General features: G+C 51.6%; 61 protein-coding genes and 1 riboswitch (2 of these 62 cut by a window edge). Of the genes, 47 read left to right on the top strand and 14 right to left on the bottom strand.

The features are described from left to right. The 21 genes from rplN to HV832_RS12985 all read left to right on the top strand — a co-directional run. Positions 1-352, top strand: the 3' portion of a protein-coding gene (gene rplN, locus HV832_RS13085) for a 50S ribosomal protein L14 (protein WP_006464924.1). It extends 17 nt beyond the left edge of the window; the window shows 352 of its 369 coding nt (coding positions 18-369); its start codon lies beyond the left edge, outside the window; the stop codon is at positions 350-352. Between the two features lie 9 nt (positions 353-361). Further along, the gene (gene rplX, locus HV832_RS13080) at positions 362-676 is read left to right on the top strand and encodes a 50S ribosomal protein L24 (RefSeq protein ID WP_176804276.1); all 315 of its coding nucleotides are present in this window, start codon (positions 362-364) and stop codon (positions 674-676) included. Positions 677-680: 4 nt separating this feature from the next. Continuing rightward, the gene (rplE, locus tag HV832_RS13075; RefSeq protein ID WP_176804275.1) at positions 681-1,220 is read left to right on the top strand and encodes a 50S ribosomal protein L5; all 540 of its coding nucleotides are present in this window, start codon (positions 681-683) and stop codon (positions 1,218-1,220) included. Positions 1,221-1,227: 7 nt separating this feature from the next. After that, positions 1,228-1,533 carry a 30S ribosomal protein S14 gene (gene rpsN, locus HV832_RS13070; protein WP_176804274.1) on the top strand — a complete coding sequence of 102 codons (306 nt, stop codon included), beginning with the start codon at positions 1,228-1,230 and terminating at the stop codon, positions 1,531-1,533. Between the two features lie 14 nt (positions 1,534-1,547). After that, positions 1,548-1,943, top strand: coding sequence for a 30S ribosomal protein S8 (rpsH, locus tag HV832_RS13065; protein WP_176804273.1), 396 nt, complete (start codon positions 1,548-1,550; stop codon positions 1,941-1,943). 10 nt (positions 1,944-1,953) lie between these two features. Continuing rightward, entirely contained in the window at positions 1,954-2,487 is a 534-nt protein-coding gene (rplF, locus tag HV832_RS13060) for a 50S ribosomal protein L6 (protein ID WP_176804272.1), read from the top strand. Between the two features lie 12 nt (positions 2,488-2,499). Beyond that, positions 2,500-2,862: a 50S ribosomal protein L18 gene (rplR, locus tag HV832_RS13055; RefSeq protein ID WP_176804271.1), complete on the top strand. Its 363-nt coding sequence runs from the start codon at positions 2,500-2,502 to the stop codon at positions 2,860-2,862. A 12-nt stretch (positions 2,863-2,874) separates the two neighbouring features. Continuing rightward, a complete protein-coding gene (gene rpsE / locus HV832_RS13050) occupies positions 2,875-3,393 on the top strand; it encodes a 30S ribosomal protein S5 (RefSeq protein WP_176804270.1) in 519 nt (172 codons plus the stop codon). 10 nt (positions 3,394-3,403) lie between these two features. Then, positions 3,404-3,583 carry a 50S ribosomal protein L30 gene (gene rpmD, locus HV832_RS13045; protein ID WP_176804269.1) on the top strand — a complete coding sequence of 60 codons (180 nt, stop codon included), beginning with the start codon at positions 3,404-3,406 and terminating at the stop codon, positions 3,581-3,583. A 28-nt stretch (positions 3,584-3,611) separates the two neighbouring features. Continuing rightward, a complete protein-coding gene (gene rplO, locus HV832_RS13040; RefSeq protein WP_162021770.1) occupies positions 3,612-4,043 on the top strand; it encodes a 50S ribosomal protein L15 in 432 nt (143 codons plus the stop codon). A 25-nt stretch (positions 4,044-4,068) separates the two neighbouring features. Beyond that, positions 4,069-5,403 (top strand): preprotein translocase subunit SecY, encoded by a 1,335-nt coding sequence (secY, locus tag HV832_RS13035; RefSeq protein ID WP_176804268.1) that lies wholly within the window; start codon positions 4,069-4,071, stop codon positions 5,401-5,403. Positions 5,404-5,429: 26 nt separating this feature from the next. Beyond that, a complete protein-coding gene (gene infA, locus HV832_RS13030) occupies positions 5,430-5,648 on the top strand; it encodes a translation initiation factor IF-1 (protein WP_005663428.1) in 219 nt (72 codons plus the stop codon). Between the two features lie 32 nt (positions 5,649-5,680). Beyond that, positions 5,681-5,794 carry a 50S ribosomal protein L36 gene (rpmJ, locus tag HV832_RS13025; RefSeq protein WP_014004415.1) on the top strand — a complete coding sequence of 38 codons (114 nt, stop codon included), beginning with the start codon at positions 5,681-5,683 and terminating at the stop codon, positions 5,792-5,794. Between the two features lie 27 nt (positions 5,795-5,821). Then, positions 5,822-6,187, top strand: a complete 366-nt coding sequence (gene rpsM, locus HV832_RS13020; RefSeq protein ID WP_176804267.1) for a 30S ribosomal protein S13 — start codon at positions 5,822-5,824, stop codon at positions 6,185-6,187. Positions 6,188-6,218: 31 nt separating this feature from the next. Next, positions 6,219-6,623, top strand: a complete 405-nt coding sequence (gene rpsK / locus HV832_RS13015; protein WP_176804266.1) for a 30S ribosomal protein S11 — start codon at positions 6,219-6,221, stop codon at positions 6,621-6,623. A gap of 184 nt (positions 6,624-6,807) precedes the next feature. After that, the gene (rpsD, locus tag HV832_RS13010; protein WP_176804265.1) at positions 6,808-7,431 is read left to right on the top strand and encodes a 30S ribosomal protein S4; all 624 of its coding nucleotides are present in this window, start codon (positions 6,808-6,810) and stop codon (positions 7,429-7,431) included. A 104-nt stretch (positions 7,432-7,535) separates the two neighbouring features. After that, positions 7,536-8,513 (top strand): DNA-directed RNA polymerase subunit alpha, encoded by a 978-nt coding sequence (locus HV832_RS13005; protein WP_176804264.1) that lies wholly within the window; start codon positions 7,536-7,538, stop codon positions 8,511-8,513. 109 nt (positions 8,514-8,622) lie between these two features. Continuing rightward, the gene (gene rplQ / locus HV832_RS13000) at positions 8,623-9,018 is read left to right on the top strand and encodes a 50S ribosomal protein L17 (RefSeq protein WP_176804263.1); all 396 of its coding nucleotides are present in this window, start codon (positions 8,623-8,625) and stop codon (positions 9,016-9,018) included. A gap of 76 nt (positions 9,019-9,094) precedes the next feature. Next, a complete protein-coding gene (cutA, locus tag HV832_RS12995; protein ID WP_176804262.1) occupies positions 9,095-9,427 on the top strand; it encodes a divalent-cation tolerance protein CutA in 333 nt (110 codons plus the stop codon). Between the two features lie 4 nt (positions 9,428-9,431). After that, entirely contained in the window at positions 9,432-11,264 is a 1,833-nt protein-coding gene (gene dsbD, locus HV832_RS12990) for a protein-disulfide reductase DsbD (RefSeq protein ID WP_176804261.1), read from the top strand. A 150-nt stretch (positions 11,265-11,414) separates the two neighbouring features. Further along, the gene (locus HV832_RS12985) at positions 11,415-12,053 is read left to right on the top strand and encodes a peroxiredoxin (RefSeq protein WP_176804260.1); all 639 of its coding nucleotides are present in this window, start codon (positions 11,415-11,417) and stop codon (positions 12,051-12,053) included. A 72-nt stretch (positions 12,054-12,125) separates the two neighbouring features. On the opposite strand, the gene sbcB is transcribed toward HV832_RS12985, so the two are convergent. The 4 genes from sbcB to yihA form a co-directional block, all read right to left on the bottom strand. Further along, entirely contained in the window at positions 12,126-13,568 is a 1,443-nt protein-coding gene (gene sbcB, locus HV832_RS12980; RefSeq protein WP_176804259.1) for an exodeoxyribonuclease I, read from the bottom strand. A gap of 81 nt (positions 13,569-13,649) precedes the next feature. Beyond that, a complete protein-coding gene (locus HV832_RS12975) occupies positions 13,650-14,768 on the bottom strand; it encodes a magnesium transporter CorA family protein (RefSeq protein WP_176804258.1) in 1,119 nt (372 codons plus the stop codon). A gap of 230 nt (positions 14,769-14,998) precedes the next feature. Then, on the bottom strand, positions 14,999-16,000 hold the full coding sequence (gene hemB, locus HV832_RS12970) for a porphobilinogen synthase (RefSeq protein WP_399310739.1): 1,002 nt from the start codon (positions 15,998-16,000) through the stop codon (positions 14,999-15,001). 178 nt (positions 16,001-16,178) lie between these two features. After that, positions 16,179-16,910 (bottom strand): ribosome biogenesis GTP-binding protein YihA/YsxC, encoded by a 732-nt coding sequence (yihA, locus tag HV832_RS12965; protein ID WP_176804256.1) that lies wholly within the window; start codon positions 16,908-16,910, stop codon positions 16,179-16,181. Between the two features lie 200 nt (positions 16,911-17,110). On the opposite strand from yihA, the gene HV832_RS12960 reads away from it, so the two are divergent. The 6 genes from HV832_RS12960 (at position 17,111) to HV832_RS12935 (ending at position 23,855) form a co-directional block, all read left to right on the top strand. After that, positions 17,111-17,779, top strand: coding sequence for a c-type cytochrome (locus HV832_RS12960; protein ID WP_176804255.1), 669 nt, complete (start codon positions 17,111-17,113; stop codon positions 17,777-17,779). Between the two features lie 179 nt (positions 17,780-17,958). Continuing rightward, positions 17,959-20,112: a cytochrome c biogenesis protein ResB gene (locus HV832_RS12955; protein WP_176804254.1), complete on the top strand. Its 2,154-nt coding sequence runs from the start codon at positions 17,959-17,961 to the stop codon at positions 20,110-20,112. Positions 20,113-20,186: 74 nt separating this feature from the next. Next, the gene (gene ccsB / locus HV832_RS12950) at positions 20,187-21,335 is read left to right on the top strand and encodes a c-type cytochrome biogenesis protein CcsB (protein ID WP_399310742.1); all 1,149 of its coding nucleotides are present in this window, start codon (positions 20,187-20,189) and stop codon (positions 21,333-21,335) included. A gap of 178 nt (positions 21,336-21,513) precedes the next feature. Further along, entirely contained in the window at positions 21,514-22,494 is a 981-nt protein-coding gene (msrP, locus tag HV832_RS12945) for a protein-methionine-sulfoxide reductase catalytic subunit MsrP (protein WP_176804253.1), read from the top strand. Between the two features lie 7 nt (positions 22,495-22,501). After that, positions 22,502-23,122: a protein-methionine-sulfoxide reductase heme-binding subunit MsrQ gene (locus HV832_RS12940; RefSeq protein ID WP_176804252.1), complete on the top strand. Its 621-nt coding sequence runs from the start codon at positions 22,502-22,504 to the stop codon at positions 23,120-23,122. A 106-nt stretch (positions 23,123-23,228) separates the two neighbouring features. Further along, entirely contained in the window at positions 23,229-23,855 is a 627-nt protein-coding gene (locus tag HV832_RS12935; protein WP_176804251.1) for a 1-acyl-sn-glycerol-3-phosphate acyltransferase, read from the top strand. Between the two features lie 79 nt (positions 23,856-23,934). Here the strand turns inward: HV832_RS12935 and lptM are convergent, their stop codons facing one another. Continuing rightward, positions 23,935-24,063, bottom strand: a complete 129-nt coding sequence (gene lptM, locus HV832_RS17600) for an LPS translocon maturation chaperone LptM (protein WP_223827266.1) — start codon at positions 24,061-24,063, stop codon at positions 23,935-23,937. A gap of 64 nt (positions 24,064-24,127) precedes the next feature. Between lptM and cyaY the strand changes: the two genes are divergently transcribed. Beyond that, positions 24,128-24,439: an iron donor protein CyaY gene (gene cyaY, locus HV832_RS12930; protein ID WP_176804250.1), complete on the top strand. Its 312-nt coding sequence runs from the start codon at positions 24,128-24,130 to the stop codon at positions 24,437-24,439. 73 nt (positions 24,440-24,512) lie between these two features. Here the strand turns inward: cyaY and HV832_RS12925 are convergent, their stop codons facing one another. Further along, complete coding sequence (locus HV832_RS12925) at positions 24,513-26,837, bottom strand: penicillin-binding protein 1A (protein ID WP_176804249.1); 2,325 nt, start codon at positions 26,835-26,837, stop codon at positions 24,513-24,515. 311 nt (positions 26,838-27,148) lie between these two features. On the opposite strand from HV832_RS12925, the gene HV832_RS12920 reads away from it, so the two are divergent. The 13 genes from HV832_RS12920 to HV832_RS12860 all read left to right on the top strand — a co-directional run bounded on the left by HV832_RS12920 (position 27,149) and on the right by HV832_RS12860 (position 42,483). Then, positions 27,149-28,225 carry a pilus assembly protein PilM gene (locus HV832_RS12920; protein WP_176804248.1) on the top strand — a complete coding sequence of 359 codons (1,077 nt, stop codon included), beginning with the start codon at positions 27,149-27,151 and terminating at the stop codon, positions 28,223-28,225. After that, on the top strand, positions 28,225-28,857 hold the full coding sequence (locus HV832_RS12915) for a PilN domain-containing protein (protein WP_176804247.1): 633 nt from the start codon (positions 28,225-28,227) through the stop codon (positions 28,855-28,857). The genes HV832_RS12920 and HV832_RS12915 overlap by 1 nt, the downstream gene beginning before the upstream one ends. A gap of 23 nt (positions 28,858-28,880) precedes the next feature. Continuing rightward, positions 28,881-29,531, top strand: coding sequence for a type IV pilus inner membrane component PilO (locus HV832_RS12910; protein ID WP_176804246.1), 651 nt, complete (start codon positions 28,881-28,883; stop codon positions 29,529-29,531). Continuing rightward, the gene (locus HV832_RS12905; protein WP_176804245.1) at positions 29,528-30,067 is read left to right on the top strand and encodes a pilus assembly protein PilP; all 540 of its coding nucleotides are present in this window, start codon (positions 29,528-29,530) and stop codon (positions 30,065-30,067) included. Before HV832_RS12910 ends, HV832_RS12905 begins: the two co-directional genes overlap by 4 nt. Before the next feature lie 32 nt (positions 30,068-30,099). After that, positions 30,100-32,211: a type IV pilus secretin PilQ gene (locus HV832_RS12900; RefSeq protein ID WP_176804315.1), complete on the top strand. Its 2,112-nt coding sequence runs from the start codon at positions 30,100-30,102 to the stop codon at positions 32,209-32,211. A gap of 55 nt (positions 32,212-32,266) precedes the next feature. Further along, a complete protein-coding gene (locus HV832_RS12895; RefSeq protein ID WP_176804244.1) occupies positions 32,267-33,652 on the top strand; it encodes a hypothetical protein in 1,386 nt (461 codons plus the stop codon). 54 nt (positions 33,653-33,706) lie between these two features. Next, positions 33,707-35,332, top strand: a complete 1,626-nt coding sequence (gene aroKB / locus HV832_RS12890; RefSeq protein WP_176804314.1) for a bifunctional shikimate kinase/3-dehydroquinate synthase AroKB — start codon at positions 33,707-33,709, stop codon at positions 35,330-35,332. Continuing rightward, on the top strand, positions 35,329-36,483 hold the full coding sequence (locus HV832_RS12885; RefSeq protein WP_176804243.1) for a deoxyguanosinetriphosphate triphosphohydrolase: 1,155 nt from the start codon (positions 35,329-35,331) through the stop codon (positions 36,481-36,483). Before aroKB ends, HV832_RS12885 begins: the two co-directional genes overlap by 4 nt. A 50-nt stretch (positions 36,484-36,533) precedes the next feature. Continuing rightward, complete coding sequence (locus tag HV832_RS12880) at positions 36,534-37,235, top strand: DUF4197 domain-containing protein (RefSeq protein ID WP_176804313.1); 702 nt, start codon at positions 36,534-36,536, stop codon at positions 37,233-37,235. A gap of 311 nt (positions 37,236-37,546) precedes the next feature. Continuing rightward, the gene (locus tag HV832_RS12875; protein WP_176804242.1) at positions 37,547-38,704 is read left to right on the top strand and encodes an ABC transporter substrate-binding protein; all 1,158 of its coding nucleotides are present in this window, start codon (positions 37,547-37,549) and stop codon (positions 38,702-38,704) included. 182 nt (positions 38,705-38,886) lie between these two features. Continuing rightward, positions 38,887-39,777: a branched-chain amino acid ABC transporter permease gene (locus HV832_RS12870; protein WP_176804241.1), complete on the top strand. Its 891-nt coding sequence runs from the start codon at positions 38,887-38,889 to the stop codon at positions 39,775-39,777. 9 nt (positions 39,778-39,786) lie between these two features. Further along, positions 39,787-41,745, top strand: coding sequence for a branched-chain amino acid ABC transporter ATP-binding protein/permease (locus tag HV832_RS12865; protein ID WP_176804240.1), 1,959 nt, complete (start codon positions 39,787-39,789; stop codon positions 41,743-41,745). 9 nt (positions 41,746-41,754) lie between these two features. Next, positions 41,755-42,483: an ABC transporter ATP-binding protein gene (locus HV832_RS12860; RefSeq protein WP_176804239.1), complete on the top strand. Its 729-nt coding sequence runs from the start codon at positions 41,755-41,757 to the stop codon at positions 42,481-42,483. Positions 42,484-42,649: 166 nt separating this feature from the next. Here the strand turns inward: HV832_RS12860 and HV832_RS12855 are convergent, their stop codons facing one another. The 8 genes from HV832_RS12855 to HV832_RS12820 all read right to left on the bottom strand — a co-directional run bounded on the left by HV832_RS12855 (position 42,650) and on the right by HV832_RS12820 (position 49,423). Next, positions 42,650-43,744, bottom strand: a complete 1,095-nt coding sequence (locus tag HV832_RS12855; RefSeq protein ID WP_176804238.1) for an enoyl-CoA hydratase/isomerase family protein — start codon at positions 43,742-43,744, stop codon at positions 42,650-42,652. A gap of 193 nt (positions 43,745-43,937) precedes the next feature. After that, the gene (gene hpf / locus HV832_RS12850; RefSeq protein WP_176804237.1) at positions 43,938-44,282 is read right to left on the bottom strand and encodes a ribosome hibernation-promoting factor, HPF/YfiA family; all 345 of its coding nucleotides are present in this window, start codon (positions 44,280-44,282) and stop codon (positions 43,938-43,940) included. 109 nt (positions 44,283-44,391) lie between these two features. After that, on the bottom strand, positions 44,392-45,873 hold the full coding sequence (locus tag HV832_RS12845; protein ID WP_176804236.1) for an RNA polymerase factor sigma-54: 1,482 nt from the start codon (positions 45,871-45,873) through the stop codon (positions 44,392-44,394). Positions 45,874-45,884: 11 nt separating this feature from the next. Then, positions 45,885-46,637, bottom strand: coding sequence for an LPS export ABC transporter ATP-binding protein (lptB, locus tag HV832_RS12840; RefSeq protein ID WP_176804235.1), 753 nt, complete (start codon positions 46,635-46,637; stop codon positions 45,885-45,887). Position 46,638: 1 nt separating this feature from the next. Then, complete coding sequence (gene lptA, locus HV832_RS12835; RefSeq protein ID WP_176804234.1) at positions 46,639-47,220, bottom strand: lipopolysaccharide transport periplasmic protein LptA; 582 nt, start codon at positions 47,218-47,220, stop codon at positions 46,639-46,641. 12 nt (positions 47,221-47,232) lie between these two features. Then, complete coding sequence (lptC, locus tag HV832_RS12830; RefSeq protein WP_176804233.1) at positions 47,233-47,877, bottom strand: LPS export ABC transporter periplasmic protein LptC; 645 nt, start codon at positions 47,875-47,877, stop codon at positions 47,233-47,235. Then, on the bottom strand, positions 47,874-48,398 hold the full coding sequence (locus HV832_RS12825) for a KdsC family phosphatase (protein ID WP_176804232.1): 525 nt from the start codon (positions 48,396-48,398) through the stop codon (positions 47,874-47,876). Before HV832_RS12825 ends, lptC begins: the two co-directional genes overlap by 4 nt. Continuing rightward, positions 48,398-49,423: a KpsF/GutQ family sugar-phosphate isomerase gene (locus HV832_RS12820; RefSeq protein WP_176804231.1), complete on the bottom strand. Its 1,026-nt coding sequence runs from the start codon at positions 49,421-49,423 to the stop codon at positions 48,398-48,400. The genes HV832_RS12825 and HV832_RS12820 overlap by 1 nt, the downstream gene beginning before the upstream one ends. 113 nt (positions 49,424-49,536) lie before the next feature. Between HV832_RS12820 and HV832_RS12815 the strand changes: the two genes are divergently transcribed. From HV832_RS12815 to HV832_RS12790, 6 genes are all read left to right on the top strand, one after another. Continuing rightward, the gene (locus HV832_RS12815; protein ID WP_176804230.1) at positions 49,537-51,519 is read left to right on the top strand and encodes a monovalent cation:proton antiporter family protein; all 1,983 of its coding nucleotides are present in this window, start codon (positions 49,537-49,539) and stop codon (positions 51,517-51,519) included. 33 nt (positions 51,520-51,552) lie between these two features. After that, a complete protein-coding gene (locus HV832_RS12810) occupies positions 51,553-52,095 on the top strand; it encodes an adenine phosphoribosyltransferase (protein WP_176804229.1) in 543 nt (180 codons plus the stop codon). 182 nt (positions 52,096-52,277) lie between these two features. After that, positions 52,278-52,421: riboswitch (S-adenosyl-L-homocysteine riboswitch) on the top strand. A 39-nt stretch (positions 52,422-52,460) separates the two neighbouring features. Beyond that, on the top strand, positions 52,461-53,870 hold the full coding sequence (ahcY, locus tag HV832_RS12805) for an adenosylhomocysteinase (RefSeq protein WP_176804228.1): 1,410 nt from the start codon (positions 52,461-52,463) through the stop codon (positions 53,868-53,870). A 69-nt stretch (positions 53,871-53,939) separates the two neighbouring features. Beyond that, positions 53,940-54,281, top strand: a complete 342-nt coding sequence (locus HV832_RS12800; RefSeq protein ID WP_176804227.1) for a phage holin family protein — start codon at positions 53,940-53,942, stop codon at positions 54,279-54,281. Continuing rightward, complete coding sequence (gene metF / locus HV832_RS12795; RefSeq protein WP_176804226.1) at positions 54,281-55,108, top strand: methylenetetrahydrofolate reductase [NAD(P)H]; 828 nt, start codon at positions 54,281-54,283, stop codon at positions 55,106-55,108. Before HV832_RS12800 ends, metF begins: the two co-directional genes overlap by 1 nt. A gap of 141 nt (positions 55,109-55,249) precedes the next feature. Beyond that, positions 55,250-55,397: the start of an oxygen-binding di-iron domain-containing protein gene (locus tag HV832_RS12790; RefSeq protein ID WP_223827267.1), read on the top strand. It continues 635 nt past the right edge of the window; only the first 148 of its 783 coding nucleotides appear in the window; it begins with the start codon at positions 55,250-55,252; its stop codon lies off the right edge, out of view.

Below are 55,397 nucleotides of genomic sequence, written 5' to 3'. Positions count from 1 at the left end.
CCGGCTGGAAGTGGCTGACAATACTGGTGCGCGCGAAGTTTTGTGCATTAAGGTATTGGGCGGTTCCAAGCGTCGTTATGCGGGTATCGGTGATGTTATTAAAGTCACTGTGAAATCTGCTGCTCCACGCGGTCGTGTAAAAAAAGGTGAAATTTACAACGCCGTTGTTGTGAGAACAGCTAAGGGTGTTCGTCGTCAGGATGGCTCGTTGGTCAAATTTGATGGCAATGCCGCAGTATTGTTGAATGCAAAGCTTGAGCCTATCGGCACTCGTATTTTCGGCCCAGTGACGCGTGAGTTGCGTACTGAGCGTTTTATGAAAATCGTGTCTCTGGCTCCAGAAGTGCTGTAAGGGGTCGTGATGAATAAAATTCGTAAAAACGACGAAGTCATCGTCTTAACAGGTAAAGACAAAGGTAAGCGCGGTCAGGTGCAGGCTTGCATCGATGGCGATTATGTTGTTGTCGCTGGTGTTAATGTTGCCAAGAAGGCCGTTAAGCCAAATCCGATGACTGGCGCAGTTGGTGGCATCGTTGATAAATTGATGCCGATTCATGTGTCGAATGTTGCGTTGTTTAATGCAGCTTCCGGCAAGGCAGACCGTGTAGGCTTCAAGGTCGTGGATGGTAAGAAAGTCCGCGTCTATAAGTCGACTGGCGAAGTTGTGAAGGCATAACATCATGGCCCGTCTACAAGCATTATATAAAGAGAAGATCGTCGGTGAACTGACTGAAAAGTATGCATACAAGTCAGTCATGGAAGTTCCTCGCATCCTGAAGATCACCCTGAACATGGGTTTGTCTGAAGCAGTTGCAGACAAGAAGATCATTGAGCATGCGGTTGGTGATCTGACAAAAATTGCTGGTCAAAAGCCAGTTGTTACCAAGGCTCGCAAAGCGATCGCTGGTTTTAAAATCCGTGAAGGTTATCCAATCGGCTGTATGGTAACTTTGCGTGGCGCTCAGATGTATGAATTCCTGGATCGCTTCATCACTGTGGCTCTGCCACGTGTGCGTGACTTCCGTGGTGTTTCTGGTCGTGCGTTTGATGGTCGTGGTAACTACAATATCGGTGTCAAGGAACAGATCATTTTCCCTGAGATCGAGTACGACAAGATCGACGCATTGCGTGGTATGAATATCAGTATCACGACAACAGCAAAGACCGACGAAGAAGCGAAAGCACTCCTCGCCGCATTTAAATTTCCGTTCAGAAACTGAGGTCGCCATGGCAAAATTGGCACTGATTAATCGTGAGCAAAAACGTGCAGATCTGGTGAAGAAATTCGCTGGTAAGCGCGCCGAACTGAAGGCCATCATTGATGACCAGTCGAAAACTGAAGAAGAGCGTTATATCGCTCGCCTGAAGTTGCAGGCATTGCCACGTAATTCTAACCCGACCCGCCAGCGCAATCGCTGCACATTGACAGGTCGTCCGCGTGGCACATTCCGTAAATTCGGTCTGGGCCGTATTAAACTCCGTGAAGTCGCCATGCGTGGTGAAGTCCCGGGTATGACTAAAGCCAGCTGGTAATAGGAGAATAAGCAATGAGTATGAGCGATCCTATCGCCGATATGCTGACCCGCATTCGTAACGCACAAGTTGTTCAGAAAACTGTCGTTGCGATGCCGTCTTCTAAGGTAAAAGTGGCAATTGCCAACGTACTGAAAGACGAAGGTTACATTGAAGATTTCGCAGTTTTAGAAACTGCAGGTAAGTCCGAATTAAAAATCGGCCTGAAATATTATGCAGGACGTCCTGTTATTGAACGCTTGGAGCGTGTATCTCGCCCAGGTCTTCGTATTTACAAAGGTAAAGACGAGATTCCAAGCGTCATGAACGGTTTGGGCGTGGCGATTGTGTCCACACCAAAAGGCGTCATGACTGACCGCAAAGCGCGCGCAACCGGTGTTGGTGGCGAAGTGATTTGCTACGTCGCCTAAGGAGTGAAAGATGTCTCGAGTAGGTAAGATGCCAATCGCTTTGCCGGCAGGTGCGGAAGTCGCAATTTCAGCAGAGCAGATTACAGTAAAAGGTCCTATGGGTGCATTGACACAAAGCCTGAATGGCTTGGTGGCAGTTGCAAACAACAACGGCACTTTGAGTTTTTCTCCGGCCAATGACGGTCGTGAAGCCAATGCGATGACGGGCACACTGCGTGCACTGGTCAACAATATGGTTAACGGCGTGACTAAAGGCTTTGAGCGCAAACTCACATTGGTCGGCGTTGGTTACAAAGCGCAAGCCCAGGGTGATAAATTGAATTTGTCTTTAGGTTTTTCACATCCAGTTGTACATCAGATGCCAGCAGGCGTTACATGCGCAACACCAACACCTACTGAAATCCTGATCAAAGGGGTTGATAAGCAGAAGGTTGGTCAAGTGGCAGCTGAAGTCCGTGCATACCGCAGCCCAGAGCCTTATAAAGGTAAGGGTGTCCGTTATGCGGACGAAGTGGTTGTGATTAAAGAAACCAAGAAGAAGTAATAGGGGTTGACGATGGACAAGAAACAATCACGTCTGCGCCGCGCACGTCAAACCCGTGCCAAGATCGCAGAACTCAAAGTGAACCGCCTGGCCGTGCATCGCACCAATCTGCACATCTATGCAAACATCATTGGCCCAGATGCCAAAGTGTTGGCATCTGCTTCGACAGTAGAAGCAGAAGTACGTGCAGAATTGGCTGGCAAATCCGGTGCTGGTGGCAATGCCGCAGCAGCGACTTTGATCGGCAAGCGTGTAGCAGAGAAGGCAATCAAAGCAGGGGTTACCGAAGTTGCGTTTGACCGCTCCGGTTTCCGTTACCATGGCCGCATCAAGGCGCTTGCAGAAGCTGCCCGCGAAGCTGGCCTGAAGTTCTAAGGAAAATTTGTCATGGCAAAAATGCAAGCAAAAACAGCAGCCGACAAGCCGGATGATGGCATGCGCGAAAAAATGATCGCGATCAACCGTGTAACCAAAGTGGTTAAGGGTGGTCGTATCATGGGTTTCGCTGCATTGACAGTCGTTGGTGATGGCGATGGCCGTATCGGTATGGGTAAAGGAAAGTCGAAAGAAGTTCCTGTTGCCGTACAAAAAGCGATGGAAGAAGCGCGCCGCAAGATGATTAAAGTGACTTTGAAGAACGGTACTTTGCAGCACACCGTTACAGGCAAGCATGGTGCATCTTCCGTCATGATCTCTCCTGCAAAAGAAGGTACTGGCGTTATTGCTGGTGGTCCAATGCGCGCGATTTTTGAAGTAATGGGTATTGAAAACGTTGTGGCTAAGTCCAACGGTTCCACCAATCCTTACAACATGGTTCGTGCAACTTTGAATGGTCTGGCTAAGATGAGTACTCCATCTGAAATCGCTGCAAAGCGTGGCAAGACCGTTGAAGAAATTCTCGGTTAAGGAGAGCGCGATGACTAAGACAGTAAAAGTGCAGTTGGTCAAAGGTCTGATCGGTACACGTCAGGATCACCGTGCGACAGTGCGTGGTCTGGGCCTGCGTCGTGTTAATTCAGTTTCTGAATTGCAGGACACACCAGCAGTACGTGGCATGATCAATAAAGTCTCGTATCTTGTGAAGGTTGTATCGTAAGCCGTCAGGTTTTCGATCGGAGCAAATTATGGAATTGAATAACATTCAGCCAGCTGATGGCGCTAAACACTACAAACGTCGTGTTGGTCGCGGTATCGGTTCTGGTTTAGGTAAAACAGCTGGCCGTGGTCACAAAGGTCAGAAGTCCCGTTCGGGCGGCTTTCATAAAGTCGGTTTCGAAGGTGGCCAGATGCCTCTGCAACGCCGTTTGCCAAAACGTGGTTTCAAATCACTGGCAACACCGTTTAAAGCAGAAGTTCGTCTGACTGACCTGGAAAACCTGCCAGTGACCGAAATCGATATCCTGGCTTTGAAACAAGCTGGTGTCGTTTCTGAACTCGCACGTACAGTACGTGTGATTCTGTCTGGCGCAATTTCCAAGAAAGTTACTTTGAACGGCTTGATCGTCACTAAAGGCGCTAAAGCTGCAATCGAAGCTGCTGGCGGTACCATCGCTTAATTCAGTGCAGACACCGGAGCAATAATTGGCAACATCTCCACAACAAGCTAAAAGTGCAGCAAGCGGGTTTCCATGGGGTCGACTCTGGTTCTTGCTGGCAGCACTGGTTGTCTACAGGATTGGTGCGCATGTGCCAGTACCTGGTATCGATCCTGCCGCACTGGCGGACTTATTTAAACAAAACCAAGGCGGTCTTCTGGGGATGTTTAATATGTTCTCCGGTGGAGCGATGTCGCGTTTTGCCGTGTTTGCACTCGGCATTACACCGTACATCTCAGCATCGATTGTCATGCAGTTGCTGTCCATCGTCTCTCCGCAACTGGAGGCGCTGAAAAAAGAAGGTGAATCTGGCAGAAGGAAAATCACGCAATATACGCGTTATGGAACTCTGGCTTTGGCAACAGTGCAGGCGTATTTCATTGCGTTCGGACTGGAAGCACAGCCTGGTCTGGTGATTGACCCTGGTATGGCATTCCGGTTTACGACAGTGGTGACACTGGTGACCGGAACCATGTTTCTGATGTGGTTGGGTGAACAGATTACTGAACGTGGTCTGGGTAATGGTATCTCTATCATTATTTTTGCAGGTATTGCTGCGGGTTTGCCTAATGCACTCGGAGGTATGTTTGAGCTGGTTCGCACCGGCTCAATGCATCCTGCATCCGTATTGCTGATTTGCGTGATTGCCGCGGCGGTGACTTTCATGGTGGTGTTCATCGAACGCGGTCAGCGTAAGATTCTGGTGAATTATGCCAAGCGTCAGGTAGGGAATAAAGTCTATGGCGGGCAAAGTAGTCATTTGCCTTTGAAGCTGAATATGGCAGGCGTGATTCCTCCGATTTTTGCTTCTTCCATTATTTTGTTTCCTGCGACCATCACCAGCTGGTTTGCTAAAGGAGCGGACTCGACGAACGGTGTCATTACCTTTCTGAAGGATCTTGCTGCTTCGATGGCGCCAGGTGAACCGATTCATGCGTTGTTGTATGCAGTTGCCATTGTTTTCTTCTGCTTCTTTTATACCGCATTGGTGTTTAACAGCAAGGAAACCGCTGATAATCTGAAGAAGAGCGGCGCGTTTGTTCCAGGGATTCGTCCTGGCGACCAGACCGCACGCTATATCGACAAGATTCTGATGCGCCTGACACTGGCTGGTGCGGTTTATATTACGCTGGTATGTTTGTTGCCTGAATTTTTGATTGCGAAATGGAAAGTGCCATTTTATTTTGGTGGTACCTCGCTGCTGATTATTGTGGTGGTGACTATGGATTTCATGGCTCAGGTTCAGAACTACGTGATGTCACAGCAGTATGAATCGCTTCTTCGCAAAGCAAATTTCAAAGGCGGTATTCCTTCGCGGTAACAGCCTCAAGGAACTGAGCAGATCGAATGGCAAAAGACGACGTTATACAGATGCAGGGCGAGATTCTTGAGAATCTTCCGAATGCAACATTTCGAGTTAAGTTGGAAAACGGGCATGTTGTACTAGGCCATATTTCCGGGAAGATGCGAATGAACTATATCCGCATTCTTCCAGGTGATAAGGTGACAGTGGAATTGACGCCTTATGATTTGAGCCGGGCGCGAATAGTGTTCCGTACCAAGTAAATTAAAGTGAACAAGAAGGGAAGAGGGCAAAAATGAAAGTTCTCGCATCAGTTAAGCGGATTTGCCGCAACTGCAAAATCATCAAGCGCAAAGGTGTTGTTCGTGTTATCTGCACAGAACCACGCCATAAACAGCGCCAAGGTTAATTAACGTTATTGAACGAGGAATAACGAATGGCACGTATCGCAGGGGTTAATATCCCAAATCATCAACATACCGTAATCGGCTTGACAGCTATCTATGGTATTGGTCGTCCACGTTCACAGAAAATCTGTGAAGCAACGGGTGTTTTGACAACTAAAAAGGTCAAGGATCTGGATGACAACGAACTCGAAAAGCTGCGCGATGAAATCGGTAAGTTCATCGTAGAAGGCGATTTGCGTCGTGAATTGTCCATGAACATCAAGCGTTTGATGGACCTGGGTTGCTATCGCGGCTTGCGTCACCGTAAAGGTTTGCCTGTCCGTGGTCAGCGTACACGCACCAATGCGCGTACACGCAAAGGCCCACGTAAAGCAGCGCAGTCTTTGAAGAAATAATCCAGGCTAGCCCGGATCCAAGGAAAACATTATGGCAAAAGCTCAAAATAACGCAGCAGCAGCACGTGCTCGTAAGAAAGTTAAAAAGAACGTTGCTGAAGGTATCGCTCACGTTCACGCTTCTTTCAACAATACCATCATCACGATCACTGATCGTCAAGGCAATGCTTTGTCTTGGGCAACAGCTGGTGGTGCCGGCTTCAAAGGCTCTCGTAAGTCGACTCCGTTTGCAGCGCAGGTTGCAGCGGAAGCCGCAGGTAAAGTCGCTGTTGAATGCGGTATCAAAAATCTGGAAGTTCGTATCAAGGGCCCAGGCCCAGGCCGCGAGTCTTCTGTGCGCGCACTGAACAACCTGGGCATCAAGATTTCTTTGATCCAGGACGTTACTCCAGTTCCGCATAACGGCTGCCCCCCTCCAAAGCGTCGCCGTATCTAAGCAACGAATGTTGCTGGCATTCTGGCGGAATTTCCGTTAGAATGCAGACCCGCCATTTTGTTGGCGGGTTTTGTGTTGGTAAATTTATTTTGTCTGGAAAATTTCAGACTTTAAGACCACTGTCTGATAGCAGGTAGATCAGACTAGCGCAGTTCTAGCTGCGTCATTGATAAAGGAAAATACTGTGGCACGTTATATCGGACCAAAGGCCAAACTCTCCCGCCGCGAAGGCACAGATCTGTTTCTGAAAAGCGCACGCCGCTCTTTAGATTCCAAATGCAAACTAGATGCAAAGCCAGGTCAGCATGGTCGCACCTCTGGTGCGCGTACCTCTGACTTCGGTAACCAGTTGCGCGAAAAACAAAAAGTCAAGCGTATGTACGGCGTTTTGGAGCGTCAGTTCCGCCGTTATTTCGCTGAAGCTGACCGTCAAAAAGGCAATACCGGCGAAACATTGTTGAAATTGCTGGAATCTCGTCTGGATAACGTCGCTTACCGTATGGGCTTTGGCTCCACACGTGCAGAAGCACGCCAACTGGTCAGCCACAAGGCATTCACCGTTAATGGTCTCGTCGTGAACATCGCTTCTTACCAGGTAAAAGCCGGTGACGTTGTTGCTGTTCGTGAAAAAGCGAAAAAACAAGTGCGTATCGTTGAAGCGCTGTCTCTGGCAGAGCAGTCCGGCATGCCATCCTGGGTTGCTGTTGATGCGAAGAAAATGGAAGGTACTTTCAAGTCCATGCCAGATCGCAGTGACATCGCTCACGACGTCAACGAATCCCTGATCGTTGAATTGTATTCTCGTTAATTTTAAGTTTCACCGCCTGCCTGTATTGCTACAGGCAGGCTTTTTTCTTTAATGCCATCAGCCTTATCGGTGTAACGAACCGAGGGTATTGAAAAGGACATTTCATGCAAACAAATCTGTTGAAACCACGTATTATCGATGTGGAAATGCTCGGCCCTGGTCACGCAAAAGTCGTGATGGAGCCGTTTGAACGCGGTTACGGCCATACTTTGGGCAATGCGTTGCGTCGTGTGTTGTTGTCTACGATGACAGGTTATGCACCAACCGAAGTCACGATCGCCGGCGTTGTGCATGAGTATTCATCCCTCGATGGCGTTCAGGAAGACGTTGTGGACATCCTGCTGAACTTGAAGGGCGTCGTGTTCAAGTTGCACAATCGTGATGAAGTCACGTTGACATTGAAGAAAGATGGCGAAGGCGCTGTGCTGGCATCCGATATCGATCTGCCACATGACGTGGAGCTGATCAACCCGGATCACGTGATTGCCAATCTGACTGCCGGTGGCAAGCTCGATATGCAGATCAAAGTGGAAAAAGGCCGTGGCTATGTGCCAGGTAATGTCCGTCGTTTGTCTGAAGATGCGAACAAAACCATTGGCCGTATGATTCTGGACGCTTCCTTCTCGCCGGTTCGCCGCGTATCTTACGCAGTTGAATCTGCTCGTGTGGAACAGCGTACCGATCTGGACAAGTTGGTCATCAACATCGAAACCAACGGCGTGATCTCTCCAGAGGAAGCGATTCGCCAATCTGCACGGGTGCTGGTCGATCAATTGAACGTGTTCGCTGCACTGGAAGGTACTGAAGCTGCTGCCGAAGCACCATCCCGTGCGCCTGCAGTTGATCCTGTACTGTTGCGTCCGGTCGATGATCTGGAACTGACAGTCCGCTCCGCAAACTGCCTGAAAGCAGAAAACATTTACTACATTGGTGATCTGATCCAGCGTAGCGAAAATGAACTGTTGAAGACGCCAAATCTGGGTCGTAAGTCTTTGAATGAAATCAAAGAAGTGCTGGCATCCCGTGGTCTGTCTCTGGGCATGAAGCTGGAAAACTGGCCACCAGCCGGTCTGGAAAAATAATTTGTACTCCGGGCAGCAATGCTGCTGCCCGGCTTAATAGCAGCACCTACCGGCCCGCACCATCTGGTGATAGAAGAGCTGGAAATTTTTAAACTTGAAAGGAAATACCATGCGTCACCGTCACGGCTTACGTAAGCTGAACCGTACCTCCTCCCATCGTCTGGCAATGTTGCGCAACATGACAGTTTCCCTGCTGCGTCATGAAGCGATCAAAACAACGCTGCCTAAAGCAAAAGAATTGCGCCGCGTTGTCGAGCCGATTCTGACAATGGGTAAAACCGACACGCTGGCTAACAAACGTCTGGCATTTTCCCGTCTGCGCGATCGCGAAATCGTCCAGAAGCTGTTTGCCGAACTGGGCCCACGTTATGCAACCCGCAACGGCGGCTATCTGCGTATCCTGAAAATGGGTTTCCGCGTTGGCGACAATGCACCGATGGCTTTTGTTGAGCTGCTTGATCGTCCTGAAATCACTGACGCAGCCGATGCTCCGGTTGCTGAGTAATTGCAGTATGCTTCAATGAAAAAAAGCCCGGCTGGTCCGGGCTTTTTTTTATTCTGACCCCGTTACAATGGCAGGTATGAAAAATCTCAAAGACAATGGTTTGCTGATACTTTGCAATTGTCCTGACCGCAGCATGGCAGTGCAGCTGGCAAATCAGTTATTGCTGCAAAAACTGGCGGGCTGTGTGAACGTCATGCCAGAAATGCTGTCCATGTATATATGGGAAGGAAAACAAGAGACCGCAACCGAGGTCGCCCTTCAGATCAAGACCGTTCGACATCTGTATGCTGAAGTGGAGCGGCTGATTATTTCAATGCACCCCTATCAGCTTCCCGAAATTATTGCGATTCCAATCGTAGATGGCTTACCCGCTTACCTGCAATGGATCAGAGAACAAACAGGAAATTAATTCTATGCAGCATTCCAACCGGAAGATCAAAGTCTTTTTACCTTACTGGCATTTTGTTTCCGCATTTTGCCGATTCCTATTGATCAGCGCGTGTCTGGTCTGGATGCCGGTCGCTGCCGCGGATGACTTTCTGGATCCTGAAGTCGCGTTCACAGCCGATGCAAAAATGGTCGCCCCTGACAGGGTGGAGGTGAAGCTGCGGGTGGCCGATGGATATTACCTCTATCGTGAGCGCCTGAAATTCACATCGCCGGATGCACAACTTGGCGCACCGGTTTTACCTGCCGGCAAAATCAAATTTGACGAGACCTTTCAAAAGGAAGTTGAAACCTACCGGCATGCGCTGCTTGTCCGGATTCCGGTTCAGGCTAAAGGAGAATTTCATCTGAAAGTGGTACGCCAAGGTTGTGCCGACCAGGGACTGTGCTATCCGCCGCAGGAAAGTGAGTTTGTCTTACAGGCTGGAACTGCTGTCACATCTGCAACTTCTGATGTCATCGGCAATCAGGCTGTTGCGAGTGATGTGAAGCAGGATCCGTCGGCTACAACCGGTTTGCCGGGCAGTGATAGCAGCATCAGCGCCGCGTTAAAAAGCGGGAAATTACTGGTGATTCTGCCTTTGTTTTTTGTGCTGGGGCTGGGCTTGTCGCTGACACCTTGTGTGTTGCCGATGGTGCCGATTCTGTCATTTATCATCGTTGGCGAAGGCGCTGACGTCAGTCGTGTCCGCGCTTTCCTGTTGTCGGTCGCGTATGTGCTGGGCATGTCGCTGGTCTACACCGGAATGGGGGTCGCTGCCGGGCTGGCAGGAGAAGGTCTGGCTGCGACTTTGCAAAATCCCTGGGTGCTGGGCGCATTTTCGCTGTTCATGGTGATACTCGCCATGTCGATGTTTAACCTGTACCAGCTGCAAATGCCCGCCGCGCTGCAAACGCGTCTGACCGCCATCTCTGAAGGCCAGCGCGACAGCCGTCTGGGAAAATTGTTCGGTGTGTTTCTGATGGGCGCTATTTCTGCCCTGATTGTCGGGCCTTGCGTCACCGGCCCGCTGATTGGCGCACTGGTCTATATCAGCCAGACGCGTGATGTGCTGGTCGGCGGTGCAGCAATGTTTGCGATTGCCTTAGGCATGGGTGTTCCGTTATTGTTGCTCGGCTTGTCGGCGGGTAGTTTGCTGCCGCGCGCCGGCATGTGGATGGAAAGCATCAAGCAGTTTTTTGGCGTACTGATGCTGGCAATGGCATTGTGGATGATTTCTCCGGTGATTCCAGTTTGGCTGCAGATGTCGGGCTGGGCTTTGCTGTTGCTGGGATATGCCGCATTTCTGCTGCTGTTTCACCGTGCATCCATGCTCGCTAAAACGGTCGCAGTGCTGTTTGCGGCGCTGGGGCTGACGCAGCTGGTCGGCGTCAGTACCGGTGGGCGTGATGTATACGCGCCGCTTGCGCATCTGCTGGGGACGCAGCAACATGGCGTGACGTTCATGCGGGTACGCAGTGTGGCGGAGCTGGACGCTGCTCTGGCGCAGAATAAAGGCAAAGTCGCGATGCTGGATTTCTATGCCGACTGGTGCGTGTCCTGCAAGGAAATGGAGAAACTGACCTTTACCGATCCGCAAGTCAGGCAGAAGCTGGATACGATGTTGCTGTTGCAGGCAGACGTGACGGCAAATAGTGCGGAAGACAAGGCATTGTTGAAGCGGTTTGGATTATTTGGCCCACCTGGCATTATTTTCTTTGATGCACAGGGTAAAGAGATAACCAGCACCCGCGTCGTCGGTTATCAGAACGCGGAGAAGTTTTTGCAGTCTTTGAGCAAAACCACACCTGCGCACTAATCATATATGGCGCGCCGTGCAAATACGGCTGCGCCAGACTCCTGTCTCTGAACGCTTATATTTCGGATAATATAAGCATTCAACTTCTCTGTTCTTGAATCCTGCGGTTGCGCCGACTATAGTCAAACTCTGTCTTTTCAGGAGATTAATATGACTTTACGTTTAGGCGATATCGCCCCCGATTTTGAGCAGGATTCTTCCGTTGGCAAGCTGAAGTTTCATGAGTGGGCGGGAAATTCCTGGGTGGTGCTGTTTTCGCATCCGGCTGATTTCACGCCCGTCTGCACGACCGAACTTGGTCTGACTGCCAGACTCAAACCGGAATTTGACAAGCGTAACGTGAAGGCGCTTGCCCTGTCGGTAGACGGTACAGATTCCCATCTGCAGTGGATCAAGGATATTGAGGAGACCCAGAAAACCGTGGTTGGCTTTCCTATTATTGCCGATGCAGACCGCAAGGTTGCCACGCTGTTCGACATGATCCACCCGAACCAGTCGGAGACAGTAACCGTCCGTTCCCTGTTTATCATTGATCCGGCAAAAAAAGTTCGCCTGATTATCACTTACCCGCTCAGTACAGGCCGGAATTTTGATGAGGTGCTGCGCGTGATCGATGCCTTGCAACTGACCGATGGTTACACCGTCGCCACGCCGGGCAACTGGAAGGATGGTGATGACGTGATCATTCCTTTATCCGTCAAAGATGAAGACGTGATCCGTGCAAAATACCCGAAAGGCTACCGGGCGCCGAAGCCTTATCTGCGCATCACGCCGCAACCGAATAAGTAAGCGCCCCTGGCTTGTTTCGCATCCCGACATCTTCCGATGGCCGGGATTTTTACTGGGCGCTGACCGGTTTGTTCAGCGGGTTGGCACGATGTGTTCGGCATAGTCGTACAATGCCCCCAGAATTTCTTCGGCACGTTCATCAGCGTCTTCAGACAGCTGGTCGATACGTTCAAAAAACTGCTCTGCGGTGAGTGCATTGCCCGCACCATCATGCAGCCGGCTGGCGCGATGTTCTTCCCACAGCTGGCTTTCTTCTTCCGTCAGCGTGGCCGGAAAATTTCTGGCCCGGTAGCGAAACAGCAGCTCTTCCAGCCGAGTATCCTGAAAACTGGCTGCATGGCGGGCAAGCCGGTCCGGATCGAGGCTGCGCAACTGATTCAGGATTTTCCGGTCTGCCGGACTGATAAAACCGTTATACAGGTCTTCGTCGACATCGCTGGCTGTTGCTGGCGGACGTTCAAAGACGGCTTCCCAGACCGCGCTCATGTCCGGCAGTGCGGCCGCACGCTCGGCGTGCGCCATGATCTCCGGCATGGCAATTCCCCAATGGCCGGCGCGGTCGGGACTGAGGATTTTCAGATTGCTGATGACGATCGGTGACTTGTTGATATGGATGGTTTTCACCGGTAACCGGCTGACACATTCCGGCAAATCGGCAGTTTTGCTGAACATGCGCAGACGAATGTCCTCCACACTCAAGTCGGTCAGCCCGGCAGGGTCATGTTGCAGATCCCAGACGATGATTTCATTTTTATTGACCGGGTGCATCGCCAGCGGCCAGACGACCGCGAGACAACCCCGCTCCGCAGGAAACATGCCGCTGATGTGCAGGAAAGGTTTTTTGAGCGGCCAGCCGATTTCTTCCATGACCCGGTCTTTTTTCCGGAGCGCGAGGCAGAAATCAAATAATCTGGGATTTTTCTCGCGCAGCAGGCGGGCGAGGGCAATGGTAGCGCGCACATCGGATAAGGCATCGTGCGCTGCTTCATGTGTTAAACCGTTAGCTGCACTCAGATGCTCCAGCTTGAAACTTGGCTTACCTTCATCATTCAGCGGCCACTGGATGCCTTCCGGACGCAGGGCGTAGGCAGTGCGCACAACGTCCAGCAAATCCCAGCGGCTGCACTGGTTTTGCCATTCCCGCGCATAGGGATCGATCAGGTTGCGCCAGAACAAAAAGCGGGTCACTTCATCATCGAAACGTATGGTGTTATAGCCGACGCCGATGGTGCCGGACTGCGAAAACAGGGCTTCTATCTGCTGTGCAAAACTATGTTCCGGCACACCCAGTTCGAGGCAGGTTTGCGGCGTGATGCCGGTGATCAGGCAGGATTGCGGATCGGGCAGGAAATCGGGTGCCGGCTGGCAGTACAGCATGATTTCCTCGCCGGTTTCGCGCAGCTCCGCGTCGGTGCGGATGGCGGCAAACTGTGCGGGCCGGTCGCGTCGCGGTACAGCACCGAAAGTTTCATAGTCGTGCCAGAGAAAGCTGTGGTTTGGTGAAGATGTTGTCATTAGCGTCAAAATATACTGGGGAGAGTATCTGTGAAAGTCCAAGCATTACCTGGAGGATAGCCTGCTTTTTATTGATACTCCCTATTTTTGTGAATATCGCTTACGTGCCCGGTCTTCCAGATAGCGTTGGCTGCGGAAGTAAATCAAGAGAAGCAGGACGATGATAGCCATGCTGCCCATAGCGATCCAGAAGCCGGCCGGGTGCTTCAGCAGTGGCATGATCTCAAAGTTCATGCCGAAGATGCCGGTGATCAGCGTCAGCGGCATGAACAAGGCGGTGATGACCGTGAGGGTGCGCATGATTTCGCTGGTTCTGTGCGCCATGGCCGAAAAATGAATCTGCACTGCGGACTCCAGCGCAGCTTCCAGCCGCCGCGCATGGTTCAGAACCCGGCTGATATGTTCCATCACATCATTCGTCCGCACCAGCAGCAAGTCTTTGGCGCGGCCGTGATCGTCGTTGCTGCCGTCGTGGGTATCCACGATATGATCGCGCAATTCCTGCAGCGCATCGTGCTGCTCCTCACACAGGTTATCGAGCTTGCGTAATTCGAGACGCGAATCGAGCAATGCCATCCAGTTGTTGAACGGGCGGCGCGGGTCCAGCAGTGCATGTTGCCAGCGATCCAGTTGCTGCGTTAACGGTTGACGCAGTTCCAGATACTGATCCACCATGGCATTGAGCAGACGCAGCATCAGGTCTGCCGGCGAGGCCGGCAATCTGCTGCCCGCATGCGGACTGGATTCGGCCTTCTGGCGGTGGTGCAATAACTTCTGACGCGCCGTTTCGATGGTGCGGCTTTTCGCATCGCGGACCGTGATCAGTGCGTTGTCCAGCAGGAAAAAGGCAACCGGCTGGGTCACCAGCTTATTTAGCGCTGCCGGGATTTTTCGTTTTTGCTGTTCCGCGTTTTCCGGGGCGACGCTTGTTTCACCATTGAGCGCCAGTTTGCGGAATACCAGCATTTCATAATCATGCGCGTTGTCGAAATACGAAGGATGGCTCAGGTTGAGTGCATCGGCCAGATGCAGATCGTAAAGATGAATGCCGGTAATGCGTTCGACTTCCGCGCGCCATGCTTCCGGATTCGCACCCACGTCATCATGCGTGGTGTTGAGCCAGAGAAACGTGGCCTGCGCTTGCTGGCTGGTTGCCGGATTAAGCAGCACCTGATGATCGGTAATGTGAAAAATATCCATGCGTGCTGTCGTGGAAAATCATGATGCATAGCAGTGTAACGCATTGATTGCCGTGGCAGAGGCATTGTCTGCTGGCGCGTAAAACCCTGACGGAAAAATGTCGGTGAAGTGAAGGGTGTGGTGAAAAACGCAATGATAAGTGAGCGTGATCGTTCCGGTCAGGCCATAAGCAGGCAGCGACTGACCGGAACACCGGACTGCGCCGGATTTAAGCTGGAATTGAGCCGAAATCAGGCATGTTTCAGCAGACGTGCAATGTCGCGTGCAAAATACGTGAGCACGCCGTCAGCGCCGGCGCGTTTGAATGCCAGCATGGCTTCCATCATGGTCTTGTTGTGATCCAGCCAGCCGTTCTGCGCGGCCGCCTTGATCATCGCGTATTCGCCGCTGACCTGATAGGCAAAGGTCGGAACCTTGAACTCATCCTTGACGCGGCGGACGATATCCAGATACGGCATGCCCGGTTTGACCATCACCATGTCGGCGCCTTCAGCCAGATCGAGCGCTACTTCGCGCAGCGCCTCATCGCTGTTGGCCGGATCCATCTGGTAACTTGCTTTGTCGCTTTTTCCGAGGTTCGCCGCTGAGCCGACCGCATCGCGGAACGGACCATAAAATGCAGACGCATATTTCGCCGAATACGCCATGATGCGGGTGTGGATGAAATTATGCGATTCGAGCGCATGGCGGATAGCACCAATGCGGCCATCCATCATGTCGCTGGGCGCCACGATATCGGCACCGGCACGTGCCTGTGTCAGCGCCTGACGTACCAGCATGTCCACTGTCTGATCGTTCAGCACATAGCCATTCGCGTCGAGGATACCGTCTTGCCCATGACTGGTGTACGGATCAAGCGCAACGTCGGTCAGGATGCCGAGTTCCGGAAAGCGGCTCTTGAGCTCGCGGATCGCACGCGGAATCAGACCGTCGGGATTGGTGGCTTCCACACCGTCCGGCGTTTTCAGTGTCGGGCTGATGGCGGGAAATAATGCCATGACCGGGATTCCCAGCGCCACGCATTCTTCTGCCACGCCAAGCAGCAGATCGACCGAAACACGCTCGACACCAGGCATCGAGGCGACTTTCTCCGACTGATTTTTTCCATCGATAACGAAAACCGGATAAATCAGATCGGCGGTGGTAATCGTGTTTTCGCGCATCAGCGCGCGTGAAAACGCATCTTTGCGCATGCGGCGCATACGCACAGCGGGGTATTGAGAAGGTTTCATTGAGGGCATGATGAGTAGAATTTGAGAAAAAATTAAATGAAACTTTTTTTAAGTAGGCACATCTTAAAGCACAGGTAAGGAATGATCTCCGAGCCTACCGCTTCTCCTCCCTGAGCGGGCACCGTTCGTCCCTATTCGAACGGTTGTTATTTCCCCCGGCTGACCGGCCGGGGGCTTTTTATTCCGGTACCACCATATCTTCTCCGTGATCCGGCGAACCAGATGCTTCCGGAGTGACCGGCAGCGGCTGATCGAGCCCCACCAGTTGCTGGACCCTGGTATCGGCTTCTTCTATACCGGTGCGCTTCAGGGCAGAAAACAGCTGTACGCTGTACGGAAACAGCGGACCTTCATCATCGCTGTATTCGGCCAGCACGGCTTTGGCCTGGCGCAAAGCATTGGCGGATTCATTGCGGTTCAGCTTGTCTGCTTTAGTCAGGATGCAGTGCACTGGTTTGCCGGATGGCGCAAACCATTCGAGCATCTGCCGGTCCAGATCGGTGAACGGGCGTCGTGCATCCATCACCAGCACCAGCGCTGCGAGCTGGGTGCGGCGCTGTACATAGGCGCCGAGCAACTGGTTCCAGTGATCTTTGGCAACACCAGGTACTTCAGCGTAGCCATAGCCAGGCAAATCAACCAGCAGGGCGCGAATTTCGTCAACGCGGGTTTCGTCTTTCCGATGCTGGCCGACGTGCGCGCCGCCGATCGAGAAAAAATTAATGTGCTGGGTGCGACCAGGCGTTTTTGATGCAAAACAAAGCTTCTTCTGATTGCATAGTGTATTAATAGCGGTTGATTTTCCGGCGTTAGAACGGCCGGCGAAGGCAATTTCCGGCACATGGGTACGCGGCAGATCACGTAAGTGATTTACCGTGGTAAAAAAGCGGGCTTGCCAAAGGATAGACATAGGGAAAGGAAAAATTGAAAAATGCAACAGTCAGCGGTAAAAACGCCTGAAAGCTATTGTACAATAAGGGGTTAGGTAATGGGCAGCAACAAGCAAGTCCTTTCCTTTGCAGGAAGGTTTCATCGGCTGATGCGTACGGACCAGGCAGCAATGTGTCGCCATCAGGACAGATTTCTCTTATTTAGTCTCAGGGTGTTTGAATGAACCGTGCTTTCTTACCATGTTTGAAGTCCCTCCACGTCGCTGTTCTTGCTGTTTCAGCGATTGCTTCCGCCGCATACGCTAACGAGCCAGCCAAAACTGCAAAGGCCGATCCTGCAAAAGGCGAAGCTTTGTTCACCAACGGTGACGCGGCACGCGGTATTGTTGCCTGCGCTTCCTGCCACGGCGCTGCCGGTAACTCGACCATCACGGTAAATCCTAAACTGTCAGCACAGCACGAGGCTTACATTACCAAGCAACTTCAGGACTTTACTGGCGCAGACCGCAACAATCCTGTCATGACAACCTTCGCCAAGGCAATGACACCGGAAGACATGAAAAACCTCGCAGCCTATCTGTCTGCGCAACAGTCCAAGCCAGGTGCTGCGAAAAATAAAGACATCGTTGAACTTGGCAAGCAGATTTACCGCGGTGGTATCGCAGAAAAGAATGTTCCGGCCTGCGCCGGCTGCCACAGTCCGAATGGCGCAGGCATTCCTGCCCAGTTCCCGCGCATCGCCGGCCAGCACCAGGATTACACGATTGCCCAGCTGACCAATTTCCGTACCGGTGCACGTAAAAACAGCGCCCAGATGGTCACTATTTCCAAGAAAATGTCTGACGACGAAATGAAGGCAGTGGCTGATTACGTGGCTGGCCTGAAGTAATTCCGACGCAGTTGTAAAAACAGGGAGGGGGTGGCGTAATGCCATCCCCTTTTTTTCAGATTCAGGGCTGGCGCACATTTTGGTGTTGTTGTCGCAGCTTATTGCACAGGTTGTGCTATTTGCAGCATATCGCCTGAGTGGAGCAAACTTGCGTCAATCCAGAGATTTTTCAAGATAGTATGGAATACAAGACAGACCAAAATGAAGCGGTGACAGATACGCGTGGCATCCAGCTCAGTACACGCCGCACCTGGCTGGCCGACGCAGTGGAGCTGTTATCGTCGATGCGCTTTGCCATCAGTTTGCTGACTCTGATTGCGATTGCTTCCGTGATCGGAACCGTACTGAAGCAAAATGAGCCGATGCCGAATTATGTGAATCAGTTCGGGCCGTTCTGGTTTGAAATTTTCAATCGCTTCAGCCTGTACACGGTGTATTCGGCATGGTGGTTTTTGCTGATTATGGGGTTTCTGGTGTTGTCCACCAGCCTTTGCCTGATTCGCAATACACCAAAAATGTTGAAGGACATGCGTAGCTGGCGCGAGCATGTGCGTGAACAGTCGCTGCGAAATTTCGGCCATAAGGCGGAATGGCACAGCACGGTGACACGCTCCTCCCTGCTCGCGGCGATCGGTCATCATCTGAACCGTACCGGTTATCAGTGGAAAACGGTGGACAAGGACGGTGCCACGCTGCTCGTCGCCAAAAAAGGCGCTGGTAACAAATGGGGCTATATCTTTGCGCACGCAGCCATCGTGATTATTTGCGTCGGCGGTTTGATCGACTCTGATTTGCCGATACGGTTTCAAATGTGGTTCATGGGCAAAGTTCCGTTTGACGGCAATGGCATCATCGCGAAAATTCCTCAGCAGCATCGCCTGCCATTGTCGAATCCTGCATTTCGCGGTAATACCATGATTCCGGAAGGCGCCAGCAGCAACACAGCGATTATTCCGCAACAGACCGGCGTGCTGATTCAGGATCTGCCGTTCACCATCCGGCTCAAGAAATTCACCATCGATTTTTACAGCAGCGGCATGCCGAAGCTGTTTGCCAGCGATGTGGAAGTCACTGACCATGAAACGGGGAAAATGTTTTCCTCGACCATCAAGGTCAATCAACCGCTGATTTATAAAGGTATTGCCGTTTATCAGTCGAGTTTTGAGGATGGCGGCAGCCGTCTGCAGCTGGCGGGATATCCGATGCGCGGCAATAGTCTCCAGACTTTCCCGCTGAAAGCGGAAGTGGGCGGCAGCACACCATTGGCCGCAATGGCCGGCGACAATGAATACACGATTGAATGGTCGGGTTTCCGTCCGTTTAATGTCGAAAACATGGCGCGTAACGGCTCCGATGTGCGTGCAGTGGATGCTAACAAGACCTTCAATGAAAAATTCAGCGCCGATCTGAACCGGCACCTGGGGTCTGCTGCTAAAAATGCGAATAATAAAGACCTCAAAAATGTCGGTCCCAGCGTGCAGTATAAGTTACGTGACAAGACTGGGCAGGCCAGGGAATTCAACAATTACATGCAACCGGTACTGGTGGACGGCGATTACATGTTCCTTGCCGGAACCAGGGATTCTCCGGCAGACAGTTTCCGTTATTTGCGGATTCCGGCGGATGACAATGATTCAGTCGTCGAATGGATGCGCTTGCGCGCCGCGATGAGCGACCCGCTGCTGCGTGAGCAGGCAGCGACCCGTTATGCCCGCCGCGCTTTGCCTGCCAGCATGGCGAATGCACAACAGCTGCAGTCGCAACTGGCAGAGTCCGCCCGGAAAAGCCTCACCATCTTTGCCGGCGATCACCAGCAGGCCGGGTTCGTGGCGATCTCTCGTTTTCTGGAACAGATTCCGGCAGCCGAGCAGGGTAAGGCTGCCGATGTGTTCATGAAGATTCTGAATGGCAGCCTGTGGGATTTATGGATGCTGGCGCGTGAAAAGGAACAGTTGCCGCCGCTGGAGCTGACTGAAAAGCATGCGCATTTCCTGCAACTGGCGACAACGGCGATGTCGGATGCCTTTTTTTATGGCGCGCCGGTCTATCTGCAACTCCGGCAGTTTGAAGAAGTCAAAGCCTCTGTGCTGCAGGTAACGCGTTCTCCCGGAAAAAATGTCGTGTATCTGGGTTGCCTGTTCCTGGTGCTCGGCGTGTTTGCTATGTTCTATATCCGGGAACGGCGCTGTTGGATCTGGCTCAAGGATGATGGCGCGGGGACCGCTATACTGATGGCGCTGAGTTCGCAGAGAAAAACGCTGGATTTTGAAAAAGAATTTACGCAGTTGAGCACCGAGCTGACGCATATCGCGCAGTCCGGAGCGGCAAGTTAGAAACAGGGCAACATGCTGACCCGGTATCGGCTACACTGCATGCGGCACGGTGGCTGCGACGGGATTGAGGAATCATGATGGAAATTACACAACATTACACACCCTATCAGGGTTTTTTCAAACGCTTGGAGATTCTGGACTGGCTGTATGCCTTTGCGCTCAGTCTGGCGTCGCTGTTTGCCCTGAATCGTTTCGGTGCTTACATGGATGGTTACGAAAAAGCTATCCTGCTGCTGGCAGCGCCTGTATTTGCCTGGCTGGGATGGCACTGGAAACCGGTAAGGCCGCTGATGCTGCTGTTGGCCGTGCTGAGTTTATCGACCATTTACCTGTATGGCGGCAATCTCGAAACGGGTAACCAGAAATTTTTACTGAAGTATCTGCTGTCGAGCCAGTCCGCCATTTTGTGGATGAGTACCCTGTTTTTTTTATCCACCCTGTTTTACTGGGGAGGGCTGATAACCCGCTCCGACTTTGGCGCTTCGGTCGGCTCGGTATTGTGCTGGGCTGCGGTGGTGATGGGTTTTACCGGCATGCTGGTGCGCTGGTATGAGTCGTATCTGGTTGGTGCAGACATTGGTCATATTCCGGTTTCCAATCTGTATGAAGTCTTTATCCTGTTTTCGCTGATTACTGCCCTGTTTTACTTGTACTACGAGCAGCAATATGCCACGCGTCAGCTCGGGGCATTTGTGTTGCTGGTGATCTCGGCAGCGGTTGGCTTTTTGCTGTGGTACACCGTCAGCCGCGATGCCGCAGAAATTCAGCCGCTGGTGCCTGCCCTGCAAAGTTGGTGGATGAAAATCCATGTACCGGCCAATTTCATCGGCTACGGCACGTTTGCGCTGGCAGCGATGGTGGCGCTGGCGTATTTGCTGAAATCCAAAGCTTACCTGGCAGACCGTCTGCCGGCGCTGGAAGTGCTGGATGATGTGATGTATAAAGCGATTGCCGTCGGCTTTGCCTTTTTTACGATTGCGACCATTCTGGGTGCGTTGTGGGCTGCCGATGCCTGGGGTGGTTACTGGTCGTGGGACCCGAAAGAAACCTGGGCTCTGATCGTCTGGCTGAATTACGCTGCCTGGCTGCACATGCGCCTGATGAAAGGTCTGCGCGGACAGGTGGCCGCCTGGTGGGCGCTGGTGGGTTTGTTGGTGACCACGTTTGCTTTCCTCGGTGTAAATATGTTTTTGTCCGGTCTGCATTCCTACGGAGCGCTGTAAGACCTGGCTGTTATCTGCTGTCTGACGACGCCCATGCCTCAGCCGATGTTTTAAATGTTTTCTTTGCGCTTTTTTGTAAGCGTCAGCAGAAATTTCCGACTCATGAGAAACTAAGCGCCATGTCCGCAGTCTGAATAAGACCACGGACATGGCTGATGTTTCATACAAGGAGTCCATCATGCTGATCAGAATCAACTCGTACGGCGATACGCCGACCCCTGCTTCCGAAATTACTCCACGTGCTGTCTTTGAATCCCGCCGGGAGTTCATCCGCCAGCTTGCCGTCGGTTCGATTGCGGGCGGCACTTTGCTGGAAATGGCCAGCCGGGAAGCGTTTGCACAATCAGGCGCAGCACAAAAACTGGTCTCCGCCATGAATCCGGCTTATGCGCTGATGGAGAAAAAAACAGCGTACAAAGATGCCACAACCTACAACAATTTTTACGAGTTCGGTACCGACAAGGCCGATCCGGCTCAGACGGCAGGTTCGCTGAAAACCCGTCCGTGGACGATCACGATTGACGGCGAAGTCAAAAAGCCACTGACGCTGGACCTGGATGCCCTGCTGAAACTGGCACCGCTCGAAGAGCGCATCTACCGCCTGCGTTGTGTCGAAGGCTGGTCGATGGTGATTCCGTGGATCGGTTATTCCCTGTCTGCGCTGCTGAAAAAAATCGAGCCTACCGGCAATGCGCGTTATGTGGAATTCACTACGCTCGACGACAAGAAACAGATGCCAGGTCTGCACAGCCCGGTGCTGGACTGGCCGTATGTCGAAGGCTTGCGGTTGGATGAAGCCAATCATCCGCTGACCTTGCTGACGTTGGGCATGTATGGCGAGGTGCTGCCGAACCAGAACGGCGCACCGGTACGGATTGCTGTGCCGTGGAAATACGGTTTTAAATCCGCCAAATCGATTGTCCGTATCCGCCTGACCAGAGATCAGCCACGCACCGCCTGGAATAACGCGGCACCGCATGAATACGGCTTTTATTCGAATGTGAATCCTCAGGTGGATCATCCGCGCTGGTCGCAGGCCAGCGAACGGCGGATTGGTGAAGATGGCTTGTTCACGCGTAAACGCAAAACCCTGATGTTCAACGGTTACAGCGAAGTCGCATCGCTCTACAGCGGCATGGATCTAAAAAAATTTTTCTGAACAAGCGATGACACCTGACCGCCTGCAAATTACCCGCATCAAACAGATTTTGTTTGTATGCGCCCTGATCCCATTTTTACGCCTGCTGGGTTTTGCCCTGACCGACCGGCTCGGCGCCAATCCATTGGAATTTATCTCGCGCAATACCGGTGACTGGACTTTGTATTTCCTGTCCATCACGCTCGCGATCACGCCCCTGCGCCGCTTGCTGCATGTTGGCTGGATTGTGCAATTGCGCCGGACGCTGGGATTGTTCGGTTTTTTTTATGCCAGCCTGCATTTCCTGACTTTTTTATGGTTCGACCATTTTTTTGATCTTGAGGAAATGTGGAAAGACGTCTTGAAGCGCCCGTTTATCACGGTCGGCTTCGCTGCGTTTGTCTGCCTGTTGCCGCTGGCTCTGACCAGTACCAACCGCATGATGAAGCGGCTTGGCCGGCATTGGCAGACCGTACATCGTTTGATTTACGGTATTCTTCCGCTAGGCGTGCTGCATTATTACTGGATGAAGGCGGGCAAGCATGATTTGTCTCAGCCTTTACTGTTCGCCCTGCTGATTTCGGTGTTGCTGGCGCTGCGTCTCTGGTGGCGCTGGTCGGGCCGGCGTGCTGCCAGCGCCGTATCCTGAACCCGGATTTTTTGCACGGCTGACGTCGGGCATGTGTCTTTGCGTCTGATTTTTTTTCGCGGCATAATGCTCGCCATAAAATAATCAGAGCAGATGCGAGACAACCATGTCGAATTATCAATTACAACAGCAGCAGATGCAGACCATGACACAGCGCTGGGCGCTGCGGATGTTGCGTCTGCTGGGCTGGAACGTCAATTACAAACCATTGCCCGGCCCCAGAGGGGTCATCATTGTGTATCCGCATACCTCGAACTGGGATTTCATGGTCGGCGTACTGGCGAAACTGGCAATCGGAATGCCATTTTATTTTATTGCCAAGTCGTCTTTATTTGAGGGTGTGACCGGCGCCACGATTGGCCGGCTGGTGCGTTATCTGGGTGGAGAGCCGGTAGAGCGCGGCGTTTCGACCGGCGCGATCAGCCGTCTGGCTGACAAAATGCATGCCGCGGACTGGTACTGGATGGCGTTGGCGCCGGAAGGCAGCCGTAGTCTGAAGCCTTACTGGCGCAGCGGTTTTTATCATATTGCCGTGGCGGCGAACGTACCTTTGGGCTGCGCTTATTTTGATTTCCGCAAACGCGAAGTCAGCCTGGTGGATTATCTGGATCTGTCCGGCGATACCCAGCAAGACATGCAGCATATCCGCGATATCTACCGGGATGTGCAGGGATGCCGCCCGCAATTGGCCAGCCCGATTCAGTTGCGCACGGATGAGGAAGTAAAAAACTGAAAAAGTTGGGGGTATCCTGAAAAAAACGACCTGACGCCCACGTAAAACAAGGGGTTTTATCAATACTCCCCCCTGAGTATTATTTTATCGTGGACAAAGTCTGTGAGGCCGGTTTGTTTGGCAGATACAGCGGCGCTTTCTGGCCGCAGGCAGAGAGCACGCAGAGCAGCAGCAGCGTGGAAATCAGGGTACGTAGTGGGGATCGCATCTTGGATTTATATAACACCGTTTAAAATGACGGTTTCAATGTGAATGAGTCCAAGGAGTGTAGCATGACTGAATCCGATTTCCTGGCGTTGGCAGAGTCCTGCCTGAGCCAGGTGGAAGAAATGTTTGAAGCCGCGTATGAAAACGATGAGCTGGATGTTGAATGCAGCCGCAGTGGCAATGTGCTGACCATCGAATTCGTGAATAATGGTTCCAAGATGATCGTTAACAGTCAGGCGCCGATGCAGGAAATGTGGCTGGCGGCGCGCAGCGGCGGATTTCATTACCGCTATGATGGCCAGCACTGGGTCAATACCCGCGATCAGTCGGAATTGTTTGCCACTCTGCAACGGCTGGCGCAGGAGCAGGGACGCTGACGGGGGCGTCTGACAAAGGAACCGGTGCCGCCGCTTGAGTGCGCACGACCCCGGTTTCCGGGCGTTCTCCCGGCTATTCTTCGATCAGTTTTGGCGGCGGCGGGGCATTCAGATCGGTAATGCCTGTGCCGGGCGGATTTTCTGCGTAGTAATAGTCGCCATTGACTGCGATGACGCCATTGGGTACGGGGCGTTCTTCGATCGGAATTTCTTTCAGCGCTCTTTGCATATAACCTATCCAGATCGGCAATGCCAGTCCGCCGCCGGTTTCACGGTTACCCAGATTCTTGGGCTGATCGAAACCAATCCATGCAATGCCGACCAGCTTGGCCTGATAGCCTGCAAACCAGGCATCAAAAGAATCATTCGTGGTACCGGTTTTGCCTGCCAGATCAGGCCGCTTTAACACCATCGCTTTGGTTGCCGTCCCATAGCGCACGACATCCTTGAGCATGCTGTCCATCAGGAAGGCATTGCGTTCATCAATGACCCGGTTTGCTTCATCGCCGGCTTTGTCAGGATTCGCCTGCACCAGGATTTTGCCGTTGCTGTCGGTAATCTTGCTGATCAGATAAGGGTTGATTTTGTAACCGCCATTGGCAAACACCGCATAGGCGCCGGCCATCTGCAAAGGTGTGACGGCACCGGCACCCAGTGCCAGGGTCAGGTAAGGTGGATTTTTTTCTGGAATGAAGCCAAAGCGATTGGTGTATTCCTGTCCGTATTTGGCACCGATGCGATGCAGGATGCGGATGGAAATCATGTTTTTGGATTTGGTCAGGCCTTTGCGCATTGTCATCGGGCCTTCGTATTTGCCATCGTAGTTTTTGGGCTCCCAGGCTTGTCCGCCGGTTTGCCCTGCATCAAAACTGATCGGCTCATCATTAATGATCGTGGCCGGAGACAAGCCTTTTTCCAGTGAAGCAGAGTAAATGAATGGCTTGAAACTGGAACCCGGCTGGCGCCACGCCTGATTCACATGGTTGAATTTGTTGAAATTAAAATCAAAACCGCCGACCAGTGCCTTGATCGCGCCATCCGTGGTACTGGCTGAAATAAAGGCGGACTGCACTTCCGGCATTTGCGTGATGCTCCAGTTCTTCCCCTCTTGCATCACACGGATCACGGCGCCGCGCTGAATACGCTTATTGGCCGGTGTTTTGGCGGATAATCCGCTGGCAGCAAAACTCAGGCCTGCTTCGTCAATATGAATCTCCTCGCCGGATGCCAGCACCGCCCGTACTTGTTTGGGCGTGGCGTCCAGCACCATGGCCACCTGCAGGTCATCGCTATTGGAATGCTCCGCCAGCGCTTTCTCAATCGTATCATCGGCGGCTTCCTTACCTTCCGGAATGGCGACGATGGCTTCCGGACCGCGATAGCCGTGGCGTTTTTCGTAATCCATCACACCGCGTCGCAGCGACAGATAGGCGGCATCCTGGTCTGCTTTGGTGATCGTGGTGTAGACATTCAGTCCACGGGTATAGGTATCTTCTTTGAATTGCTCATAAGCGAGCTGGCGCGCCATTTCCGCGACATATTCGGCATGGACGCCGAAATCACTGCTGTCAGTTTTTGTTGTGAGCTCCTCGCTTTTTGCCTGCTGATATTGTGCTTCGGTGATGTAACCGAGCTGCCGCATGCGTTGCAAGATATATTGCTGGCGGACTGATGCCCGTTTTGGATTGGCCACAGGATTATAGGCAGAAGGGGCCTTGGGTAAACCGGCCAGCATGGCGGCCTCAGCAATCGTGATGTCTTTGAGTTCCTTGCCAAAATAAATCTGTGCCGCGGAAGAGAAACCATAAGCGCGCTGACCGAGATAAATCTGGTTCATATACACTTCCAGAATCTGGTCTTTCGTCAAGTTCTGTTCAATTTTCCAGGCCAGCAGAATTTCATAAATTTTTCTTTTAAAAGTTTGTTCGCTCGACAGGAAAAAATTCCGGGCTACCTGCTGGGTAATGGTGGAGGCGCCTTGTCTGGCGCCACCGGTCAGATTATGCAGCGCGGCGCGGGTGATGCCGAGGTAATCAACGCCGCCATGTTCATAAAATCGATCATCCTCAATGGCAAGCACCGCTTTTTTCATGACATCCGGAATCTGGTCGAAACGAACGACATTGCGTCTTTCCTCTCCGAACTCCCCCAGCAATACATGATCGGCAGAAAAAATCCGCAGCGGCATTTTGGGTTTGTAGCTGGTAATCGAATCGAGTTCCGGCAGGTTCGGGTAAGCCATTGTCAGGGCAAAACCGATAATCAGTGCGACGGCCAGCCCCAGGCCTGCTATCACGCCAATGGTCCCCAGTATGACGCGGCGCATCAGCGGCGCTTTATTCCCGGCGGAGGCTGCAGACTTGTTTTTTGGGGAAGCCGTGGTTTCTTGATCTGTCATGTGTTTGTTCTGTAACAATCATAAGTTACATTATAACGGCTGTCCCGTGGCACCCGGTAAAACTGCTGTGACTGAAGGAATGCAGGGCTAAATTTCAGCCTGAGTGGAAATTTGGCAACGGAATCTGAATGTGCTCTGAGGAAAGTCCTTTACCAATGCAGTCTATATTGCTAGGATTTCATGTAAGCTTGGATAAAAGTCTCGTAAATAGCGGTTTTTAAAGAGATTTTTCTGAAAATTCGATGCCAAATGCAACTGATTGTTTCAATTTGTAAGAAGGGCGCGTGATTGCGTTTTATGAGGGGATATTCTTGGCTTTAGATCTTGCTTCACTATTCAGCAGAAAAAAACCGCCTCTGATTGGCCTGGATATCAGCTCGTTTGATATCAAGCTCGTAGAGCTGTCAGAAGGAAGCGACAAGGCGTTCCGCCTGGAACGCTATGCTTCCGAGCCTTTGCCAAAAGGAGCGGTGCTTGATGGGAATATCGAAAACATCGAACAGGTTTCCGATACGATCCGCAAGCTGCTCAAAAAAAGCGGTACGAGCGCAAAGAATGCAGCGCTGGCCATGCCTGCTGCTGCCGTCATTACAAAGAAAATCTTTTTACCGGCCACGCTCAGCGATCAGGCGCTGGAAGTGCAGGTCGAATCAGAAGCCAGTCAGTACATTCCATTTGCCATGGATGAGGTCAGCCTGGATTTTTGTGTGATCGGACCGGCTGCGAATAAGGAAGACGTGGAAGTCATGCTGGCCGCATCCCGCAAGGAAAAAATCGAAGACCGTGTTGCGGTGGCGCAGGCAGCCGGGTTGCAGGCGAAAGTGATGGATGTCGAATCCTATGCTGCGCGGGCCGCTATGCAACGTCTGATCGAAATGCAGCCTAACCAGGGGCAGGATCAGATCTGTGCCATTTTCCAGATTGGCGCGAAACGCACTTACATTTACATCATTCTGAATGGCGACGTGATTTACGAACGTGAACAGCAATTCGGTGGCGGACAACTGACGCAGGATATCGTCAGAAACTACGGATTGTCCCAGGAAGAAGCGGAAGTGAAAAAGAAAACCGGTGACCTGCCGGATAGCTATGAGATGGAACTGCTGGAGCCTTTCCTTGAAAATGCGGCACTTGAGGTGACCCGGGCGATTCAATTCTTCTTCACCTCGACACCTTATACCCGTGTTGATCAGATTTTCCTGACGGGCGGTTGCGCTGTCGTTGCGGGTCTGGTGGACATCGTTGCAGAGCGTACCAAAATTTCTACTGCAGTGATCAGCCCGTTTAAAGGAATGGAGCTGGCTTCCGGGGTCAATGAGAAAACGCTCAGAAGTGATGCACCTGCTTACGCGGTGGCTTGTGGACTGGCACTGCGGAGATTTAACTGATGATTAAAATTAATCTCCTTCCTCATCGTGAGGAAAAACGCAAACAGCTGATCAAGGATTTTTATTCGCTGTTATTGCTATCTGCCATTATCGGAGCGCTCGTCGTTGTCGTGGTGGGCGGCATCAACGCACGTGAAATGGGAATCCAGACGGATCGGGTCGAATTCATCAAAAAGGAAAACCTCAAGCTTGATGAAAAGATCAAGGAAGTGGCTAATCTTAAACAGGAAATCGATGCACTGAAGGCGCGGCAGCAGGCGGTTGAAGACTTACAGGGAGATCGTAATCAGCCGGTATTTTTGCTGGACGAACTGGTCAAGCATACACCTGAGGGCGTTTACTTGCGGGCATTAAAGCAAGAGGGGCAGCGTGTGACATTAAATGGTTATGCCCAATCTCAGGAGCGGGTAGCAGAGTTTATCCGTAACCTCAGTGGCAGATCGGAATGGATGTATAAGCCCGAACTGATTGATATTCACTCCACGGGTATTGGCCAGGGCAGGGATGCCAAGAAAGTGTCGGATTTCACGATCAATGTCGGCATCAAGCGACCACGCGAAAAAGATGAGCCGGCATCTGCTGCTGCAACCAGCACAGTACCGGTTAAAAGCGGTACCAATCCTGGTCGCTGATATCACACATTGGAAGGTCGGGAATGGCAATAGACATTAAACAGGTATTTCAAGACATCAACGGACAATTCCGTGATCTGAATGGCCTCCACCCGGGACAGTGGCCAGTCGCCCCGCGCTTTGCGGCAGCTTTTGGCGTCATGGTGGTGGTCTTGTTTTTAGGGTGGTTTTTTTATTGGGATGGGCAGTCTGAAGAAATTGATCAGAAAAAGCAGGAAGAGGTAAAGCTCAAACAGGCGTATCGTGAAAAAATGCAACAGGCCATCAATCTGGATGCGCTCAAAGAGCAGCGGACGCTGGTGCAGCAATATGTCGCTACCATGGAACGTCAGTTGCCAAGTAAGGCCGAAATGGATGCTTTGCTTTCGGATATCAACCAGGCTGGCACTGGTCGTGGGTTGCAGTTTGACTCATTTAAACCCGGCACGCCGGTAGTGAAAGATTACTATGCTGAGCTGCCAATCGAGGTAAAGCTCACCGGTGGTTACCATGACCTGGGACAGTTTGTTGCCGATATCGCTAAATTGCCGCGTATCGTGACGCTGAATAATCTGGCGATTTCCGCTAATAAAGAAGGTGCTTTGACCCTGGAGGTGGTAGCTAAAACTTTCCGCTATCTTGATAAAGAGGAAGTCTTGGCTCAGGCAAATCTGAAAAAGGCAGCGAAGAAATGATGCTCAGGTTAATAAAAATTTCAATAATCCTGTTGCCTGCCCTGGTACTGAGTGCTTGTGGTGATAACAGTGTACAGGAGTTGACGGAGTGGATGAATTCCGTCAGAAAAGAAACTCGTACGGTGATTCCTAAATTGAATCCCCCTAAAGCCTATGAGCCGGTTCCCTATATCGGGAAAGCGGATATTGATCCTTTTAATCCTGCCAAACTGCTTGTTGTTTTGGCGAGAATAAAAGCAGAATCCAGTAATGGTTTACGGCCAGACATGGACAGGCGCAAAGAGGCACTGGAATCCTTCCCGCTTGATACGCTCAAAATGGTCGGTACCATCGAGAAAAACGGTACCCGGATCGCCTTGGTTCAGGCAGATAAAACGGTTTTTCAGGCAAAGGCCGGTGGATATATTGGTCAGAATTTTGGTTTGATGACAAAAATTACCGAAGCGGAGATCGAGATTAAAGAGATCGTCCAGGATGCGTCCGGTGAATGGGTTGAACGTAACGTTAAGCTTGAGTTGCAGGAGAGTAAGAAATGAATGCGTTGATAAATATAAGTAAAAAGGGCGCCATGTTTGTGAAAACCTGCGTGATATTAATGCTGGGTTGGTGTCAGCTGGCGATGGCGCAAACCAATAGTATTGAGTCCGTGATTGCGAATCAGCAGGGAGCCAATATTATTGTCAAGGTCAGCCTCAAAAAGCCGCTTGCAAAACTACCTACCGGGTTTACCATTGCCAACCCTGCCCGCATTGCTCTCGATTTTGCCGATGCCTCCAACGGAACAGGAAAAACCAATATTGATGTCAATATTGGTGATGTGCGTTCTGTGACTCTGGTTGAAGCATCCGGCAGATCAAGGATGATTTTTAATCTGAACAGACCTTTGAACTATGCGGCAACGATCGAGGGTAATGCGTTAATCGTGACTATTGATGGCTCCGGTGGCGTTGCCACCGCGGTCAATTCTCAGGGGTTGCCGGTCAATGCAGATTCTGCGCCGGCTGCTAAACCGATGATCCGCGATATTGATTTTCGCCGTGGCGTAGCAGGCGATGGGCGTATCGTCGTCGATCTGCCGCTGAATCAGGTTGCTGTGGATGTGCGCCAGCAAGGACAAAAGGTGTTAGTCACATTCCAAAAAGTAGGATTGCCTGAGGTTTTGCGTAAACGGCTGGACGTGGCTGATTTCGGTTCACCGGTTCAGACGATCACGACGACCCCTGTGGGTGAGAATGTACAAATGGTGATTGAACCGAAAGGTTTATGGGAACAAAGCTCGTATCAGAGCGATACCCAGTTCGTTCTGGAGGTAAAGCCAATCAGGGAAGATCCAAACAAATTAACTCAGGGTACACAAGGGTATCGTGGTGAGCGCCTGTCGTTTAATTTTCAGAATATCGAAGTCAGGGCGATTTTGCAGATTATTGCGGAAGTCAGCGGCTTAAACGTGATCGCCAGCGACACAGTAACTGGCACCATCACCCTGAGATTGAAAGATGTGCCCTGGGATCAGGCGCTGGATAATATTATGCAGATCAAAGGTCTTGATATGCGTAAAAACGGTAACGTGATCTGGGTTGCACCAAAAGATGAATTGCTGACCAAAGAAAAACTGGAGCTGGAGCAAAAAGCGCAGATTGCAGAACTGGAGCCATTAAAAACCGAAGCTTTTCAGCTGAATTATCAAAAAGCAGAGGCATTTAAACAAGTGTTTGGTGTAGACGGATCTTCAACGAATCGGATTCTGTCAAAACGCGGCAGCGCTGTGATTGAACCAAGAACCAACCAGTTGTTCGTGACAGATATTCCCTCCAAGCTGGAAGAAGTGCGTAAGCTGATCCAGAAAACAGATATCGCCTCCAAGCAGGTGTTGATCGAAGCACGGATTGTCGAGGCTGACGATAAATTCAGTAAAAATCTGGGTGCTAAACTGGGCTTTACGGATTTGCGTGGGTTGCGCGGCGGTGATGTTGGCTACCAGCTATCTGGCAATCAGCGGGCTGCTGTGACAGGTAATTATCTAGGGGTCGGTGAACAGACCGGTCAGGCAAAAATTACTGACCAAAGCTATATACCGAATTCCCAATTCGTCAGTTTGCCTGCTGCTGGGATTAATGGTTTGAACCCCGGCAGTCTGGCAGTCAGTCTGTTTTCTTCCGCCGCCAATCGTTTCCTGAATCTGGAGTTGTCGGCACTGGAGGCGGATGGCAAAGGAAAAATTATTTCCAGTCCGCGGGTGGTCACGGCAGACCAGCTGAAGGCACTGATTGAACAGGGTACCGAATTACCTTATCTGGTAGCGACTTCCAGTGGTGCGACATCGATTTTCTTCCGCAAAGCAACCCTGCGTCTGGAAGTCACGCCGCAAATCACGCCGGATGGCAATGTGATTCTGGATGTGGAGGTGCATAAAGACAGTGTTGGTCAGGAAACTCGCATGGGATATGCAATTGACACCAAAGAAGTGAAAACGATGGTGCTGGTGGAAAACGGTGGTACTGTTGTATTGGGTGGAATTTTTCAGCAAACGGAACGCGATAATGTGACCAAAGTTCCATTTTTTGGTGATCTGCCTTTGTTTGGCAATTTATTTAAGAGCACTGGGAAAACCAATGACAAGACAGAGTTGCTGATATTTATCACCCCAAAAATTGTGACAGATAAATTCAATTTGAAGTAATCTGCTACCCGATTTGTTTCAAGATAACATTCATTAGTAAAGAGATAGGTGGTCTATGAAGAAGTTTGTCCAAATGGTGTTTGCGCTGATTTGCTTCGCGGCACTTTCCGCTTGTGGCGGTGGCGGTGGTTCAGCTGGTGCCGGATTGGGAACTACGGCGTTGTTTACGACGGCGAGCGATAAGATTCTGGTTCCTCCGGGCACTACGCAGACATATACCATTGGCGGAGGCGTACCTTCATACACTGCAACCAGCAGCTCCCCTGCGGTGATTGTCAGTGTCAGTGGTAATGTGATGACAATTACCGGTGGCGCCGGTGGCGGTTCCGGCACAGTCACGGTTAAGGATAATGTTGGTAGCAAGGTTGCTATTGACGTTACAGTCGGAACCGGATTGACCTTATTCACGACCGCGCCAGCTGGAGTAAACCTGGCAGTTGGCGCAACTACTCCTGCACCATACTATATGGTCGGTGGCGGCAGTGGCGTGTACTCCATCAGCAGCAGTGATTATTCGGTTGCTTTTGTCGGCATGTCAGGTAACAGCTTTATCATCGGCGGTGCTGGCCAGGGTAAGGCTACCGTTGTCGTCAAGGACACATTGGGTGCAATCGTCAGCATTGATGTTACTGTTGTCGCAGGCTCAGTCAGTCTCAACACGACGGCGCCATCCGCACTGACAATGCCATCTCTCCGTACGCTGACTTATACCATTACTGGTGGTACCGCACCTTATTCTGTCGCCAGCGGCAATGTGAGCTCGGTAGACGCAAAACTGAGGGCAAATGGAACAGATTTTGATATCACGGGTATTTCTGCCGGTACCGCGACAGTGTATGTGAGGGATGCAAAAGGCAATTCGACCACGATTGCTGTTACCGTAACAGGATCGACTTCCGGCGCTTTGGCGGTGTTGCCAGCCGGAGCGACAGGTAGTGTCGGCGATACTCTCAAATTTAATGTCGTCGGTGGTACTGGGCCTTACCGTGTGACGAATACCAATGGCAGTATTGCGGTGGTAACGGCAGCTGCGGATGGCTCCTCTTTCTCCGCATTTTTAAATAATGTGGGATCGACGGTTGTCACAGTGATTGATGCGCAGGGAGCCAGTACGAATATCACCGTTACAGTCTCGGCCAATCCGCCCACTGTGAAGCTCTCTCCGAATACATTCGAAATCAGTGAGCAGTCGAATAATGCCTTTACATTGAATATTTATGGCGGCACGCCACCTTATGTCGGCTTCTCCAGTGATCCGAAAATGGGGGCGGTGACGGTTTCTGGTAACGTGTTGACAGTGGGTGCCGTTAGCGTCGGTGCACGTTGCTTCACACCATCAACGCCACTGTCAGTGTATGCGGTAACTTTAACAGTGGTAGATAGCTTAGGTGCTGCAGCGACCAGCACAATGAACATTAGGGATACACTGAGCTGCCCATAATTGCGTATTTCTTGAAGTGAAATTGTGTCAAATAATATCTTTCTGGTAGGACTGATGGGGTCCGGCAAGACAACGGTCGGCCGGGCCCTGGCAAGAAAACTCAACAAACGTTTTATCGATTCAGATCATGAAATAGAAGCACGGACCGGTGTGTCGATTCCGGTCATCTTCGAGATTGAAGGTGAGGCGAGTTTCCGGCAGCGCGAGGCTGATGTGATCCGTGAGCTGACAGCGCAGGACGGCATTGTGCTGGCAACCGGTGGCGGGGCCGTGCTGAATGCAGAAAGCCGACGCTATCTGCAAGAGCGCGGAACCGTGATTTACCTGCGTGCCGGCATACAAAGCATCCTGCAACGGACCCGAAACGATAAAAACCGTCCTTTACTCCGCACGGCAGATCCCAGAAAAAAACTCGAGGAACTGGAGTCGCAACGACATCCCCTTTATCAGGAAATCGCCCATCTGGTGATTGAGACCGGACGTCCGAATGTTCAACATCTGATCCAGAACATTCTCGATAAATTACCGGGAAATGCGTCTCACGGAACTCCCGCAAAACACAAGCAGCTTATGAGCAGTGAAAATCAAACATACCAGGTATTACATGTCGATCTGGGCGAGCGCAGTTACCCGATCTCGATCGGAGAGGAGTTATTAAATAATACCGGGCTGCTGACACAGCAGATCAAGGGAAAACGGATTGTGGTGGTGACGAATACCGTCGTTGCGCCACTGTATCTGGCTGCGCTGACTGCCCGCCTGACAAATGCTGGCAAAGTATGCAGCGCTGTTATTTTGCCTGACGGTGAGGAGCATAAAATCTGGAACAGTCTGATGATGATTTTCGATCATTTGCTGGAACAGAAATGCGATCGCAAAACAACCCTGCTGGCACTGGGGGGAGGTGTGATCGGGGATATGACCGGTTTTGCCGCAGCGACCTATATGCGTGGCGTGCCTTTTGTACAGGTACCGACGACATTACTGTCGCAGGTTGACTCATCGGTGGGAGGCAAGACGGGAATTAATCATCCTCTCGGTAAAAATATGATCGGTGCGTTTTATCAGCCGCAGGCGGTGATCGCTGATATTTCAAGCCTGAAGACATTGCCGGATAAGGAGTTATCTGCCGGGCTGGCCGAGGTCATCAAGCATGGTGCGATTATTGATCCGGTATTCTTCGATTGGCTAGAACAGTCGATGCCAAGGTTGCGTGCCAGAGATCCGCAGGCGCTGAGCCATGCGGTGATCCGCTCATGTGAAATTAAGGCCGATGTCGTGCGTCAGGATGAACGTGAAGGCGGGTTGCGGGCGATTCTGAATTTCGGCCATACGTTTGGACATGCGATTGAATCCGGACTTGGCTATGGCGCATGGTTGCATGGCGAGGCCGTGGGATGTGGCATGGTGATGGCTGCGGAATTGTCTTGTCGCCTCGGTTATATTGATGACGTTGTAAAAACCAGAATCCGGAAATTGGTCGAGGCAGCTGGTTTGCCCGTGGTGGCGCCGGATCTTGGCGAGCAGCGCTGGCTGGAACTGATGGAAGTCGACAAGAAAAATGAAGGTGGACAGATCAAGTTTATACTGTTGAAACCGCTTGGTACGGCATTCATCACCGAGGCTCCCAAAGATGTTTTACTGGAAACGATAAGCTACTGTATTTCACCGACTCCATGAATCTGACTGACCAGCATCTGGCACCCTATGCCGCCCGATCAGCGATTTCGCGAGGGCGGCTTTTTATTGAACCTGCGTCTGAATCACGCAGCGAATTTCAACGTGACCGTGATCGTATTATTCATTGTTCGGCATTTCGCCGGCTGGAATATAAAACACAGGTTTTTTTAAATCATGAGGGCGATTTATTCCGAACACGTCTGACGCATAGTCTGGAAGTCGCACAAATAGGGCGCTCGATTGCCCGCAATTTGCGCCTCAATGAAGATCTGGTTGAAGCGATCGCACTGGCGCATGATCTTGGGCATACCCCATTCGGACATGCCGGTCAGGATGCGCTGAATGCCTGTATGCAGCCTTACGGCGGGTTCGAGCATAATCTGCAGAGCCTGCGGGTTGTTGATCATTTGGAGGAGCGTTATGCCGCCTTTGATGGTCTGAACCTCTGTTTTGAAACCAGAGAAGGTATCCTTAAGCATTGTTCGCAGGAGAATGCCCGGCAATTGGGTGATGTCGGCCAGCGTTTTATCCATAAAACGCAGCCGACGCTGGAAGCACAGTTGACAAACCTGGCTGACGAAATCGCCTACAACAATCATGATATCGATGATGGACTGCGCTCAGGGCTGATTACCGAGCAGCAAATCATGGAAGTCGATTTTTTTGGCCGTCACCGCGCCGAAGTGCGCAGCATGTACCCTGATCTGATTGGCAGACGAGCTATCTCCGAAACGATACGCCGCATGATCAACACACTGATTGTCGATTTGATGCGAACATCGCTGGCTAGAATTCAGGATAGCGCAGTGCAGTCACCGGATGCTGTGCGGCAGGCCGGCAAGCTGATTGCCTTTTCGGCTGCGCAGTATGAAGAGGCGCGCATTCTCAAACATTTTCTGCATCACCAGTTGTACCGTCATTATCAGGTCAATCGTATGATGACCAAAGCAAAGCGCATCATTCATGAATTATTTGATGTCATGATGGCAGAACCAAAATTGATTCCGCCCGATTACCAAGTCAGGGCAGAGGTGCCAGAAGCACAGCGTCAGCAGCAACAGGCCAGAAAAATCGCAGATTACATCGCCGGTATGACAGACCGCTATGCGATTCGTGAACACAAGCGCTTATTTTCTATCGAGGACATGTAGGACTGCCTTTTTGATCGCGGCAGATTATTTTTTTCAGGAGTGATTGTATGATGACCTATTTTTCATCTATCAAAAAATGGACTTTGCCTCTGCTGTCGGTTTTGATTACGAGTGCATCGGCGTATGCATTTTCACTTGCCGATCTGAGTAATCAGGATGCCAGTGCCGGACTGAAAGCCGCGCTGGATAAAGGTTCTGTCGCCGCAGTTGCCAAACTTGGCGTGGAAAACGGTTTTCTGAATAATGATAAAGTGAAGATTCAGCTTCCATCCATATTGGAGCAGGCCAGACCAATTTTGAAAATGACGGGGAAAGGCCAGCAACTGGACGAACTGGTTGTTTCCATGAACCGTGCGGCAGAGTCTGCGGTGCCACTGGCAAAACCTTTGCTTGTAAATGCAGTGAAATCCATGACATTAACCGACGCTAAAAATATCCTGACGGGCGGTGAAACTTCGGTAACGGATTTCTTTCGTCAAAAAACATCCGCACCGCTGACAGCTAAATTTCTGCCTTTGGTCAAAGGCGTGACTGATAAAGCAGGCTTATCCGCAAAATACAACAGTGTGATGGGGCAAGCGCAGAAATTTGGCGTAGTGCCGGAACAGGAAGCGACGGTCGAAGCTTATGTCACACAAAAGGCGCTGGATGGCCTGTTCCTGATGATCGCCGAAGAGGAAAAATCGATCCGCCAGGATCCGCTTGGTTCCGGCAGCAAAACCATCAGCAAAGTATTCAGCTTGTTGAAGTAAGCCGTGCAGTGTTACCCGTGGCATGCATACCTTTGCTGAGATGAATGCCACAGGCAATACGTGAAAAATTTTTTCCGATACGATGAAATACATTAATTTCTGACTATTGCGACATCAGTATTCCGCTTCTGAACGGATGATCTCTCTGAGACAGGCGTATTTTGGGTCTGTTCTTTCCTATATTTAAACAAGTCTGCGTAGTTCCACTTAAGTAGCATTTGTTGCAATGCAAAAAGATTTTTCTGGTACTTTATGTGTGTAGCACGTCAAAAATCAAACAATCAAATTCATACCAATATCTGGAGACCGACATGACTTACAAGATGAAAGCCCTCATTGCCTCTGCACTGGTCAGCTGGTCTGTTGCAGGCATTGCAGCAGAACCGATCAAGATTGGCGTTTCAGGACCGTTGACTGGCGGTTCTGCGCCGATGGGTGTTTCGATGCGTGATGGCGTTAAAATTGCAGTTAGCGAAATCAATGCCAAGGGCGGTGTGCTTGGACGTCAGTTGCAACTGGTCGAGCGTGATGATGAAGCGAAGAATGAACGTGGCGTACAGGTTTCTCAGGAGCTGATTAACAAGGAAAAAGTGGTCGCTACGGTTGGTTATATCAACACTGGCGTTGCGCTGGCTTCCCAGCGTTTTTATCAGGAAGCTAAAATTCCTGTTATTAATAATGTGGCGACAGGTAGTGTGATTACCAAACAGTTCGCTGCTCCGGAACATAAAGATAATTATATTTTCCGCACATCAGCCAACGATACTATCCAGTCCGCGATGATCGTCGATGAGGCGCTGGCGAAACGCAAGCTGACAAAAGTCGCTATTCTTGCGGATTCTACCAACTATGGTCAGCTGGGTCGCGAAGATCTGGAAAAGGCACTGGCAGCCAAAGGAGTCAAACCTGTTGCAGTAGAAAAATTCAACATCAAAGATGTGGACATGACGGCACAGTTGTTGAAGGCAAAACAGGGCGGCGCGCAGGCAATTCTGACATATGGCATTGGTCCTGAGCTGGCACAGATTGCCAACGGTATGGAAAAGCTTGGCTGGAAAGTACCGATGATTGGTAGCTGGACATTGTCGATGGGGAACTTCCTGGATAATGCCGGTAAAAATGGTGACGGCGCCATAATGCCACAGACTTTCATTCAGGAACCGAATACACCCAAACGTAAGGCCTTCATTGAGGCTTATCAGAAGTCGTACAAGGTTGACCGGATTCCATCTCCGGTATCTGCTGCCCAGGGCTATGATTCGATCTATTTGCTGGCGGCTGCCATCAAGCAGGCCGGCTCCACAGACGGCGTCAAAGTGCGTGAAGCGCTTGAAAATCTGAATGAAAAAGTCGAAGGCGTGGTAACGACCTATAACAAGCCATTCACCCATGACGATCACGAAGCGATTAAGCCGGGTATCCCTGTCATGGGTGAAGCCAAAGGCGGCCATATTGTTTTTTCGAAATAAACGTCACTGAATAACGGCATAGTGACCGTCCGGGCCAGAGCGTTTTTCTGACGCAGACTGACGTCTCTGGTTCATTTTCTATACTACATCTCAGGCATTGGCACCGCACATGTTGTACTGCGACAGGCAACAGCGTGTATTTCCGTGCGCCCTGACGAATGTATGTCATCGGGTAAATGAAAATGGAAATCTTATTGCAATTAGTCTTCAGCGGTATCGCGCTAGGGATGATCTATGCGGTCATCGCATTCGGCTATCAGCTGACCTTTGCGACTTCCGGCACGCTGAATTTCGGTCAGGGCGAAGCGTTGATGCTGGGGGCTCTGGTTGGTCTGAGCCTGGTAGGAAATGTCCATGGCGGACCTTACATGAATTACTGGCTCATGATTCCGCTCGTGATTATATTCGGCGGATTACAAGGGGTGTTCGTCGAGTGGATCGGCGTCCGTCCGGCCATCAAGATTAAGTCTGAATTCGGCTGGATCATGTCCACTATCGCATTGGCGATTATCTTTAAGAATGTCGCTGAAAATATCTGGGGCAAGGATGATCTGACTTTTCCTTCACCGTTGTCTGCTGCGCCATTTCAGATTTTTGGCGCGAATGTGCAGGCGATGCAGGTTGTCGTTGTTGTCGGTGCGCTGGCAATCATGCTGGCGGTAGAGTTGTTCAATCGCAAATCCATTTACGGTAAAGCCGTGGTCGCCACTTCAAATGACCGCGATGCTGCAGGGTTGATGGGAATCAATACCAGCATGGTCATTACATTCTCCTATGCGCTGTCGTCCGCGACAGCGGCATTCGCAGGTGTTCTGGTGGCACCGCTGACTTTGACCGGCGCCACAATGGGCTCTGCTCTGGGACTGAAGGCTTTCGCGGTGGCGATTATCGGTGGCCTCACATCCGGCGTCGGTGCGATTGTCGGTGGCCTGATACTGGGTGTTGCTGAAACGCTCACAGGCTTTTATATTTCCACCGGCTACAAAGAAGTTCCGGGTCTGGTCTTGCTGTTATTGGTGCTGGCGGTGAAGCCCGCAGGTCTGTTCGGTAAAGCAGCCATCAAAAAAGTATAAGGAACGAACATGAGCAAGATGACCTATCTTTTTTCCGCGCTGGGAATTGCGGCGCTGGCTTTACTGCCGGTGTTTATGCAAAACCCATATTATCTGCATCTGGCAGAAACGATTCTGATCTATGCCATTCTGTTATTCGGTCTGGACATCGTAGTAGGATATACTGGACAGGTTTCCCTCGGACATGCCGGATTATTTGGAATCGGCTCTTACACGACGGGCGTTTTGTACTTCAAGCTCGGCATGCCGATTCTGCTGGCGCTGCCAGCCAGTATCTGTGTTACGGCTGTTTTTGGTGCCTTGCTGGCATTACCAGCGTTACGTGTTACCGGACCTTATCTGGCGATGGTGACACTGGCTTTCGGTACGATTATTCAGATACTGATTAATGAGATGACCTTTCTCACCGAAGGACCAATGGGCATCAAGGTATCCAAGCCGGTTTTATTGGGTCAGAAGCTGGGTGAAGTCGGGAATTTTTACGTGGTGGCTGTGTTGATGGTGCTGGCGATGATTGTAGTGCACCGGATCTTGCGTTCTCATCTCGGCCGTGCCTTTCAGGCCTTGCGCGACAGTCCGATTGCTTCTGACTGTATGGGGGTCTCGGTCTATCGCTACAAAGTTTATGCATTCGTAATCAGCGCTGCCCTGGCAGGGCTGGCGGGCAGTTTGTATGCTTATTCGGAAGAATATATTTCTCCGAACACATACAACTTTGAACTCACGATTCTGTTCCTGCTGGCAGTCATTATGGGTGGACGTAAAAGCCGCATCGGCTCTCTGCTGGGTGCATTCATTGTCGTGATGCTGCCATCCTTGCTGGCGGATATCGAATTGTTCCGGAAGATCGCCACTGTCGCGGCAGTCATCGGTATTGCCGGTGGTGCTTATACGCTGGCAAAAGGACGCAAGACAGTCCGCGAACTGGCAGTACCTGTGATTGCGACGGCAGGTATGGCCTTTTTTTCCTATAAGCTGGAAAGCATCACCGACTGGCGTCTGACGATATTTGGTCTGATGACTTTGTTCGTGGTGTATTACCTGCAGGATGGCATCGTCGGTTTTGTCAATTCACTGCTGGGTAAAGGGCCGCGTCATTTGATGGCGCAACCAGTAACATTCACTGCAAATGACGATACCGCCATAGTCAAGGCAAATGGCGAGCGCGTCGGTATCCTGCTCAGTGCACGTCAGTTGCTGATGCAGTTTGGCGGTCTAAAGGCATTGAATCAGGTAGACCTGCAAATCGCCAAAGGCACCGTCCATGGTCTGATCGGGCCGAATGGTTCCGGTAAGAGCACGATGATGAATGTATTGACCGGTATTTATAAACCGACGGATGGCGTGGTTGAATTCAGCGGGCGCGTGATTTCCGGCACAACGCCATCAGCGATTGCATTGGGCGGTGTGGCACGTACTTTCCAGAATGTCCAACTGTTCGGTGAAATGACGGCGACGGAAAATGTTCTGGTTGGTTTGCATAACACCTTCCGCAGCAATGTACTCGATGTCATGCTGCATACACCGCGTTATCTGCGGGAAGAGCGTGAGGCCAGGATGCGCGCTGCCAGCATCCTCAACTTTGTCGGCTTGTCCGATCTGGCAAATGAAGAAGCTCGTAATCTTCCGTATGGCAAACAACGTTTGCTTGAAATCGGCCGTGCACTAGGCTTGAATCCGCAATTGCTGTTGCTGGATGAACCTGCTGCAGGTTTGACGGCGCCGGATATTAAAGAGCTGATCGCTATCATCCGCAAGATCCGTGAACACGATATTACGATCATTCTGATTGAGCATCATATGGACGTTGTGATGTCGATCTGCGATATGGTGACCGTGCTGGACTTCGGACAAAAAATTGCCGAAGGTAAACCCGCAGACGTGCAGGCGGATTCCAAAGTGATCGAAGCTTATCTTGGTGGCAGTGTCAGCGATGATATTGGCGCACCCCACGCTGTGACAGCCTGAGGAGGCAAGATGTTAACTATTTCAAATTTGCATGCCGCATACGGTAAGGTTCAGGTACTGCACGGAATTTCAATGGAAGTTCCGAAAGGTAAAGTCGTGACGCTGATTGGGTCCAATGGCGCCGGCAAGACGACTACCATGCGTGCGATTTCCGGAATGCTGAAGCCGAAAGAAGGTAAGGTGACGCTTGCTGGCAAAGATGTCACAGGCCTGGACTCTCATAAAATTGCCCGTGCCGGTCTGGCGCATTCCCCTGAGGGGCGGCGTGTTTTCGCCACCATGTCAGTGACGGATAATTTGCTGCTCGGCGCTTTCCCGCGTTTTACCCGGTCGCGCCCGCGTGGTGATATCGACAGCGATCTGCAAAAGGCTATGGAATTATTCCCGCGTCTGAAAGAGCGTCGCCATCAGCTGGCCGGCACTTTGTCCGGTGGGGAACAGCAGATGCTGGCGATGGCGCGTGCGGTAATGCTGAATCCCGAAGTGATTTTGCTGGATGAGCCATCTATGGGGCTGGCACCTATTTTGGTCGATGAGGTTTTCCGCATTATTCAGCGACTCAAGCAGGAAGGCAGGACCATGCTATTGGTGGAGCAGTTTGCTGCAGCAGCGCTGGCGGTGGCCGACTATGGCTATGTGCTGGAAAATGGTCGCATCTCTGTACATGGCCCGGCAGATAAACTGCAAAATGATCCGGCTGTGAAAGCTGCTTACTTGGGTGGGGGGGCGCATCATTGATGCACTATCATTGATAGCAGGCTATATCGAAAGCCAGTCCTAAGTGCTGGTTGCTATTGAAAATTTGTTGGGGGCACTCATCAGACATTCCCTAACATGCTATTGAGCATAAAAGAAAAAAGCATACGTATCCTGCGTATGCTTTTTTTTTTTATTGCCGGTAGCATCAGTCTTGCAGATGGCGCAGCGGATGTGCATAGTCTGGCCAGACTGGTGCAAAAAAGCTTTGCACCAGATTTTCGCTGACATCATTTAATGTTGCCGGCGACCATTGCGGTGCGTTGTCTTTATCCACCACCAGTGCCCGCACACCTTCGAGCACCTCGCCATGCCGGAAGCAGTGACGCACCATATTTCTTTCCATGCGCAGGCATGCCGATACGTTCATGTTCTTACTGCGGCGCAGTTGCTCCAGGGTGACCGACATCAGTAACGGGGAGCGTTTTTGCATCGTTGCCAGAGTGTGTTGTGCGAAGTCACTGCTGTCCTGCTGCAGTCTGTCGCAGATGGTGCTGACGCTGTTGCCGGCGAACAGATGATTGATCGCATTGTGCAGGGTCGCCAACCTGCTGGTTTCCGGCTTGGCCTGATCTGCAAAGCCGGCAGCAAAATCACGTATCGCTATACGCAGATCTGATGCCGTATTTTTACTTAACAGAGTCATGAGTGCGTGTATTTCCGCAGTCGGGATATACACGTCTGCCAATCCCGCATATAAGGCATCGGCAGCACCGATGATTTCACCGGTCAGCCCCAGGTAGGTTCCCAATTCACCCGGAGTGCGAGAGAGAAAATGACCGCCCCCCACATCCGGAAACAGGCCGATATTCACTTCCGGCATCGCCATTTTGGTTCGTTCTGTGACGATGCGCAAACGGCATGTTTCTCCAGCTTGGGAGATGCCCATACCGCCCCCCATGACTACGCCATTCATCAGGGCGATGTAGGGTTTGGGATAAAAATGAATTAAATGGTTCAGTGCATATTCTTCTGTGAAAAAGTCTTCCAGCAATGCACTGTCTCCGGTCGGCGTCGCGGTGCCGACATCGTAGAAGAAGCGGATATCGCCACCGGCACAGAAGGCTTTTTCACTGCTGCTATGAATAAACACGGCCTTCACCTCAGCATCGCCGCGCCAGCGGAGCAATATGGCGCTTATCGCACGCACCATATCCAGTGACAGGGAGTTCAATGCCTTGGGGCGGTCCAGCAGAATATAGCCGATGGAATTGCTGACTGAGGTGATAACGTAATCGCTCATGGGAATACCGGTTCATTAATCGGAAGAAGTCAATATTTTATGCTGGCATGACGGTAACGTCACTGAGTTTACTGGTGAACAGAATTCATGAGAGACAATACCGGAGCCGGATGCACAAAGCCGGTGCGGTGAGATAACGTGCAGAAATAAAAAAGGACGCTCGAGCGTCCTTTTTTGATGCGACTGTGTTCAGTCAGGGCGATGCCGGATCAGGAATATGCTTGATCGCGTCATGCTGGTGATCCTGGATTTTATCTTTGTGCTTGATGACCTGGCGATCCAGTTTATCTACCAGTGCATCAATCGCTGCATACAGATCATGCGCTAGACTTTCGACATGAATATCTTTACCGCTGATATGCAGATTGATATCTGCTTTATGCCTTTTTTCTTTTTCACGGAGCTTATCAACCGTCAGGATGACGGCAATATCAATGACCTGATCGAAGTGACGCCGGATGCGTTCCAGTTTGGTATGTACATATTCACGAATGGCAGGAGTGACTTCGACGTGATGTCCACTGATGGTGAGATTCATACTGTGCTCCTATAGTGATGTTGCTTGCTGTTACGATAGGCTCATTCGATTCGAGATGTTCTGAGCTAAATCATATATAGCAATTCAAACCGTGATTACAAGGATTAAGTTACAAAGATTTTCGCAGGCTCACTGGTGGAATTTTGAGGGCTTCACGGTATTTAGCAACGGTACGCCGCGCAATCACCATGCCTTGTTCACCCAGCATGTCTGCAATTTTGCTGTCAGAGAGTGGGCTTTTCTGGTCTTCTGCTCCTATCAACTGCTTGATGAGTGCTCGTATCGCGGTGGACGATGCTTCCCCCCCGGTTTCCGTCGCGACATGGCTGCCGAAAAAGTATTTCAACTCAAACATGCCATGTGGGGTCAACATGTATTTTTGGGTCGTTACACGGGAAATAGTGCTCTCGTGTAATCCCAGTGTATCAGCTATTTCGCGCAAAACAAGGGGGCGCATGGCAACTGCGCCGTGAGTGAAAAAATTGCGTTGTCTTTCAACTATGGCTTGTGCGACGCGTAAAATCGTGTCGAAACGCTGACGCATATTTTTGATCAGCCAGCGTGCTTCCTGCAGTTGCGTGCTGAGTCCGGTTTCACCGCGGTTTTGCCGCATGATGTTGGCATACATGCTGCTGATTCTTAATCTGGGCATCACATCCTGATTCAGCAATACCTGCCAGTTGTTGCCGCATTTTTTGACAATCACATCCGGTACGACGTAGTCGGAATCATGGCTGGTGAAAGCCGTTCCGGGGCGGGGTTCGCACAGCCGGATGATGGCCTGCGCTTCCCGCAAATCTTCGTCATCGCAATTGAAGATTCTCTTGAGCTTGTTGAAATCCCGCTGCGCAAATAAAGTCAGTTGCGTTTCGACAATCGCGAGCGCCAGCCTGCGTGTGACGAAGGGAATGCGAGGCAGGCGTCTGATCTGCAGTGCGAGGCATTCCGAGAGTGTTCTGGCGCCGATTCCTGCGGGTTCAAAGCTCTGCACCATCGTCAGCGCAAAATCCAGCTCTTCCGGTTCGACGCATAATTCAATCGGCAAACCTGAGTAGATGTCGTCGAGTGATTCCGTCAGATAGCCATTATCATCCAGCGCATCAATGATCAGCTCAGTCAGTGCGCGGTCACGCGGTTCCCGCAGATTCAGGCGCATTTGTTCACGCAGATGATCGTGCAGGCTGATATGGGCTGCTTCCAGTTGGGGGCGGCTTTCTTCATCGTCCTGGCTGCGGGTCGCAGCTGGGGCATCGTCAAAACTCCAGTCCTGATCGCTGGCGCTGATGCTGTCTGCCGGAGGGAAGTCGGGCTCTGCCGCAGTGTCCTGTGATACCGGACCGCTTTCCGTGCCGGATAAGGTCGGGCTGTCCTCGCCATATTGTTTGTCATGACTGACTGCACCGTCAGCCAGTAAGCGTACCGCCTGATCCAGCGGATCATCCGTACGTTCCAGCAACGGATTTTCTGTCAGTAAATTTTCCAGCTCCTGATGCAGTTCTAGTGTGGACAACTGGAGCAACCGTATCGATTGCTGCAACTGAGGCGTCAGTGCCAGATGCTGGGAGGTGCGGAGTTGCAAACCTTGTTTCATGATGCAGCCCGTTACATGCGGAAGTGTTCTCCCAGATACACCCGCCGTACGGATTCATTCTGAATGATATCGTCCGGCTTGCCACTGGCGAGTACTGCACCCTGATTAATGATATAGGCATGATCACAGATACCCAGCGTTTCACGGACATTGTGATCGGTGATCAGTACACCGATGCCACGTTCTTTCAGGAAGCGCACGATACGCTGAATTTCAATGACCGCGATAGGGTCCACGCCGGCAAACGGTTCATCCAGCAGGACAAAACGCGGATTGGTTGCCAGCGCCCTGGCGATTTCCACCCGCCGGCGTTCTCCCCCCGATAATGCCAGCGCCTGACTCTCGCGGATTTTTTCTATCTGCAGATCGCTTAGCAGGGCATTCAGGCGTTCCTGAATGATTTTGCCGGTCAAAAATTTCCCCTCCTGATCTTTTTGTAATTCCAACACTGCCTGGATATTTTCTTCGACCGTCAGTTTGCGGAAAACGGAGGCTTCCTGTGGCAGATAAGACAGACCCAGGACTGCGCGTTTATGAATTGGCAGATCGGAGACATTGACGCCATTGATCGAGATTTCTCCGTCATCCGAAGGTACCAGACCGACGATCATATAAAACGAGGTCGTCTTTCCTGCGCCATTGGGACCCAGCAAACCAACTACTTCCCCACTTTTAACCTGTAATGAAACGTCCCGCACCACCTGGCGCGCGCCGTAACGCTTTTGCAGCCCTTTTACCATCAAGGTGCTATCGTACTCTTTCATATCAGTCAGCCTGTTTTTCTGTTTTGCTGCGGATCACGATACGGACGCGGGAGTTGCCCTCGACGTGCTGGCCGCTGGTGGAGTTGGTTCCCAGGAAGACATCATTTTTGCTGTCATAAGATAAGTATGCACCTGACTGTTCTTGTGTGACTTTTTTTCCATCCAGATAACGCACCAGTGCATTCGAAATCAGTTTTACCATTTCGGTGGATTCGTCATATTCGGCAGATTCCGCCTGGCCTTCTATCCATAAATCCGGCCCGCCATCCCGTTTCTGACGAAAGGTGACCGGCGTGCCAGGTTTACTGATCAGCACGACATTTTGCTTACCGTCGACAGCTTGTTTCAGGTTGGCTTTTTCTGCCTTGATCAGCAGCGTTCCGCGACTGATCGTGACGCCATGCGACAGGACGGCGACATTATTTTTGATATCGTCAAACGAATGGCCGGCTTCAATGATTGTATCTGCATAGCTGTCTGCTTTTTCTGCCCGTGTGGCAGAGGTTGCAGTCATGCTTAAGGCAAACAGTGTCAGGCTCAGCAAATGTCCGGTGCGTTGACTGGCAAAAGAAAAGAGGTACATGGCTGACTCGCTTCAATGGTCGTGAGAGTTGGAATGATGTCCGGCATTTTTTCTGATATGAACCCGGACTTTACTCATTAATTCAAATTCCTGTTTGGCGTTATTGGCATTCAGACCAATGGCCGTGGTGTCTGTGTTGGCCGTCATCAGGCTCACTGCTTTGTCTGTTTTGATGATGTCGCTATCCGGCATCAGCATTAAATATTCAGTATCGAGCCGCATGAATCGCGAGTTCAGACCTTCCGGGCGTTCTACGCTGACCTGATCGTACAAATGCACCACATCCTGTTCCCGTCGCGGTTTGGTGGTATCTGATTTCTGTTCGACCACAGCGCGGCCGGCACTGATTGTAATCGGAGTGCGCTGGTCGTCAAAACTGTTGATCAGCGGATGCTGAATCTCATACTGGTCTGTGCGCGGCAGATGAACCAGACTGTCACCAGTGACGTGGTAATTGGCTTTTCCGTTGTTAGACAGTTTGATGAAATTGAATTTTTCGACGTAATAATCCGGTTCCTGACGTGCCGTGTTGTGCTGGTAATCGTCGTCCCCGCGCATGATTACATTTTGCAGCCAGAAACTGCCGAGCGCGATCACTGCGATGGTGGCAACAGCCATCCAGATGCGGGCGCGGTCGAGGGTAATCGGTGTTTTCATGCCAGAAACTGTGCCATGACGGCATCGTATTTTTGCTGGGCGCGCAGCAGATAGTCGCAGACCTCACGCACTGCGCCTTTTCCGCCGGTTGCCGTTGTGATGTAATGCACGCGCTGCCTGACTTCGGCATGGGCGTTTGGCACAGAGACGGCAAATTCGACGCGTGTCAGCACGGGCAGGTCAATCACGTCATCACCGATAAAGCCGCATTCTCCGGCGCTGAGTCCCAGTTCCTGCAATAGTTGGAGGAAGGCGGATTTCTTGTCATGAATGCCCTGTCGCACATGGCTGACGCCTAAGTCTGCAGCCCGTCGTGCCACGATCGGAGACTGTCTGGCGCTGATAATGGCTGTGGCGATTCCTGCGTCCTGTATCAGGCGCATGCCTTGTCCATCGAGCACGCTGAAGGTTTTCAATGCTTCGCCATCGGCACCGAAATGCAAACTGCCATCGGTCAGAATACCATCGACATCAAAGATCATTAGACGAACTCTGGCTGCGCGTGTCATTGCTTCAGACATCAGATCACCTTTGCCCTGGTCAGATCGTGAATATGCAAAGCGCCTAACAGCTTATGCGCGTTGTCGGTCACTAATAACTGGTTAATACGATAAGTTTCCATGACTTCCACCGCTTCGACCGCGAGCTGATCTGCGCGTACACTGCGCGGGTTGGTATGCATGACGTCAGCGATGCGAATCTGGGTGAAGTCCTGCGAGGTCTCTATCAACCGCCGCAAATCACCGTCGGTGAATACTCCGACCACTTTGTTTTCCGCATCGACCACGGCGGTCATTGCCATCCCCTTTTTGGTAATTTCGAGTAAGGCTGTCGTCAATCCGGTATCCGGTGTCACACTTGGGATGGCTTCTCCGGTTCGCATGACATCCTTTACATAAGTCAGCAGCCGACGTCCTAATGCACCACCCGGGTGGGAACGTGCAAAATCCTCTTCCCGGAAACCGCGCGCATCCAGCACGGCGACTGCCAGCGCATCGCCCAGTGCCAGCGTGACAGTGGTACTGGCTGTCGGCGCCAGATTCAGCGGGCAGGCTTCTTTATCGACATGCAGATTCAGATGGATGTCCGCAATACCGGCCAGACTTGATTGCGGGTTGCCGGTCAGTGCAATCAGCCTGACACCGAGCCGTTTGATGATTGGCAGGATAGACATCAGTTCAGAAGCTTCGCCGGAATAGGAAATGGCGATAAAGACATCCTGCGGCGTCACCATGCCAAGATCACCATGCGCGGCTTCTGCCGGATGGACGAAAAAGGACGGTGTGCCGGTTGAGGCAAAGGTGGCTGAAATTTTGCGGGCAATATGGCCGGATTTGCCAATACCGGAAACCACCACTCTGCCGTGGCAAGAGAGCAACATGCTGACTGCCTGCGAAAATGCCGGAGCGTCGCCAGCGCGCAGCCGTTCCTGTAACTGGATCAGCGCATCGGCTTCAATCTGCAGGGTTTCGGACGCGAGCTGCACAGCACGCCGGGCGGCTGATACCAGTGCGTCATCGGTAGGGGATGCATTCAGAGCGTTCATGCCGGAAGTATAAACGAAATTCTGTAAGCAAAAACTCTGCCAGACGTAACGTAGTTAATCGTCGTTGGAATAAAACAGGATTCAGCGTCGATAAATCGGCAATAATAGTCTTCATGAATGCACTTGATACCACACTTTCACTGTTAGCTGCCGCCGTTCTGGGGGTGGTGGCCTTTCGTATGCTGCAGCTACCGCCTATTCTCGGCTATCTGGTCGTCGGCATCCTGATCGGTCCGTTTGGGCTACGGTTTGCTGAAGACAGCGCAGTGACCCATGAAATGGCTGAGTTTGGAGTGGTGTTTCTGATGTTCTCGATCGGACTCGAATTTTCCCTTTCCAAGCTGATGTCTATGCGCAAGGCCGTATTCGGCCTGGGTATGGCGCAGGTGGCAGTCACGATTGCCGCCAGTTTTGCATTGGGTGCACTAGCCAGCGCCTGGCTGCCACGTTATTTCCAGATCGGCTGGGAAGCTGCTTTTGCGCTGGGCGGCGCGCTGGCCATGTCTTCTACGGCGATTGTGTCCAAAATGCTCACTGAGCGGCTTGAACTGGAAAGTTTGCACGGGCGACAAATCATCAGTGTTCTGTTGTTTCAGGATCTGGCGGTGGTGCCCTTGCTGATTCTGGTGCCCGCGCTGGCTACCCATTCTAAAGATGTGGTGCAGACTTTGGCCTGGGCCAGCGGTAAAGCGGTGCTGGTGTTATTGCTGCTGCTGGTGGTCGGACAGCGGATCATGCGTACCTGGTTCACGATTGTAGTCCGGCGGCGATCGCAGGAACTGTTTATGCTGAATCTGCTGTTCATCACGCTGGGCGCAGCCTGGCTGACCGAAAAGGCCGGGCTCTCCATGGCTTTGGGCGCATTCGTGGCGGGCATGCTGATTTCTGAAACCGAATTCCGGCATCAGGTGGAAGAAGATATCAAACCTTTCCGCGACGTTTTGCTTGGCTTGTTTTTCATTACGATCGGTATGCTGCTGAACTGGCGACTGGTCTGGGATCATTTGTGGCTGGTGATATTGTTGTTTATCGGCCCCATGCTGTTAAAGCTGGTACTGATTACCGGGCTGGCGCGCGCATTCGGCAGTTCCGTCAGTGTTGCCCTGCGCACCGGGCTGGCATTAGCGCAGGCGGGTGAGTTCGGATTTGTCTTGCTGAATCAGGCGGGTGATCTGCAATTGATCGACCCGCAATTGCTGCAGCTGATTCTGGCATCGATGGTGTTGTCGATGCTGACATCTCCATTCATCCTGGCGAAGTCAGATGCCATCGTGATGAAATTCTCCGCCAATGAATGGATGATGCAATCGCTGGCGCTGACGCAGATCGCCGCACGCACCATGACGTCGAAAAAGCATGTGATTATTGCCGGTTTCGGCCGTAGTGGACAAAGTCTGGCGCGCTTGCTCGAGGAGGAAAAAATTGATTATCACGCACTTGATCTTGATCCTGATCGGGTGCATGAGGCGCAGACAGCGGGTGCCAATGTCTCATACGGTGATGCTGCCCGCCGTGAAAGCCTGATGGCTGCCGGAATTCACCGTGCGGCGGCGCTGGTGGTCACTTATACCAGCACCGCATCGGCGCTGAAAGTGCTGCATTTCGTCAACGAAATCAATCCGGCATTACCCGTGATCGTGCGCAGCCACGATGATGTTGATCTTGAGAAATTACGGGCCGCCGGTGCAACGGAAGTCGTGCCTGAGCTGATGGAGGGCAGTCTGATGCTGGCTTCTCACGCGTTGGTCATGCTGGGGATTCCGCTACGCCGCGTGGTGCACAGGGTGCAGGCGGCAAGAGACGCGCGTTATGAGTCCCTGCGCGGGTTTTTTCGCGGTGCCAGCGATGTGGCCGACAGCCCGGAAGCGATGCAAATCCGTCTGCATACGATCGTCCTCAATGAACGGGCAAATGCGATCGGAAAAATGCTCGGTGAATTGCAGCTGACCGAAATTGGCGCTGATGTGCATACCGTCAGGCGAGGCAGAGTCAGGCAGGAGCATCATGATTCGATGCTGCTGCAGGCCGGTGACATCGTCGTTGTCCGCGGCACCTCAGAGGCTGTCGCGAGAGCAGAGCAACGCCTGCTAAAATAACGGGTTATTTTTGAAACTGAAGGACTTCCGGCGATGTTTAATCCCTCCGAATACATCAAACAACATATACGCACTGTGCCGGACTGGCCGCAACCGGGAGTGATGTTTCGTGATATCACGCCTTTATTGCAAAACCCGAAGGTGTTTCGCGTCCTGATCGATATGTTCGTACATCGCTACATGGATCAGAAAATCGATGTCGTCGCCGGCCTCGACGCACGCGGCTTCATTATCGGTTCGGTGCTGGCGTATGAACTGAATCTCGGTTTTGTCCCTATCCGGAAAAAAGGCAAACTCCCTTTCCACACCGTATCGGAAGAATATGAACTCGAATATGGTAGCGCAACGGTCGAACTGCATGCGGATGCCTGCAAACAAGGTGACCGCGTGGTGCTGATCGACGATCTGGTCGCCACTGGCGGTACCATGATGGCGGGTAAAAAGCTGCTGGAGCGTCTTGGTGCCACCGTCGTCGAAGGTGCAGTGATCGTGGATTTGCCTGAACTTGGCGGTTCCAGACTGATTTCGGAGAGCGGCCTGCCTTTATACACGGTTTGCCAGTTTGACGGCCATTAAGCCAGTCGCGATTTGCAGTGATGTATGCATTTCCAGGGCTGGCGATTGTTTCCGCCCGGATCAGAAATACTTGCCGGGCATGATGTTGCTTTCATGATATTTCCCGGTCGTCGCACCCGTCAGTGACAGGTGGTTGCGGCATGAAAATGTGCAGAATCCGGCTTGCTGCGCTATACTTCAGCTCTTCCAAGGAGCGTTGCGACAAGTGTTCAAACTTGCCAGGCTTGGAATCACGGGTTCAGCCCCTAGCCTTTTTTCTCATCTCTGCATGAGGTGAAGAATGAAACCGGGTGACGGCTGGCTCATCAAAACTGCGCTCACGTTACTTTTTTCTATCGAAAGGAGGGCGTGAGAACGCCACCATCATGACTACTCACACTGCAAACCAGGATTTCCTTGTCGCCGATATCAGCCTGGCTGACTGGGGTCGTAAAGAAATCAAAATCGCTGAAACGGAAATGCCAGGGCTGATGGCAATCCGCGAAGAATTCGCTGCGAGTCAGCCGCTGAAAGGCGCACGCATTACCGGATCTCTGCACATGACGATCCAGACTGCGGTACTGATCGAAACACTGGTCGCGCTGGGCGCGCAGGTACGTTGGGCATCCTGCAACATCTATTCGACCCAGGATCATGCGGCGGCGGCCATCGCTGCCGGCGGTATACCGGTATTTGCATTCAAGGGTGAAAACCTCGACGAATACTGGGAATTCACGCACCGTATTTTTGAATGGACCGACGGCGGTTATTCAAACATGATTCTGGACGACGGCGGCGATGCGACACTGTTGCTGCATCTTGGCAAACGCGCTGAAAAAGATATCTCGGTACTTGCCAACCCGGGTTCCGAAGAAGAAGTCTGCCTGTTTAATGCGATCAAATCGCACCTGAAAAACGAACCTGACTGGTACTCGAAACGCCTCGCCGCCATCAAGGGTGTGACCGAAGAAACCACTACCGGCGTGCATCGTCTGTACCAGATGCACAAAGAAGGTAAGCTGGCTTTTCCGGCGATTAACGTCAACGATTCGGTCACCAAATCGAAATTCGACAATCTGTACGGTTGCCGTGAATCGCTGGTTGACGGCATCAAGCGTGCAACCGATGTAATGATCGCCGGCAAGGTCGCGGTCATCGTGGGTTATGGTGACGTCGGCAAAGGCTGCGCGCAAGCGATGCGCGCGTTGTCGGCGCAAGTCTGGGTCACCGAAATCGACCCTATCTGCGCATTGCAGGCGGCAATGGAAGGCTTCCGCGTCGTCACAATGGATTACGCGGCTGCGCTTGGCGATATTTTCGTGACCACCACCGGCAATTACCATGTCATCAACCACGATCACATGGTGAAGATGAAGGATCAGTCTATCGTCTGCAACATCGGTCACTTCGATAATGAAATCGACGTTGCCTCGCTGAAGAAATACACCTGGGAAAACATCAAGCCGCAAGTTGATCACGTCATTTTCCCCGACGGTAAGCGCATCATCCTGCTGGCCGAAGGCCGCCTGGTCAATCTTGGCTGCGGTACCGGTCATCCTTCGTATGTGATGAGTTCTTCGTTCGCGAACCAGACGATTGCACAGATCGAACTGTTCCAGAACAATGAGAAATATCCGGTAGGCGTCTACACGTTGCCGAAACATCTGGATGAAAAGGTTGCTCGTCTGCAGTTGAAAAAACTGAATGCGCAACTGAGCGAACTGACCGACGAACAGGCTGCTTATATTGGCGTTAAAAAAGAAGGCCCCTACAAGCCGGAACACTACCGTTATTAATCCAGTACCAATCCTCCCCGTATGCCGGCAGCAGCGGGGAGTGTCCGGTTCTTCTGAAGGAGAAAGTTGATGCGTCTGCTTGCAACCTGGCTGGTCAATGCGCTGGCATTACTCGCGATTCCATATCTGATGCATTCTGTCTCTATTGACAGTTTTGGGACAGCTTTGCTGGTGGCGCTGGTACTGGGACTGGTAAATACCGTTCTGCGTCCGGTGCTGGTGATCCTGACCTTACCGGCAACTGTGATGACGATGGGGCTGTTTATTTTTATTATTAACGGGCTGCTGTTCTGGGCTGTTGCCAATCTGGTGCAGGGATTTCATGTTGCCGGATTCTGGGCGGCGGTCGGCGGTGCGTTGTTGTATAGCGTGATTTCCTGGACGCTTTCGACTCTTCTTTTACAAAAATAATGATTACGCATAATTTCAGCATTGAGTTTTTTCCGCCCAAAACGGAAGAGGGTGCAGAGAAGCTTCGGGTAACCCGCGCGAAACTGGGTGAACTCAAACCTAAATATTTTTCCGTCACGTTTGGCGCCGGTGGAACGACGCAGCAAGGAACGCTCGATACCGTGATTGAAATCCGGCGTGAAGGTTATGATGCTGCTCCGCACCTATCCTGTGTCGGCGGAACCCGGGAATCGATCCGCCAGATCCTGCAGCAGTATCAGGCGCATGATATCCGCCGGTTGGTAGCGCTGCGCGGCGATCTGCCAAGCGGTTATGGTATGGGCGGTGAATTCCGGCATGCCAGCGATCTGGTGGAATTTATCCGTGCTGAAACCGGTGACTGGTTTCATATCGAAGTGGCGGCTTATCCTGAAATGCATCCTCAGGCGCGTTCTCCGCAAGACGATCTGAATCATTTTGTCCGTAAAATGCAGGCCGGTGCCAATGCTGCAATCACGCAGTACTTTTATAATGCAGATGCGTATTTCCGGTTTGCGGATGAGGCCAGAAAAGCCGGCGTCAGCGCGCCGATTGTTGCAGGCATTATGCCGATCACGAACAGCAATCAACTGCAGCGTTTTTCTGAAATGTGCGGCGCAGAGATTCCGCGCTGGATACGCCTGAAACTTAACAGCTACGGGGACGACAGCGCTTCGATCAAGGCGTTCGGGCTGGATGTGGTCACGCAGATGTGTGAACGACTGTTGCAAGGGGGGGCGCCCGGCCTCCATTTCTACTCTCTGAATCAGGCTGCCGCCACTACAGCGATCTGGCAGCGGTTACTCTGATTTTTCTGTCGCTACAGCCGGCAGGCGAAGCAGCCTGCCATCTCCCGATACCTTAAAATTGATGTAAGTCAATAATCAAAACATAATTTTGATTACAATCAATTTATCCCTTTTGGGATAGCATCGGTTTCAGGAGATAAATTGGCAATCGAACTTTATAACGACGGTAAACACATCTGCGTGATGTTTAATGATCTGGTGAAAGATGCCGGAGATCATGCCGTACAGGCCAATCAGTTCCTGGTAGTGTCAGATGGTGAAGGCGCTCTGATCGATCCTTCAGGCCATC

Origin of the sequence: Cognatundibacterium oligocarboniphilum (assembly GCF_013377855.1) — a bacterium.
In the GTDB taxonomy this organism is placed as follows: domain Bacteria; phylum Pseudomonadota; class Gammaproteobacteria; order Burkholderiales; family Burkholderiaceae_D; genus Undibacterium; species Undibacterium oligocarboniphilum.
Note: the sequence above shows the minus strand (reverse complement) of the source record. Positions and strands in the feature narration are given on the sequence as shown.

Bases quoted from the DNA above. Each gene is read 5' to 3' on its own strand.
- HV832_RS12820 (WP_176804231.1), bottom strand. From the start codon at position 49,423: ATGAACGCTCTGAATGCATCCCCTACCGATGACGCACTGGTATCAGCC.
- msrP (WP_176804253.1), top strand. From the start codon at position 21,514: ATGCTGATCAGAATCAACTCGTACGGCGATACGCCGACCCCTGCTTCC.
- ccsB (WP_399310742.1), top strand. From the start codon at position 20,187: ATGATGGAAATTACACAACATTACACACCCTATCAGGGTTTTTTCAAA.
- HV832_RS13005 (WP_176804264.1), top strand. From the start codon at position 7,536: ATGCAAACAAATCTGTTGAAACCACGTATTATCGATGTGGAAATGCTC.
- HV832_RS12925 (WP_176804249.1), bottom strand. From the start codon at position 26,837: ATGACAGATCAAGAAACCACGGCTTCCCCAAAAAACAAGTCTGCAGCC.
- lptA (WP_176804234.1), bottom strand. From the start codon at position 47,220: ATGTACCTCTTTTCTTTTGCCAGTCAACGCACCGGACATTTGCTGAGC.
- HV832_RS12940 (WP_176804252.1), top strand. From the start codon at position 22,502: ATGACACCTGACCGCCTGCAAATTACCCGCATCAAACAGATTTTGTTT.
- HV832_RS12860 (WP_176804239.1), top strand. From the start codon at position 41,755: ATGTTAACTATTTCAAATTTGCATGCCGCATACGGTAAGGTTCAGGTA.
- cutA (WP_176804262.1), top strand. From the start codon at position 9,095: ATGAAAAATCTCAAAGACAATGGTTTGCTGATACTTTGCAATTGTCCT.
- HV832_RS12975 (WP_176804258.1), bottom strand. From the start codon at position 14,768: ATGGATATTTTTCACATTACCGATCATCAGGTGCTGCTTAATCCGGCA.
- rplF (WP_176804272.1), top strand. From the start codon at position 1,954: ATGTCTCGAGTAGGTAAGATGCCAATCGCTTTGCCGGCAGGTGCGGAA.
- rplR (WP_176804271.1), top strand. From the start codon at position 2,500: ATGGACAAGAAACAATCACGTCTGCGCCGCGCACGTCAAACCCGTGCC.
- lptC (WP_176804233.1), bottom strand. From the start codon at position 47,877: ATGAAAACACCGATTACCCTCGACCGCGCCCGCATCTGGATGGCTGTT.
- rpsH (WP_176804273.1), top strand. From the start codon at position 1,548: ATGAGTATGAGCGATCCTATCGCCGATATGCTGACCCGCATTCGTAAC.
- HV832_RS12880 (WP_176804313.1), top strand. From the start codon at position 36,534: ATGACCTATTTTTCATCTATCAAAAAATGGACTTTGCCTCTGCTGTCG.
- HV832_RS12915 (WP_176804247.1), top strand. From the start codon at position 28,225: ATGATTAAAATTAATCTCCTTCCTCATCGTGAGGAAAAACGCAAACAG.
- rplE (WP_176804275.1), top strand. From the start codon at position 681: ATGGCCCGTCTACAAGCATTATATAAAGAGAAGATCGTCGGTGAACTG.
- HV832_RS12810 (WP_176804229.1), top strand. From the start codon at position 51,553: ATGTTTAATCCCTCCGAATACATCAAACAACATATACGCACTGTGCCG.
- HV832_RS12865 (WP_176804240.1), top strand. From the start codon at position 39,787: ATGAGCAAGATGACCTATCTTTTTTCCGCGCTGGGAATTGCGGCGCTG.
- rpmD (WP_176804269.1), top strand. From the start codon at position 3,404: ATGACTAAGACAGTAAAAGTGCAGTTGGTCAAAGGTCTGATCGGTACA.
- dsbD (WP_176804261.1), top strand. From the start codon at position 9,432: ATGCAGCATTCCAACCGGAAGATCAAAGTCTTTTTACCTTACTGGCAT.
- HV832_RS12815 (WP_176804230.1), top strand. From the start codon at position 49,537: ATGAATGCACTTGATACCACACTTTCACTGTTAGCTGCCGCCGTTCTG.
- rpsE (WP_176804270.1), top strand. From the start codon at position 2,875: ATGGCAAAAATGCAAGCAAAAACAGCAGCCGACAAGCCGGATGATGGC.
- sbcB (WP_176804259.1), bottom strand. From the start codon at position 13,568: ATGACAACATCTTCACCAAACCACAGCTTTCTCTGGCACGACTATGAA.
- HV832_RS12825 (WP_176804232.1), bottom strand. From the start codon at position 48,398: ATGTCTGAAGCAATGACACGCGCAGCCAGAGTTCGTCTAATGATCTTT.
- rpsK (WP_176804266.1), top strand. From the start codon at position 6,219: ATGGCAAAAGCTCAAAATAACGCAGCAGCAGCACGTGCTCGTAAGAAA.
- HV832_RS12960 (WP_176804255.1), top strand. From the start codon at position 17,111: ATGAACCGTGCTTTCTTACCATGTTTGAAGTCCCTCCACGTCGCTGTT.
- HV832_RS12845 (WP_176804236.1), bottom strand. From the start codon at position 45,873: ATGAAACAAGGTTTGCAACTCCGCACCTCCCAGCATCTGGCACTGACG.
- HV832_RS12905 (WP_176804245.1), top strand. From the start codon at position 29,528: ATGATGCTCAGGTTAATAAAAATTTCAATAATCCTGTTGCCTGCCCTG.
- rpmJ (WP_014004415.1), top strand. From the start codon at position 5,681: ATGAAAGTTCTCGCATCAGTTAAGCGGATTTGCCGCAACTGCAAAATC.
- HV832_RS12985 (WP_176804260.1), top strand. From the start codon at position 11,415: ATGACTTTACGTTTAGGCGATATCGCCCCCGATTTTGAGCAGGATTCT.
- HV832_RS12910 (WP_176804246.1), top strand. From the start codon at position 28,881: ATGGCAATAGACATTAAACAGGTATTTCAAGACATCAACGGACAATTC.
- HV832_RS12885 (WP_176804243.1), top strand. From the start codon at position 35,329: ATGAATCTGACTGACCAGCATCTGGCACCCTATGCCGCCCGATCAGCG.
- lptM (WP_223827266.1), bottom strand. From the start codon at position 24,063: ATGCGATCCCCACTACGTACCCTGATTTCCACGCTGCTGCTGCTCTGC.
- rplQ (WP_176804263.1), top strand. From the start codon at position 8,623: ATGCGTCACCGTCACGGCTTACGTAAGCTGAACCGTACCTCCTCCCAT.
- rplO (WP_162021770.1), top strand. From the start codon at position 3,612: ATGGAATTGAATAACATTCAGCCAGCTGATGGCGCTAAACACTACAAA.
- rpsM (WP_176804267.1), top strand. From the start codon at position 5,822: ATGGCACGTATCGCAGGGGTTAATATCCCAAATCATCAACATACCGTA.
- HV832_RS12955 (WP_176804254.1), top strand. From the start codon at position 17,959: ATGGAATACAAGACAGACCAAAATGAAGCGGTGACAGATACGCGTGGC.
- infA (WP_005663428.1), top strand. From the start codon at position 5,430: ATGGCAAAAGACGACGTTATACAGATGCAGGGCGAGATTCTTGAGAAT.
- HV832_RS12870 (WP_176804241.1), top strand. From the start codon at position 38,887: ATGGAAATCTTATTGCAATTAGTCTTCAGCGGTATCGCGCTAGGGATG.
- HV832_RS12855 (WP_176804238.1), bottom strand. From the start codon at position 43,744: ATGAGCGATTACGTTATCACCTCAGTCAGCAATTCCATCGGCTATATT.
- HV832_RS12935 (WP_176804251.1), top strand. From the start codon at position 23,229: ATGTCGAATTATCAATTACAACAGCAGCAGATGCAGACCATGACACAG.
- metF (WP_176804226.1), top strand. From the start codon at position 54,281: ATGATTACGCATAATTTCAGCATTGAGTTTTTTCCGCCCAAAACGGAA.
- HV832_RS12875 (WP_176804242.1), top strand. From the start codon at position 37,547: ATGACTTACAAGATGAAAGCCCTCATTGCCTCTGCACTGGTCAGCTGG.
- HV832_RS12800 (WP_176804227.1), top strand. From the start codon at position 53,940: ATGCGTCTGCTTGCAACCTGGCTGGTCAATGCGCTGGCATTACTCGCG.
- cyaY (WP_176804250.1), top strand. From the start codon at position 24,128: ATGACTGAATCCGATTTCCTGGCGTTGGCAGAGTCCTGCCTGAGCCAG.
- ahcY (WP_176804228.1), top strand. From the start codon at position 52,461: ATGACTACTCACACTGCAAACCAGGATTTCCTTGTCGCCGATATCAGC.
- rplX (WP_176804276.1), top strand. From the start codon at position 362: ATGAATAAAATTCGTAAAAACGACGAAGTCATCGTCTTAACAGGTAAA.
- rpsN (WP_176804274.1), top strand. From the start codon at position 1,228: ATGGCAAAATTGGCACTGATTAATCGTGAGCAAAAACGTGCAGATCTG.
- aroKB (WP_176804314.1), top strand. From the start codon at position 33,707: ATGGGGTCCGGCAAGACAACGGTCGGCCGGGCCCTGGCAAGAAAACTC.
- lptB (WP_176804235.1), bottom strand. From the start codon at position 46,637: ATGAAAGAGTACGATAGCACCTTGATGGTAAAAGGGCTGCAAAAGCGT.
- HV832_RS12900 (WP_176804315.1), top strand. From the start codon at position 30,100: ATGTTTGTGAAAACCTGCGTGATATTAATGCTGGGTTGGTGTCAGCTG.
- hemB (WP_399310739.1), bottom strand. From the start codon at position 16,000: ATGAAACCTTCTCAATACCCCGCTGTGCGTATGCGCCGCATGCGCAAA.
- hpf (WP_176804237.1), bottom strand. From the start codon at position 44,282: ATGAATCTCACCATCAGTGGACATCACGTCGAAGTCACTCCTGCCATT.
- HV832_RS12895 (WP_176804244.1), top strand. From the start codon at position 32,267: ATGAAGAAGTTTGTCCAAATGGTGTTTGCGCTGATTTGCTTCGCGGCA.
- yihA (WP_176804256.1), bottom strand. From the start codon at position 16,910: ATGTCTATCCTTTGGCAAGCCCGCTTTTTTACCACGGTAAATCACTTA.